44 protein-coding genes, 2 pseudogenes and 1 riboswitch (2 of these 47 running past the window's edge) are annotated in these 57,671 nt (G+C 69.5%); of the genes and pseudogenes, 24 read left to right on the top strand and 22 right to left on the bottom strand.

The window, feature by feature from the left end; genetic code table 11:
• A pseudogene (locus QFZ26_RS14565) lies at window positions 1-724 on the top strand (ABC transporter permease) (it extends 110 nt beyond the left edge of the window).
• A gap of 96 nt (window positions 725-820) precedes the next feature.
• The gene (locus tag QFZ26_RS14570) at window positions 821-1,174 is read left to right on the top strand and encodes a hypothetical protein (RefSeq protein WP_307043334.1); all 354 of its coding nucleotides are present in this window, start codon (window positions 821-823) and stop codon (window positions 1,172-1,174) included.
• A 45-nt stretch (window positions 1,175-1,219) separates the two neighbouring features.
• On the opposite strand, the gene QFZ26_RS14575 is transcribed toward QFZ26_RS14570, so the two are convergent.
• On the bottom strand, window positions 1,220-1,651 hold the full coding sequence (locus tag QFZ26_RS14575) for an aldehyde dehydrogenase (RefSeq protein WP_307043335.1): 432 nt from the start codon (window positions 1,649-1,651) through the stop codon (window positions 1,220-1,222).
• A gap of 176 nt (window positions 1,652-1,827) precedes the next feature.
• On the bottom strand, window positions 1,828-3,201 hold the full coding sequence (locus tag QFZ26_RS14580) for an MFS transporter (protein ID WP_307043337.1): 1,374 nt from the start codon (window positions 3,199-3,201) through the stop codon (window positions 1,828-1,830).
• Window positions 3,202-3,421: 220 nt separating this feature from the next.
• Between QFZ26_RS14580 and QFZ26_RS14585 the strand changes: the two genes are divergently transcribed.
• Window positions 3,422-6,022, top strand: a complete 2,601-nt coding sequence (locus tag QFZ26_RS14585; RefSeq protein WP_307043338.1) for an AMP-binding protein — start codon at window positions 3,422-3,424, stop codon at window positions 6,020-6,022.
• Here QFZ26_RS14585 and QFZ26_RS14590 read toward each other — a convergent pair.
• From QFZ26_RS14590 to QFZ26_RS14620, 7 genes and pseudogenes are all read right to left on the bottom strand, one after another.
• The gene (locus QFZ26_RS14590; protein WP_307043340.1) at window positions 6,000-6,356 is read right to left on the bottom strand and encodes a hypothetical protein; all 357 of its coding nucleotides are present in this window, start codon (window positions 6,354-6,356) and stop codon (window positions 6,000-6,002) included. The genes QFZ26_RS14585 and QFZ26_RS14590 overlap by 23 nt on opposite strands.
• Window positions 6,357-6,454: 98 nt before the next feature.
• Window positions 6,455-6,928, bottom strand: coding sequence for a 6,7-dimethyl-8-ribityllumazine synthase (gene ribH / locus QFZ26_RS14595; RefSeq protein WP_307043341.1), 474 nt, complete (start codon window positions 6,926-6,928; stop codon window positions 6,455-6,457).
• Window positions 6,925-8,226 (bottom strand): GTP cyclohydrolase II, encoded by a 1,302-nt coding sequence (gene ribA, locus QFZ26_RS14600; protein ID WP_307043343.1) that lies wholly within the window; start codon window positions 8,224-8,226, stop codon window positions 6,925-6,927. Before ribA ends, ribH begins: the two co-directional genes overlap by 4 nt.
• A complete protein-coding gene (locus QFZ26_RS14605) occupies window positions 8,223-8,918 on the bottom strand; it encodes a riboflavin synthase (protein ID WP_307043345.1) in 696 nt (231 codons plus the stop codon). The genes ribA and QFZ26_RS14605 overlap by 4 nt, the downstream gene beginning before the upstream one ends.
• A gap of 1 nt (window position 8,919) precedes the next feature.
• Window positions 8,920-9,979 (bottom strand): annotated as a pseudogene (gene ribD / locus QFZ26_RS14610) (bifunctional diaminohydroxyphosphoribosylaminopyrimidine deaminase/5-amino-6-(5-phosphoribosylamino)uracil reductase RibD).
• A gap of 85 nt (window positions 9,980-10,064) precedes the next feature.
• A riboswitch (FMN riboswitch) is annotated at window positions 10,065-10,210 on the bottom strand.
• Between the two features lie 60 nt (window positions 10,211-10,270).
• Complete coding sequence (locus tag QFZ26_RS14615) at window positions 10,271-11,401, bottom strand: hypothetical protein (protein ID WP_307043347.1); 1,131 nt, start codon at window positions 11,399-11,401, stop codon at window positions 10,271-10,273.
• Window positions 11,402-11,574: 173 nt separating this feature from the next.
• Window positions 11,575-12,567, bottom strand: a complete 993-nt coding sequence (locus QFZ26_RS14620; RefSeq protein WP_307043349.1) for a sugar-binding transcriptional regulator — start codon at window positions 12,565-12,567, stop codon at window positions 11,575-11,577.
• A gap of 118 nt (window positions 12,568-12,685) precedes the next feature.
• Between QFZ26_RS14620 and QFZ26_RS14625 the strand changes: the two genes are divergently transcribed.
• On the top strand, window positions 12,686-14,443 hold the full coding sequence (locus tag QFZ26_RS14625; RefSeq protein ID WP_307043351.1) for a glycerol-3-phosphate dehydrogenase/oxidase: 1,758 nt from the start codon (window positions 12,686-12,688) through the stop codon (window positions 14,441-14,443).
• 140 nt (window positions 14,444-14,583) lie between these two features.
• On the opposite strand, the gene QFZ26_RS14630 is transcribed toward QFZ26_RS14625, so the two are convergent.
• From QFZ26_RS14630 to QFZ26_RS14645, 4 genes are all read right to left on the bottom strand, one after another.
• Complete coding sequence (locus QFZ26_RS14630) at window positions 14,584-15,336, bottom strand: HAD family hydrolase (protein ID WP_307043353.1); 753 nt, start codon at window positions 15,334-15,336, stop codon at window positions 14,584-14,586.
• Between the two features lie 74 nt (window positions 15,337-15,410).
• Window positions 15,411-16,421: a tryptophan--tRNA ligase gene (trpS, locus tag QFZ26_RS14635; protein WP_307043355.1), complete on the bottom strand. Its 1,011-nt coding sequence runs from the start codon at window positions 16,419-16,421 to the stop codon at window positions 15,411-15,413.
• Window positions 16,422-16,470: 49 nt separating this feature from the next.
• Window positions 16,471-17,310 (bottom strand): exodeoxyribonuclease III, encoded by an 840-nt coding sequence (locus QFZ26_RS14640; RefSeq protein ID WP_307043357.1) that lies wholly within the window; start codon window positions 17,308-17,310, stop codon window positions 16,471-16,473.
• 10 nt (window positions 17,311-17,320) lie between these two features.
• Entirely contained in the window at window positions 17,321-17,500 is a 180-nt protein-coding gene (locus tag QFZ26_RS14645; RefSeq protein WP_307043359.1) for a hypothetical protein, read from the bottom strand.
• Window positions 17,501-17,824: 324 nt separating this feature from the next.
• Between QFZ26_RS14645 and QFZ26_RS14650 the strand changes: the two genes are divergently transcribed.
• The 3 genes from QFZ26_RS14650 (at window position 17,825) to QFZ26_RS14660 (ending at window position 29,107) form a co-directional block, all read left to right on the top strand.
• The gene (locus QFZ26_RS14650; protein WP_307043361.1) at window positions 17,825-19,405 is read left to right on the top strand and encodes a DUF7927 domain-containing protein; all 1,581 of its coding nucleotides are present in this window, start codon (window positions 17,825-17,827) and stop codon (window positions 19,403-19,405) included.
• Between the two features lie 234 nt (window positions 19,406-19,639).
• A complete protein-coding gene (locus QFZ26_RS14655) occupies window positions 19,640-21,661 on the top strand; it encodes a DUF7927 domain-containing protein (protein ID WP_307043363.1) in 2,022 nt (673 codons plus the stop codon).
• A gap of 276 nt (window positions 21,662-21,937) precedes the next feature.
• Window positions 21,938-29,107, top strand: a complete 7,170-nt coding sequence (locus QFZ26_RS14660) for a prealbumin-like fold domain-containing protein (RefSeq protein WP_307043365.1) — start codon at window positions 21,938-21,940, stop codon at window positions 29,105-29,107.
• Between the two features lie 173 nt (window positions 29,108-29,280).
• Here QFZ26_RS14660 and QFZ26_RS14665 read toward each other — a convergent pair whose 3' ends face one another.
• The 4 genes from QFZ26_RS14665 to sdhC are packed head-to-tail and all read right to left on the bottom strand — an operon-like array spanning window position 29,281 to window position 32,735.
• Window positions 29,281-30,039 carry a succinate dehydrogenase iron-sulfur subunit gene (locus QFZ26_RS14665; protein WP_307043367.1) on the bottom strand — a complete coding sequence of 253 codons (759 nt, stop codon included), beginning with the start codon at window positions 30,037-30,039 and terminating at the stop codon, window positions 29,281-29,283.
• A gap of 1 nt (window position 30,040) precedes the next feature.
• Window positions 30,041-31,849, bottom strand: coding sequence for a succinate dehydrogenase flavoprotein subunit (gene sdhA, locus QFZ26_RS14670; RefSeq protein ID WP_307043370.1), 1,809 nt, complete (start codon window positions 31,847-31,849; stop codon window positions 30,041-30,043).
• 7 nt (window positions 31,850-31,856) lie between these two features.
• Window positions 31,857-32,300, bottom strand: coding sequence for a succinate dehydrogenase hydrophobic membrane anchor subunit (locus QFZ26_RS14675; protein WP_307043372.1), 444 nt, complete (start codon window positions 32,298-32,300; stop codon window positions 31,857-31,859).
• A 12-nt stretch (window positions 32,301-32,312) separates the two neighbouring features.
• A complete protein-coding gene (sdhC, locus tag QFZ26_RS14680) occupies window positions 32,313-32,735 on the bottom strand; it encodes a succinate dehydrogenase, cytochrome b556 subunit (RefSeq protein WP_307043374.1) in 423 nt (140 codons plus the stop codon).
• 181 nt (window positions 32,736-32,916) lie between these two features.
• On the opposite strand from sdhC, the gene QFZ26_RS14685 reads away from it, so the two are divergent.
• The 11 genes from QFZ26_RS14685 to QFZ26_RS14735 all read left to right on the top strand — a co-directional run bounded on the left by QFZ26_RS14685 (window position 32,917) and on the right by QFZ26_RS14735 (window position 44,613).
• A complete protein-coding gene (locus tag QFZ26_RS14685; RefSeq protein WP_307043376.1) occupies window positions 32,917-34,041 on the top strand; it encodes a mannose-1-phosphate guanylyltransferase in 1,125 nt (374 codons plus the stop codon).
• Between the two features lie 23 nt (window positions 34,042-34,064).
• Complete coding sequence (locus tag QFZ26_RS14690) at window positions 34,065-35,126, top strand: BMP family lipoprotein (protein ID WP_307043377.1); 1,062 nt, start codon at window positions 34,065-34,067, stop codon at window positions 35,124-35,126.
• A 193-nt stretch (window positions 35,127-35,319) separates the two neighbouring features.
• Window positions 35,320-36,420: a BMP family lipoprotein gene (locus tag QFZ26_RS14695; protein WP_307043379.1), complete on the top strand. Its 1,101-nt coding sequence runs from the start codon at window positions 35,320-35,322 to the stop codon at window positions 36,418-36,420.
• A gap of 156 nt (window positions 36,421-36,576) precedes the next feature.
• Window positions 36,577-38,091, top strand: a complete 1,515-nt coding sequence (locus tag QFZ26_RS14700) for an ABC transporter ATP-binding protein (protein ID WP_307043381.1) — start codon at window positions 36,577-36,579, stop codon at window positions 38,089-38,091.
• Window positions 38,088-39,467 carry an ABC transporter permease gene (locus tag QFZ26_RS14705; RefSeq protein WP_307043383.1) on the top strand — a complete coding sequence of 460 codons (1,380 nt, stop codon included), beginning with the start codon at window positions 38,088-38,090 and terminating at the stop codon, window positions 39,465-39,467. The genes QFZ26_RS14700 and QFZ26_RS14705 overlap by 4 nt, the downstream gene beginning before the upstream one ends.
• The gene (locus tag QFZ26_RS14710) at window positions 39,464-40,774 is read left to right on the top strand and encodes an ABC transporter permease (protein ID WP_307043385.1); all 1,311 of its coding nucleotides are present in this window, start codon (window positions 39,464-39,466) and stop codon (window positions 40,772-40,774) included. The genes QFZ26_RS14705 and QFZ26_RS14710 overlap by 4 nt, the downstream gene beginning before the upstream one ends.
• Window positions 40,775-40,833: 59 nt before the next feature.
• Window positions 40,834-41,253 (top strand): cytidine deaminase, encoded by a 420-nt coding sequence (locus QFZ26_RS14715; protein WP_307043386.1) that lies wholly within the window; start codon window positions 40,834-40,836, stop codon window positions 41,251-41,253.
• Window positions 41,250-42,551, top strand: a complete 1,302-nt coding sequence (locus tag QFZ26_RS14720; RefSeq protein ID WP_307043388.1) for a thymidine phosphorylase — start codon at window positions 41,250-41,252, stop codon at window positions 42,549-42,551. The genes QFZ26_RS14715 and QFZ26_RS14720 overlap by 4 nt, the downstream gene beginning before the upstream one ends.
• A gap of 121 nt (window positions 42,552-42,672) precedes the next feature.
• Window positions 42,673-43,794 carry an adenosine deaminase gene (locus QFZ26_RS14725; RefSeq protein WP_373460725.1) on the top strand — a complete coding sequence of 374 codons (1,122 nt, stop codon included), beginning with the start codon at window positions 42,673-42,675 and terminating at the stop codon, window positions 43,792-43,794.
• A 61-nt stretch (window positions 43,795-43,855) separates the two neighbouring features.
• A complete protein-coding gene (locus tag QFZ26_RS14730) occupies window positions 43,856-44,332 on the top strand; it encodes a PTS sugar transporter subunit IIA (RefSeq protein WP_307043390.1) in 477 nt (158 codons plus the stop codon).
• On the top strand, window positions 44,329-44,613 hold the full coding sequence (locus QFZ26_RS14735) for a PTS sugar transporter subunit IIB (RefSeq protein ID WP_307043391.1): 285 nt from the start codon (window positions 44,329-44,331) through the stop codon (window positions 44,611-44,613). Before QFZ26_RS14730 ends, QFZ26_RS14735 begins: the two co-directional genes overlap by 4 nt.
• Window positions 44,614-44,618: 5 nt before the next feature.
• Here QFZ26_RS14735 and QFZ26_RS14740 read toward each other — a convergent pair whose 3' ends face one another.
• The gene (locus QFZ26_RS14740; RefSeq protein ID WP_307043393.1) at window positions 44,619-46,328 is read right to left on the bottom strand and encodes a phospho-sugar mutase; all 1,710 of its coding nucleotides are present in this window, start codon (window positions 46,326-46,328) and stop codon (window positions 44,619-44,621) included.
• A gap of 8 nt (window positions 46,329-46,336) precedes the next feature.
• Window positions 46,337-47,164: a purine-nucleoside phosphorylase gene (locus QFZ26_RS14745; protein WP_307043394.1), complete on the bottom strand. Its 828-nt coding sequence runs from the start codon at window positions 47,162-47,164 to the stop codon at window positions 46,337-46,339.
• Window positions 47,165-47,248: 84 nt separating this feature from the next.
• Here QFZ26_RS14745 and QFZ26_RS14750 point away from each other — a divergent pair, with 84 nt between their 5' ends.
• Window positions 47,249-48,679 (top strand): NAD(P)H-quinone dehydrogenase, encoded by a 1,431-nt coding sequence (locus QFZ26_RS14750; protein WP_307043396.1) that lies wholly within the window; start codon window positions 47,249-47,251, stop codon window positions 48,677-48,679.
• 44 nt (window positions 48,680-48,723) lie between these two features.
• Window positions 48,724-50,238 (top strand): APC family permease, encoded by a 1,515-nt coding sequence (locus QFZ26_RS14755; RefSeq protein WP_307043398.1) that lies wholly within the window; start codon window positions 48,724-48,726, stop codon window positions 50,236-50,238.
• A 1-nt stretch (window position 50,239) separates the two neighbouring features.
• Here QFZ26_RS14755 and QFZ26_RS14760 read toward each other — a convergent pair whose 3' ends face one another.
• Both QFZ26_RS14760 and QFZ26_RS14765 read right to left on the bottom strand, forming a co-directional pair.
• Complete coding sequence (locus QFZ26_RS14760) at window positions 50,240-52,009, bottom strand: acetyl/propionyl/methylcrotonyl-CoA carboxylase subunit alpha (RefSeq protein WP_307043400.1); 1,770 nt, start codon at window positions 52,007-52,009, stop codon at window positions 50,240-50,242.
• A gap of 127 nt (window positions 52,010-52,136) precedes the next feature.
• Window positions 52,137-52,778, bottom strand: coding sequence for a Maf family protein (locus tag QFZ26_RS14765; protein ID WP_307043402.1), 642 nt, complete (start codon window positions 52,776-52,778; stop codon window positions 52,137-52,139).
• Between the two features lie 139 nt (window positions 52,779-52,917).
• Between QFZ26_RS14765 and QFZ26_RS14770 the strand changes: the two genes are divergently transcribed.
• The 4 genes from QFZ26_RS14770 to QFZ26_RS14785 are packed head-to-tail and all read left to right on the top strand — an operon-like array spanning window position 52,918 to window position 57,110.
• Entirely contained in the window at window positions 52,918-54,174 is a 1,257-nt protein-coding gene (locus tag QFZ26_RS14770; RefSeq protein ID WP_307043405.1) for a class I SAM-dependent RNA methyltransferase, read from the top strand.
• Window positions 54,175-54,194: 20 nt separating this feature from the next.
• Window positions 54,195-54,887 carry a response regulator transcription factor gene (locus tag QFZ26_RS14775; RefSeq protein WP_307043407.1) on the top strand — a complete coding sequence of 231 codons (693 nt, stop codon included), beginning with the start codon at window positions 54,195-54,197 and terminating at the stop codon, window positions 54,885-54,887.
• Window positions 54,874-56,109, top strand: coding sequence for a sensor histidine kinase (locus QFZ26_RS14780; protein WP_307043409.1), 1,236 nt, complete (start codon window positions 54,874-54,876; stop codon window positions 56,107-56,109). The genes QFZ26_RS14775 and QFZ26_RS14780 overlap by 14 nt, the downstream gene beginning before the upstream one ends.
• A complete protein-coding gene (locus tag QFZ26_RS14785) occupies window positions 56,106-57,110 on the top strand; it encodes a hypothetical protein (RefSeq protein ID WP_307043411.1) in 1,005 nt (334 codons plus the stop codon). Before QFZ26_RS14780 ends, QFZ26_RS14785 begins: the two co-directional genes overlap by 4 nt.
• Window positions 57,111-57,429: 319 nt before the next feature.
• Here QFZ26_RS14785 and QFZ26_RS14790 read toward each other — a convergent pair whose 3' ends face one another.
• A protein-coding gene (locus QFZ26_RS14790) for a hypothetical protein (RefSeq protein ID WP_307043413.1) crosses the window boundary here: on the bottom strand, window positions 57,430-57,671 show its 3' portion. 4 nt of this gene lie beyond the right edge of the window; 242 of the gene's 246 nt are visible here — the last part of the coding sequence; the start codon falls outside the window, past its right edge — the gene reads right to left on this strand; its stop codon occupies window positions 57,430-57,432.

The following is a 57,671-nucleotide window of genomic DNA, read 5'->3' on the forward strand; positions in this document are numbered from 1 at the left end:
CACGCGCAGCACGAACTGGCTCGTGGTGGTGAGCGGCTTCTTCGAGCCGATCTTCTATTTGCTCGCCATGGGCATCGGGCTCGGCACGCTCGTGGGCACCATCACGACGGCGAGCGGCAAGGAGGTGCCATACGCCGCGTTCATCGCGCCGGCGCTGCTTGCCGTGGCGGCGATGAACGGCGCCATCTACGACTCGACGTAGAACGTCTTCTTCAAGATGCAGTTCGCGAAGCTCTACGAGGGCATGCTCGCCACCTCGCTCGGCCCGCTCGACGTGGCGCTCGGCGAGATCCTGCTCGCCCTGCTCCGCGGCGCGCTCTACGCCGTCGGGTTCCAGCTCGTGATGCAGGTGCTCGGGCTCAACCTGTCGTGGTGGGCCCTGCTCGCGCTGCCCGCCGTGCTGCTCATCGCCTTCGGATTCGCGAGCGTCGGCATGGCCATCACGAGCTACATGAAGACGTTCCAGCAGATGGACTGGATCAACTTCGTGATGCTGCCGATGTTCCTGTTCTCGGCCACGTTCTACCCCATCACGGTCTATCCCGAGTGGCTGCAGCAGGTGATCCAGGCGCTTCCGCTCTGGCACGGCGTCGAGCTCGTGCGTGGGCTCACGACCGGCGACGTCGGCTGGGGCCTGCTCTGGCACGTGCTCTACTACGCCGTGATGATCACGATCGGACTCGTCTTCACGACGAGGCGGCTCCGCACGCTCTTCCTCGACTGAACGGGCCCTCGGCGACTGTTTCCGCGTGTGACGCACGCCCGCGACATCGGGACGGCCCGCGCGTATCGTGGCCGCAACGAACCCCGAGGAGCCCTCATGTCGAACCGCGAGCCGCACGCCGCCACCGAGCCCCGCCAGGGCTGGGTCATGGGCATGCGCGGCTGCGAGACGGCCGCGGAGTGCCGGAGCGAGCGGCCCGGCCACGGCCTCCACGCCATGCAGGCGCGGCTCGCCACGGTGGCCGCGAGCAAGTGGGTCGACGCGATCGTGGTCTCGGTCGATGCCGACGGCTTCGCGACCGTCGCGGAGTTCGCCGGCACCGACTCGCACCGCGTGTGGCACCACGATGCGTTCGGCGGTGAGCTCGCGGCCGGCGACCCGGTCGCTTTGCACGCGCTCTACAGCGTGCTCGCCAGCGGCGAGCAGCGATTCAGCGTCGCCCAGGCCTGAGCTGCGGCATCCGGCCGCTGGGGCCCATGCCATGGGCATCGCGGCTCACGCCATGGGCATCGCCTCGCTCATCGAGCCCATCATCTTCTCCATCGCCATGACCGCCTGATCGCACGCCATCGCGCACATGCGGCAGTGCTCGCTCATCTCGGCGTGCATCGAGCACTCGGCCGAGCACGCGCGGGCCATCATGACCGTTGACTGCATCATCGACATCATCACCTGCATGTCCCAGCCGTTCATGCGGAGCATCATGCGCATCATCGTGTCGCACATGTCGGCGCAGTTCGCGCACAGTCCTGCGCACCTGGCCATTCCGGCGCCCTCGCCCGCGTCGGCATCGGCGCACATGATGCACGCCTGCATGCACGCGGAGAGCGCCTCCATACACTCCTGCATCATCGCCGGGTCCATGTCCTTCATCGGCATGTCCGACGACGACATGGCGCCCTTCATCATGTCCATCGTCATGTTCATCTGCGGCTCGCCATCCAGGGAGGCCGAGTGCCGACGGCGCCGGCGGATGACTCGGCAGCCCTTGCTCGGGTGCCATGCTACGCCGCGAGGGCGAGCGCCAGAAGGGGCCGGTGCATCGATCTCGGGAACGACGAAGGGGGCGGATGCCGCGACATCCGCCCCCTTCGCTCACGGCGTCAGGCGTCGAGGTCGACGTCCTTCGTCTCCTTCGAGAGGAGCAGCGCGATGAGGGTCAGCACCGCCATCGCCGAGAGGTAGACGCCGACCCAGAACGGACTGCCGCCTCCCGACTGCCAGAGGGCGACGGCGATGAACGGGGCCACCGCCGCGCCGAGGATCGATGACACGTTGTACGAGATGCCGGAGCCCGTGTAGCGGACGTTCGTCGGGAACAGTTCGGGCAGGAGCGCCCCCATGGGGCCGAAGGTCATGCCCATGAGCGAGAAGCCGACGACGAGCCACAGCATGACACCCCAGAAGCCGGCGCCGAGCAGCGGCACCCAGAGGAGGCCGAACACGATGATGCCGAGAGTCACCAGGATGAGCGTCTTGCGCCGGCCCCACCGGTCGGCCCAGGGGCCGGAGAGCAGCGTGAAGATGCCGAAGAACACGACACCGCCGATGAGCATGAGGACGAAGGTGTTGTACGAGTAGCCGAGGCCGGGCAGCGCGCCCTCGGTTGACTCGACCGGCGCGCGTCCGTAGCTCAGCGAGAACGTGGTCATCAGGTAGAAGAGCACGTAGGTCGCCAGCATGAAGAAGGTGCCGAGGATGAGCTGCTTCCAGTAGTTCTTGAAGACGCTCGCGAGCGGCAGCTTCGTGAGCCTGCCCTCCTTCGACGCCTTGGAGAACGTCGTCGACTCGACGAGCCGGAGGCGCACCCACAGGCCGACGATCACCATGACCGCCGAGAACAGGAACGGGATGCGCCAGCCCCAGTCGAGGAACGCCTGCGACGGCATGGTCGGGTCGTCCGACGGCAGCGCGGCGGCGATGACGAGGAACAGGCCGTTGGCGATGATGAAGCCGATCGGGGCGCCGAGTTGCGGGAACGTGCCGTACCAGGCGCGCTTGCCCTTCGGGGCGTTCTCGGTCGCGACGAGTGCCGCGCCCGACCACTCGCCGCCGAGCGCGAATCCCTGCGCGATGCGCAGGATGACGAGCAGCAGCGGTGCGAGCCAGCCGACGACGGCGTAGGTCGGCAGCAGGCCGATGAGGAAGGTCGCGATGCCCATGGTGAGGAGGGCGCCGACGAGGGTGGCCTTCCGGCCGTGCTTGTCGCCGAGGTGGCCGAAGATGACCGCGCCGAGCGGGCGGGCGACCATCGCGGCACCGAAGACGGCGAACGACGAGAGCAGTGCCGTGGTCGGGTCACCGGTCGGGAAGAACAGGTGCGGGAAGACGAGCACCGCGGCCGTCGCGTAGACGTAGAAGTCGTAGAACTCGATCGTCGTGCCGACGAGGCTCGCGAGCACGACGCGGCTGCGTGGATTCGCCGGGGCGGGGACAGGGGATGCGGCGGCCGTGGCCGCCGTGGTGGATGAGGACATCAGTGGCGAGGACTCCGTGAGGTGAAGGCAGGCCGCAGAGGGCGCGTCGATCTGACGGTTCATCGCGGGTGTGGGAATCGTCGCTTGTGGCAACTGGAATACCCTACGTCCGAGCGGATTTCGCGCCGAATCGGCGGCGACGAGCGGTGGCGATCGTGCGACGAACGGTATGAGGTTAGACTTACCTAACTTCCCACTCGTTCGACGATCGGCTTCACGCGTGCGCGAAACCGCGACCTTCCCCACGCCAGGCGGCACCCTCGACCTGCTCGGTGGCGACCCAGCCACGCCGGCGCTCGTCACCGCCGACGGCATCGTCGACTACGCGGAGCTCCGCGAGCGCGTCCGCTCGCGTGCGGCGCAGCTGGGCCCGGAACGCCGGCTCGTGATGATCCATGCCGCCAATGCGATCGAACCGCTCGTCACCTACCTCGCCGCACTCGAGGGCGGCCATGTCGTGCTCCTCGTCTCAGGCGATGACGACGCCGCCGCGACCCGGCACCGCGACCAGTTCCTCGAACGCCACGACCCCGACGTCGTGTTCAGGGCGGGCGATCACGGCTGGCTGCTCGATGAGCGGCGCGACGGGACTCGCCACGAGCTGCACCCCGACCTCGCGATGCTCGCCAGCACGTCCGGCTCCACCGGCTCACCGAAGCTCGTGCGACTCTCGCACGCGAACCTCCTGAGCAACGCGGCGAGCATCGCCGACTACCTCCGCATCGGGCCCGACGACCGCGCCGCGACGACGCTGCCGATGCACTACTGCTACGGGCTCTCCGTCGTGAACAGCCACCTGCTCTCCGGCGGGTCGCTGCTGCTCACCGAGCGATCGGTCATCGAGCCGGCGTTCTGGGCCGACTTCCGCGACGCCGGCGCCACGTCGTTCGCGGGCGTCCCGTACACGTTCGACCTCCTCGACGGCACGGACTTCGCCGCACGCACGCCGCCGACCCTGCGCTACGTCACCCAGGCCGGCGGCCGCCTCGGCGCCGATCGCGTCGAGCGCTACGCCCGGCTCGGCCGGGAGCGAGGGTTCGACGTCGTCGTCATGTACGGCCAGACCGAGGCCACGGCGCGCATGGCCTACCTGCCGCCGGACCTCGCCGAGACCCACCCCGGCTCGATCGGCATCCCGATTCCCGGCGGGGCGTTCCGGATCGACGGCGACCCCGTCGGCGAGCTCGTCTACGAGGGCCCGAACGTGATGTTGGGCTACGCAGAGGGCCCGGAGGACTTCGCCGACGGGGCCACGATCGACGAACTGCGCACCGGCGACCTGGCTCGCCTCACCGACTCAGGACTCTACGAGATCGTCGGCCGGGTGAGTCGCTTCGTGAAGGTGTTCGGCCTGCGCATCGACCTCGACCGAATCGAGGGCTTCCTCCTCGAGGGCGGCATCGAGGGGCGCGCGATCAGCCACGACGAGCGCCTGACGGTCTTCGTCCTGCACGATCGCGACGTGGCCGCGACCGCACAGCTCATCGCCGACCGCACCGGGCTTCCTGCCCACGTCGTCCGCGTGCACCCGATCGCCGAGTTCCCCCGCACCTCGAGCGGCAAGCCCGACCAGGCGGCGCTCGCCCGGCACGTCGAGCTCCTCGAGCGGCGCGAGGCGGAGCGACAGGCCGTGTCCGCCGCCACCGACGGCGCCACCGACGGGGCGGCGCCGATGCACGACCGTATTCGCGACCTCTACGCCGAGCTCCTGGGGCGGCCCGACACGACCCTCGACGACAGCTTCGTCGCCCTCGACGGCGACTCGCTCAGCTACGTCGAGGTGTCCCTGCAACTCGGTCGCCTGCTCGGCACGCTGCCGGCCGACTGGCCCGGCCGCAGCATCCGCGAGCTCGCCGGCGAACAGCAGAGCCGCCCGCCGGCCGCCGCGACGCTGCGTCGGCGCTGGGTTCCGCGAGTGCGCCAGGTCGAGACCTCCGTCGTGCTTCGCACCCTCGCGATCGTGCTCATCGTGGCGACGCACGCCGACCTCATCGCCCTGAAGGGCGGGGCGCACCTGCTGCTCGCCGTCGCGGGCTTCAATCTCGCGCGGTTCAGGCTCGCGGATGTCCCGCGCCGGGCCCGGCTCGGAGGCCTGCTGCGCAGCGTCACCCAGCTCCTCGTGCCCGCCGTGCTGTGGATCGGGGGCGTCGCCCTCATCGCCGGCACGTACGACCCGGCCACAGTGCTCCTCATGAACAACGTGGTCTCCGACGACACGGGCTGGACCGAGCAGTGGCACTTCTGGTTCCTCGAAGCGATCGTCTGGTCGATCGTGGGAGTCGCCGTGCTGCTCCTCGTGCCGGTGTTCGACCGGCTCGAGCGTCGTCGCGGGTTCGCGGTCGCCCTCGCGCTCGTCGCCGCGACGCTCACCCTGCGCTACGTCGTCGCTGGCGGGATCGTCGCGTCGTCGCCGACGCGGTACGCGATCCCCGGCGTGCTCTGGCTGATCGCGATCGGCTGGCTCATCGCACGTGCGACGACGACGACGCAGCGCCTCCTGGCCACGGCGATCGTGCTCGCGACGGTGCCCGGGTTCTTCGACGACCCTGCGCGCGAGGCGCTCATCGTGGTCGGCCTCGTGCTGCTGACCTGGGTCCGGTCGCTGCCGGTGCCGGCCGTGCTCGCCGGACTGGTCGGTGCGATCGCCTCGGCGTCGATGTTCGTGTACCTCACGCACTGGCAGGTGTACCCGCCCATCGAGGAGGTCTCGCCCGCCCTCGCGGTGGTGGCCTCGTTCGCGGTCGGCCTCCTCGTGTGGCGCGGCTACGGAACGCTCAGCCGCTCGCTCACCCGTTCGATCAGCGCCAGGCGACCGCGATGACGATGTTCGCGAACGTCAGCGCACCGACCGCCCACAGCGCCCAGCTGGGTGCAGGCGTCTTCTTGCGGTAGACGAACACGAGCACGGTGATCACGATCGCGATGACGAGCTTCACCGCGATCTTCACGTTGTTCACCTCGAAGAGGTCGCCCATCTGGATCGTCGCCACGAGCAGCACGCCGGTCACGATCTGCGCAAGCGCCCCGCGCCACATGATCGGAAGCACGCGGCCCTCGCCGGATGCGATCGCCTTCTGTTGGACCAGGAATCCGCCGAAGAGCATCGCCAGGCCGACGAAGTGGAGGATGAGCAGGATGATGCGCAGGATGTCCATGGCCCGAGCCTAGGAGGTCGGCCGAGCACGGCGCCAGCGGACGCGGCCGCCCGCCAGGAACTCCGCCAAGTCCGGATGCCGCGGCATCCGGCGCCCGTTCAGGCCGCGCCGAGCGACTGCAGTGCCCGCACCGTCGCGATCGCGGCCTCGGCCGCCTCGCGCCCCTTGTCCTCCTTCGACCCGGGGAGCCCGGCCCGATCGAGTCCCTGCTTCTCGTCGTCGAGCGTGAGCACGCCGAAGCCGACGGGTCGGCCGGTGTCGAGTGCGACGCGCGTGAGCCCGTCGGTGGCCGCCGCCGAGACGTACTCGAAGTGCGGCGTGCCGCCGCGGATGATCACGCCGAGCGCGACGACCGCGTCGGCACCCTCATCGAGAGCGGCCTTCGCGACGACCGGGAGCTCGAAGCTGCCGGGCACCCGCACGAGCGAGAAGTCGGCGCCGGATGCCTCGAGCGTGCGGGTCGCTCCGGCGATGAGCCCGTTCGTGATCTCATCGTGCCAGCTTCCGGCGACGATCACGATCGTGAGTCCCGTGCCGTCGACGTCGAGCTCGGGGGATCCTGCTCCGCTCATGATGCGTGTCCTTCCAGGAGGGTTTCGGCCGCAGCATCCGTCAGCTGCTGGTCGTCGATCGTGTGGCCCATGCGGCGCCGCTTGGTGTCGAGGTATCCGGAGTTGCCGAGGCCCACGCCGACGACGAGCGGAAGCCGCTCGGTGACGGTGATGCCGTGCGCCTCCAGCTGCCGGACCTTCTCGGGGTTGTTCGTGAGCAGCCGCACGCGCTCGATGCCGAGGTCGGTGAGGATCGCGGTGGCCGAGCTGTAGTCGCGGGCATCGATGGGGAGCCCGAGCGCGAGGTTCGCGTCGAGGGTGTCGAGCCCGTCCTCCTGCAGCCGGTAGGCGCGGAGCTTGTTGATGAGGCCGATGCCGCGGCCCTCGTGTCCGCGAAGGTAGACGACGACGCCCCCCGACTCCTGGATCGTCTCGAGGGCGGCATCGAGTTGAGGCCCGCACTCGCACTTCATCGACCCGAACGCCTCACCGGTCAGGCACTCGGAGTGCACCCGCACGATGGCGCCGGCGGGGTCGTCGGCCGGTTCACCGGCGATGATCGCGACGTGGTCGGCGCCGGTGCCGCGGTCGCGGTAGGCGCGCACGCGGAAGACACCGTGCTCGGTCGGCAGCGTCGTCTCGACCTCGAACGCCACGGCAGAGGTCTCGGGCACGGCATCGGGTGCCGAGCGGGCGAGGTCGTGGCCGGAATGCCACTCGCGGAGCCAGTCGATGAGGGCGGCGACCGTGGTCACGAGCAGGCCCTCGCGCTCGCCGAGCTCGATGAGCCCCGGCAGTCGCATCATCTCGCCGTCGTCGCCGACGATCTCGGCGATCACGCCGACGGGGGAGAGGCCCGCGAGGCGCAGCAGGTCGACCGCGGCCTCGGTGTGCCCGGCACGCTCGCGCACGCCGCCGTCGACGGCGCGCAGCGGGATCACGTGACCGGGCCGGATCAGGCGCTCGGGCGTCGCATCCGGATCGGCGAGCACGCGCAGCGTGTGCGCACGCTCGGTGGCCGAGATGCCCGTGGAGTTGCGGTCGGCGGCGTCGACCGAGATCGTGTACGCCGTGCTGCGGGCGTCTTCGTTGCGATCGGTCATGAGCGGCAGCTCGAGGCGATCGGCCACCACGTTCGGCATCGGTGCGCAGAGGAACCCGCTGGTGTTGCGCACCATCCAGGCGATCCATTCCTGCGTGGCGAACTCGGCCGCCATGATCGCGTCGCCCTCGTTCTCGCGTGCCTCGTCGTCGGCAACGATGACGGGCTTGCCCGCGCGCAGCGCATCGAGCACCTCGGGGATCGTGGCGAGGCTCATGCGGCACCCCCGCTCGTGGACTCGGCGCGTTCGGCTGCCCACAGCGCGGGCGTCGCGACCCCGGCGACGGATGACGGGAGCGTACGGTGCGCGTCGAAGCGGAGCATCCGCTCGACCTGCCTCGCAAGGATGTCGGTCTCGATGTTCACGACGTCGCCGACCGCGCGCGCGCCGAGGGTGGTCGCCGTGAGCGTCTCGGGGATCAGCGAGACCTCGAACCAGGAGCCGTCGGGCTCGTCGCCCACGGCACTCACGGTGAGCGAGACGCCGTCGACCGCGATCGAGCCCTTGTCGACCACGAGCGGTGCGTGGGCGGTGTCGAGCGAGAAGCGGATGACCCGCCACGCCTCGCCCGGGCGGATCTCGAGCACTCGGGCCGTGCCGTCGATGTGGCCCTGCACGATGTGCCCGCCGATGCGGTCGCCGACCCGTGCGGCGCGCTCGAGGTTCACGGCGAGGCCGTCGCGCGCCGCCGCGAGCGTCGACATCGCGAGCGTCTGCGCCATGACGTCGGCGGTGAACGACGCGCCGTCGAAGTCGACGATCGTGAGGCAGACGCCGGAGACGGCGATCGAGTCGCCGTGCTTCGCCCCCTCGACCGCGAGCGGTCCTCGTACGGTGAGCCGGGCGGCGTCGCCGGTGCGCTCGATGCGCGTGACGGTGCCGAGCTCCTCGATGATTCCGGTGAACATGTCAGTTCCCTTCCGTGGGCTTGGGGTGGGCGACGAGCAGGAGGTCGTCGCCGAGCCGTTCGATGACGGCGAAGTCGTAGCGGAGTGCCGCGTCGATCGACTCGATGCCGAGGTCGCCGAGTGCGAGCCGCGGGCCGCCGAGCAGCACGGGCGCGACGTAGACGAGGAGTTCGTCGGCGAGCCCGGCGGCGATGAACGCGCTCGCGAGCGTGGGGCCGCCTTCGACGAAGAGCGAGCGGATGCCGCGGTGCGCCAGCTCTGCGAGGTCGGCGGCGAGATCGACGCCCTCGAAGAACATCGGGGCGTGCGGATGCCGCGTGACGGCCGCATCGGACGGCACGGGGCGGCGACCGAAGACCACGGGCACCGGTTGCGCGTCGAAGAACTGTCCGCCGGGTGCCCGGGCGGTGAGGGCGGGATCGTCGGCGAGCACGGTGCCCGTGCCCACGGCGATCGCCTCGGCGGCCGAGCGCCTGCGGTGCACGTCGGCGCGAGCTTCGGGACCGGTGATCCACTGGCTCGTGCCGTCGGCCGCCGCCGCGCGACCGTCGAGGCTCGACGCCCATTTCACGATGATGCGCGGTCGGCGGTGCCCGGCCGCGAACAGCCAATCGTCGAGGAAGACGCTCACCTCGTCGGCGAGTACCCCACCGGTCACCTCGACGCCCGCGGCCCGCAAGCGATCGCCCCCGCCGGCGGAATGGTCGCCGGGGTCGGCGACGGCGTAGACGACGCGGCCGATGCCGGCGTCGATGAGGGCCACGGCGCACGGACCGGTTCGCCCGACGTGGTTGCACGGCTCGAGGGTGACCACCGCGGTGGCGCCCTCGGCTGCGCCGGGTGCGAGCTTCGAGAGCGCGTCGACCTCGGCGTGGGCGGTGCCGGCGCCGCGGTGCCAGCCTTCGGCGAGCAGCTCACCATGGGGTGAGAGGATGACGCAGCCGACGCGCGGGGTTCACGCCGCGAGCGGGGCCGCGTTCGGCGAGCTCGAGCGCGCGGCGCATCGCCGTGGCATCCGCCATCGTGTGCTCACCGCGCTCAGTGTGCCCCGCCGTGCTCATCCCGTGTCCCGTCTCAAGGCTCCGGGGGATGCTCGGCGTGCCACGGTGCGATCACCGCGGCAGTCGGCTGCGCACAGCGCTGCCGACACGTGCCGCCTCCCATCCGGACTTTCACCGTCGGTACCGGAGTTTCACCGGTTCAACCGCTCGCACGCGACCTCTCGGCCTCACGCTCGCAGTTCGCGGACTGTCACCGCCGGTTCGGACTTACACCGACCCCGGAGCACGTTTGTCATGTCGATTGTAGGTCAACGCCCTGACGCGCGGGCTATTCCCGACTTCGGTCACTGCTCAGCGGCACGCGGCGGCGGCGGCGATCTGCGCGTCCGATGGGCGTCCGTACGCCTCGATGCCGGCTCCGGGGAGGTCGTAGCCCATGCCGATCGCCCAGGCCGTCGCCCACATCTCGTGGTCGCTGCTGAAGGGCGCCGCTTCGAAGATGGGGTAGCAGTCGTCGCCGAGCACCTGCGCATGGCCGACTTCGTGCACCACGAGCGCCTTCGCGTTCTCGTCGGTCGCCCACTCGCGTTCGACGCTCTCCGTCAAGGAGATGAGGCCCCACCCGACGCCCTCCGGCTTGAACTCGGTCGTTCCGGAGTACCACTGGTCACTGGCGCGCCCGGCGACCTCGTACGCCCAGGCGAACTCCAGCTCGAGGCCCGACGCGATCGATCGCGCGAAGGCCTCGATCTCGGCGCGCACCGGGTAGGCGTTGCGATGCTCCTGCTCGGCCGCGTGCGAGGTGCGGACCTCGGACACGGCTGTTGCCAGCGCGGTGAAGCGATTGGCATCACCCGACGACATGCTCGGTGAGTGACGGATGCCGTCGATCGCCTGCTCCACCGCCAGCCGAGCTCGGTACGTCGCGAGGGTGCTCTCGGCCAGCGCGGCCTCGGCGCGCTCCTCGGTACCCGACACGAGTGCCTCCGAGGCGTCGGCGATCGCCTTCGTACCGCCGGCGACCTGCTCGGCGGCGGCGTCGAACCGAACGGCGGCCGAGTGGTGGGACGGGACGAGCTCGACGAGGCGCCAGAGGTCTGCATACCGTTCCCAGGCCGGGGCCGGGGCGTCAGGTGCGCCCAGCTCGACGATTCCGGCTGGAGGCGCGGGCGCGTCGGCGAGGAGCTCGCGTGCCCGCTCGACGTGTTCGGCGAGCGCTGCGTGGTCGTCGGCAGCGACCAGGTCGCCGGTGGCCATCTCGAGAAGGTACTCGGCACGCGCGACGGCGGAACCGCTGCGCTCGGCGGTGGCCGCGTAGTCGGTGCTCGCGTCGTCGTACCGCGCATCGGCGGCCGCCCAGGTCGGCCACGCATGGGCATGGATCGTCGTGGCGACGAGGTGATCGCCGAGGAGTGCGAGCGCGACCGCCGCGACGGCGCCGGCGACGATGATCGGCGCCCGGAGGCGCTGTCGGGGCGTCACGCGGCTCGTGGCGGGCGGCGCGGATTGCGCGGGCTCCGAACTCGTTGGCGTTGCAGGCTCGACGGGCTCTGGGTGCGGGTGCTCCACCGGCGTCCTCTCTCGTTGATCGACCGACGGCGACCGCGGCCTCAATACGCTATCCCGCAGCGGTGGCCGACGGGGTCACGATCCGGTCACGCGTCGACGAGCGCGCGGGCCGTCGACTCGTCGACAATGAGGTCGGTGATCAGGCCGGCCGCCAGTGCGCCGCGGAGACTCGCGAGCTTCGCCCGCCCCGAGACGACGCAGATGCGGCGCGGCGCCCGACGCAGCACGGCGAAGTCGGGGCCGGTCGCCCGTTCGTTCACCGCGATGCCGTCGGTGGAGCCGTCGGCACGGTAGAACACGGTCGCCACGTCGCCGACGGCACCGTCGCGGCTGAGCGACTCGTAGTCGGCACGTTCGAGGTAGCCGCCCTGGTAGACGTGGCTCGGCACCTCGGCGAAGGGGGAGCCGACACCGAAGATCGCGACATCCATGCCGCCCTGCAGGTCGAGCAGACGCCGGGTGCCGCGCTCCCGCCAGAAGGCGCGCTTGGTGGCCGGGTCGTCGAAGAAGGCGGGCACGGGGAACTGCTGCACGCGCGCGCCGAACGCGTCGCCGAATCGACGCAGCAGCTCGCTCGCGTAGAGGATGCCGGTGGTGCGAACGTTGCCGGCTCCGTTCAGCTGCACGATCTCGGTGTTGTGGGTGGCCTTCGGCACGAGGTGGCGGCTCATCGCGCTCATGGTGGATCCCCAAGCGACGCCGACCGTCTGGTTGGAGTCGATGAACCGGCCGAGAATTCGTGCAGCCGAGAGCGCGACGCGCTCGAGCCGGTCGATGTCGCTGGCGTGGTCGGGCACCGGGATGACGTGTGCGCCGACCTCGAACCGTTCGAGGATCTCCTGTTCGATGCGGCTCGGGAGGTCGAGCGGGGAGTGGATCGAGATCTCGACGAGCCCGCTGGCCCTGGCGTGGCTCAGCAGGCGGGAGACCGACGAACGCGAGGTGTGCAGCTCGTGTGCGATGGCCTCCATCGTGAGGTCCTGCAGGTAGTACAGGTGTGCCGCGCGGAGCGCGTCTCGCGTCTTTCCGCGCACCGTTCCGGGTATCTCGGGGTCGATCTCTCGTTCGGCGTCGATCATCGGAGCTCCTTGCACATATGTGCACGCCACTTGCAAGTTCGTTCGGGCGCGTTCACCATGTATTCATCCACACCGTGCAGGCTTGCCGCAAGCCGCCGTTCCGCACCGAGAGGACGCGATGTCTCCGCAGCAGACCACCCCCAAGCGACGTCGGGAGCACGAGCCCGGCCGGAGCACCCGAGCGGATGTCGCGGCGCTCCGCGACCGGCCGAGTGCCGAGGTGCTCGTGATCGGCGGCGGCATCAACGGCATCGCCACCTTCCGCGACCTCGCGCTGCAGGGTGTCGACGTCGTGCTCGTCGAGCGCGACGACTTCGTGTCGGGCGCCTCGTCGGCCTCGTCGCACATGATCCACGGCGGCATCCGCTATCTCGAGAACGGCGAGTTCAGGCTCGTGAAGGAGTCGGTCGAAGAGCGCAACGGCCTGCTTCGCATCGCACCGCACTACGTGAAGCCCCTCGAGACCACGGTGCCGATCTTCTCCACGTTCTCGGGCATCCTCTCCGCACCGCTGCGGTTCCTCACCCACCAGCCGGGCAAGCCGACCGAGCGTGGCGCCGCGCTCATCAAGACCGGGCTCACGATCTACGACGCGTTCTCACGCGACGGTGGCCAGGTGCCGCGCCACCGCTTCCACGGGGCGAAGCGTTCGCTGGCCGAGCTGCCCGCACTGAACCCCGACGTGAAGTACACGGCGACGTACTTCGACGCGAGCATGCACGATCCCGAGCGGCTCGCCCTCGACGTGCTCTTCGACGGCCTCGCCGCTGGTCCGCGCGCGCGGGCCGCCAACCACCTCGAAGCGGTGGGCCTGGATGCCGCGGGCGTGCGTCTGCGCGACGCGGTCACCGGTGACGAGTTCGCCATCGCCGCCGACGTGATCGTCAACACGTCAGGGCCATGGGCCGATGTCACGAACGAGAGCCTCGGCCGGCCGACGAGCTACATGGGAGGAACGAAGGGCTCGCACATCGTGCTCGACCACCCCGAGCTGCTCGCCGCGACCGGCGGCCGGGAGATCTTCTTCGAGCACGACGACGGCCGCATCGTCCTGATCTACCCGCTCCAGGGCCGCGTGATGGTGGGCACGACGGACCTCGAGCACGATATGCGCGAGCCCGCGATCTGCACCGAGGCCGAGGTCGACTACTTCTTCGAGCTCATCGCGCACGTCTTCCCGGCCATCGGCGTCGACCGGTCGCAGATCGTGTACCGCTTCGCCGGAGTGCGGCCGCTCCCTCGCCACGACGACACGCAACCCGGGTTCGTCTCCCGCGACTATCGCATCGAGCGGAGCGAGATCGGGGCCCGCCCGGGCACGACCCTGCTCAGCCTCGTCGGCGGCAAGTGGACGACCTTCCGCGCACTCGCCGAACACCTCGCCGACGAGGTGCTCGAGCTGCTCGGCCGTGCTCGCACGGTCTCGACGAGGGGACTCGCCATCGGTGGCGGCGCGCGGTACCCCGCGACCGACGACGCCCGCCGCGTCTGGCTCGCCTCGCACGGTGACGAGGTCGGCCGCGATCGCGCGGCGCAACTGCTCGAGCGGTACGGCACGCGGGCGGAGGTCTTCCTCTCCCAGATCGAGGGCGAGACGGATGCCCCGCTCGTGAACCACCACGGCTACAGCGTGCTCGAGGTGCGATGGCTCGCCCGCACCGAGCGTGTCGTGCACCTCGCCGACCTCGTGCTGCGACGCACGAGCATGGCGTTCACGGGCAGCATCACGACGCCCCTCCTCGACGAGCTGGCGACGCTCGTGGGCGATGAGCTCGGCTGGGATGCCGAGCGGCGCCGCGCCGAGGTCGCGGCCACGCGGACCCTCCTTCTCGAGCGTCACGGCGTGGTGCTCGAGGCATCCGCCGCGCTCGTCTGACCGCATTCGCGCTGTGGAGGAGCACGGTCTCGACGACGCTCGACCGGTCGACGGCTTGTCGACGTCGAACGGGGCTCACCGCAGGTACGGTGGGGATCGCGAGCCGGGTGCATGGGGGTGCGCCCGGCTCGTTCGGTCGGTCAGCGGTCGAGTTGCTCGGCGAGAAGCGGTGCGAGTTCGGCGAGGCCCGCGATCTCGTGCACTCCGGATGCCTCGGCCTCGCCCGATTCGCCGGCACCGCTCGGCGCACCCGGGCGGTGCAGCCACACGCCGATGAGCCCGGCCGCCGCCGCGCCGACGGCGTCGGTGACGAGCCGGTCGCCGACGTACGCGGCGGGCGTCGCGTGGGCATCGCCTCCGAAGCGCTCGAGCGCGACCCGGAAGATGCGCTCGTCGGGTTTCGTCACGCCGACCTCACCGGAGGCGATGACGTGCTCGAACCGGTCGAGGATGCCGAGTCGTTGGAGCTTCGCCGTCTGGTAGTCGAGCTCGCCGTTCGTGATGACGCCGAGCCGGACGCGGGGGAGCGCGTCGGCGAGTGCGTCGAGCGCCGGGATGGCGTCGTCGTGCAGTGCCCATGACTCGCGGTAGTGCTCGAAGTAGCGGGCGAACCAGGCGCCCGCCGCCGCCTCGTCGAGCTCGTCGCCGTGTGCGATCGCGAACGCCCGCGCCCGGGCGCGCCGCTGCTGTTCGAACGTCAGGTGACCGGCGAGATAGGCGTGGTAGTGCTCCTCTTCGAGGTCATACCAGAAGCGCTGCGATGCGAGCGCCTCGCCGCTGTATGCACGTTCACGCATGTGCAGCAGAATACCGCGTTCGACCGCCTCGCGATGCGCCAAGAGGGTGTCGTCGAGGTCGAAGAGCACGATCGGTGCCGACTCTCGCATGGTCATGATGGGCGGCTCACAGGAACATGCGACTTCTGGAATGTGAACGGGCGGGGCCGCTGCGCCGGGGGGTGGGCATGTCAGCCCCGTCGCACGAACCCGACGCGATCGTAGACCTCGCGAAGCACTCGTTCGGCCCGGTCGGCGGCCTTGTCGGCACCGATCGTCAGGAGTCGGTCGAGCTCGGCCGGGTCTTCCATGAGTTCGAGCGTGCGGGCACGGATCGGGGCGAGCGCGTCGACGACCACCTCGGCGAGCTCCTTCTTCAGGTCGCCGTAGCCGCGCCCCGCGTATTCGGCCTCGAGCGCCGTGATGCTCGTGCCGGTGATGGCGGCGTAGATGTCGAGCAGGTTGGAGATGCCGGGCTTCGCGCTCGGGTCGTAGCGGATCTCACGCTCGGTGTCGGTGACCGCGCTCTTGATCTTCTTCGCTGTGATCGCCGGGTCGTCGAGCAGCTTCACGAGCCCCGCCTCGGACGCCGAGGACTTCGACATCTTGGCGGTCGGCTCCTGCAGGTCGTAGATGCGCGCCGACTCCTTCGGGATGAGCGCCTCGGGCACCGCGAAGGTGTCGCCGTAGCGGGAGTTGAAGCGCGCCGCGAGGTCGCGGGTGAGCTCGAGGTGCTGGCGCTGGTCATCGCCCACCGGCACGAGGTGCGTGCCGTAGAGGAGGATGTCGGCGGCCATCAGCACGGGATACGTGAACAGCCCGACCGTGGTGGCGTCGGCGCCCTGCTTGGCCGACTTGTCCTTGAACTGGGTCATGCGGTTCGCCTCGCCGAACCCCGTCATGGTGCCGAGCACCCAGGCCAGCTCGGTGTGCGCGGGCACGTGCGACTGCACGAACAGCGTGGAGCGTTCGAGGTCGACCCCGGCCGCGAGGTACTGCGCGGCGGTGCGCCGGACGTTGTCGTGCAATGCCACCGGATCTTGCTGCACCGTGATGGCGTGCAGGTCGACGACGCAGTAGATGGGGTCGTAGTCGTCTTGCAGCGCGACCCAGTTGACGAGGGCGCCGAGGTAGTTGCCGAGGTGCAGCGAGTCGCTCGAGGGCTGCATGCCCGAGAAGACGACGGGGCGGGAAGCGTTCATGTCTGGTGGATCCTCGCGTTCATGGATGCCGGCGGTGGCGGGCGACCGGTCAGATGGCGTAGTCGACGACGACGGGCGCGTGGTCGGACCATCGCGCGTCCCACGCGTCGGCACGGTCGATGGAGTACGAGACCACCGTGGCCGCCAGTGCCGGAGTGGCGAGCTGATAGTCGATGCGCCAGCCGGTGTCGGTGTCGAACGCCTTGCCGCGCTGCGACCACCACGTGTACGGGCCGGGCACCTCGCCCGCGAAGCGCCGGCCGATGTCGACCCACCCGAGGCCGGCGCCGGCGTTGTACGCCTCGTCGTCTTCGGCGCCGACGAACCGATCGAAGTACGCGCGTTCTTCGGGGAGGAACCCTGCGCGCTTCACGTTGCCCTTCCAGTTCTTGATGTCGAGCGTGCGATGGCCCACGTTGAGGTCGCCCACGATGACCGCGAACTCGCTGTGCTCGGCGAGCCGGGGCATCCGCTCTTGCATCGCATCGAGGAATTTGTACTTCTCGACCTGCTTGGGGGTGTCGGCGACACCGGAGTGCACGTATGCGGAGACGACCGTGATGACGCGGTCGCCGACCTCGTAGTCGGCCTCGAGCCAGCGCCCCGCGCTGTCGAAGTCGGCGGCGCCGAGCTCGACCCGGTGGATGCTCGCACGGTTGCGGCTCGCGATGGCGACACCGGCGCGACCCTTCGCCGTAGCCGGGTCGTGCAGGATGTCCCACTCGTCGCCGAGCAGCGATTGGAGATCTTCGGCCGAGGCCCGCACCTCTTGGAGGGCGAGGATGTCGACGTTGCGCCCGGCCAGCCAGTCGCCCATGCCCTTGCGGAACGCGGCGCGCACTCCGTTGACGTTGACGCTGGCGAGACGGAGGGGTTTCGCTGGGGGCATGCATCCGATCCTACGGGAGCCCTCCGACGTCGGTTCGCGCGGTCGCAGCGGCGACGGAGGCCTCGAGGAACGCGAGCTCCTGCTCGGCGAGCGCGAGGCGTCGACGGGCCGGAAGCCGCATCATCCAGTTCGAAGCGCCGAGGTCGTCTTGCGCCTCTCGCACGCGCACCTGCGCAGCCGACACCCGCACGGGAAGAGCGTCATGCTCTTGTGCGTGAGGTCGCTCGCCCGCGCGATGGGCGAACGGACCGCGCCATCGAGGTCGAGCGGGTCTTCAGGCGGTGGCGGGTGGCGGTCGGGAGCGGCGTCGTTGCGCCTGCTTCCCCGATGCCCAGCGGAGGTGCGCGCGCTCACGATTCCACCCTGGTGATCGAAGCGAGCGAACGATGGCACGCCGGGCATCGACTTGTCAAGCCGTGGTGCCTGCATTGAGAAGGCTCTTCGTGCGCGAGCACACTGAAAGTGCTGACCCGGCATACCCGAGCCGGCTCCCAACCCGAAATTTGGAGCTGTCATGCATACCCACAACCCTGCCCACCGCGCCGACCCACCAGACCGGGTTCGCCCACGCGCGGGCGTCATCGCAATGCTCGCCGGCATCGTCGCCGGCGCGCTCGTGCTCTTCGGAGCACCGGCGGTCGTCGCTGCCGACGATCTCGCCGCCGTCCCGACCGCCGAGGTCACTGCCGTCGCGCCCGCGGAGGGCGAGGCGACGGAACCCGAGGCGCCGCCGCCGCCCGAGACGGCTCCTGAGCCGCCTGCCGAGCCGGTAGCCGAACCACCTGCCGAGCCGGTGGCCGAACCACCTGCCGAGCCGGTGGCCGAGCCGCCTGTCGAGCCCGTGCCCGAGCCGCCTGCCGAGCCGGTCGCCGAATCGGCCGAGCCGATCGAGGCAGTAGCGCCCGAGCCCGAGCCCGCCCTCGCGGCCCAAACGGTTGCCGTCGCGGAGGACCCGGGCGGACCGCCGATCCAAACCGGGTTGAACGACCATGTCGCGATCTGTCACGCCACCTCGAGTGAATCGAACCCGTACGTGTTCATCAACCCGAGTGTGCGTTCGATCATCTCCCCGGTCGGCGACCCGGGTGACCCGTTCCACGGTGGCCAGGCGCACGCCGTGCACCAGGACGCCGGCGACATCATCCCGGCGTTCGACTACCTCGACTCGGAAGGCAATCCGCAGCACTTCCCGGGGCTGAACCTCGATCTCATCGACATCCTCGAGAACGAGTGCGGGGCTCCTGTGCCGACGGTGCAGCTCTCGGTCGTGTGCCCGCCTGGGGGCGATCCCACGCCCGCGCTGAACGTCTCGCTCTCGGGTCTGCTCGTCACCTTCGACTATGAGTTGAGGGTGTTCCGGGTCGGGGACGACGAGGAGGTGGCATCGCTGTCGATCACGCCGACCGGCGCGGTCTTCAACGGTGAGCTCGCAGCACTGCCACCGGGTGAGTATCTCGTGCGCCTGGAACGCGAAGGGGTGACCGTTCGCACGGCCGTCGTCACGATCGCGGAGTGCCCGCCGCCGCCGCCTCCAGTCCCCGGGTGGGAGCTCATGAAGAGCTCCGTCCCCGCTGACGGGGCGACGGTGATGCCGGGCGACATCGTGAGCTACACCCTCACGGCAGAGAACACGTCGCAGGCGGTCGTCATTGGCGCGCAGGCGTTCGACGATATCTCCGACGTGCTCGATGACGCCACGTTGCTGCTGCCACTGCCCGCTGGTCTCACCGGCCCGGTCGGCGGCGTGCTCACGTGGAGCATCCCCGACCTCGACCCGGGAGAGACCGCCTCGGTCACCTACCAGGTCAGGGTCGACGCGAACTCGGGCGGGCAGCTGCTCCACAACGTGGTCGTGCCGTCGCAAGGCGGCGAGTGCCCCGTGGGTGGCGCGGATGCGAACGGTCCGTGCGTCGTCGATCACCCGGTGAAGCCGACGCCACCGCCGCCGGCCCCCGCGAAGGCCGCCCCGGTGACCCCGGTCCGGCTCGCCGAGTCGGGTGTCGAGACCGGTGGGCTGATGCCACTCGGCGCCGCGCTGGTCCTGCTCGGCGCAGCCGGATCGGCGTTCGCAGCCCGTCGTCGATCGATGGGATGAACCGCCTGAGAGTGCGATGAGGATCGCATGACGGATGCCGCAGCCGAACGTTCGGCTGCGGCATCCGTGTGTCGTCTCCCAGCGCTGACGAGCAGTGGTGGCCCGTCAGAGTGGTGGCCCGTCTTCGGGGGGAAAAACCCGGGGAATTCTTGCCGATCGCAGATTCCCCAGCGCACACTGGCACCGCTGACCCGGTTTACCCGAGCCGGCTCCCAACCCGAATTTGGAGCTGTCATGCATCGATACAGTCCTGCCCACCACGCCATCCGATCCGAACGGCTTCGTCCGCGAGCGGGCGTCACCGCCACCGTCGCCGGCTTCGTCGTCGGCGCCCTCGTGCTCTTCGGAGCGCCGACGGTCGCCGCAGCCGACGAGCTCGCCGCTGCCCCCGCCGACACCACCGTCGTCGCACCCGCCGAGGTCGCGACGACGGATCCCGAGGCGCCACCGCCCGCCGAGCCGGTCGCCGAACCGGTCGTCGAACCGGTCGTCGAGCCGGTCGCGGAACCCGCCGTGGCCGAACCATCGGGCGATCCGCCCGCAGGTCCGCCGGTCGATCCGGTCGTGTCCGAGGCTTCCTCGCCGGAGCCCGCACCCGAGCCGGTCACGGCGGCCGCCAGGTTGGCACTCGACACGGCCGACGGGAACGGCGGACCGCCGGTGACCACGATCCCCGCGTGGAAGGACAAGGTCGCCATCTGCCACGCCACCTCGAGCGAATCGAACCCGTACGTGTCGATCAGTCCGAGCGTGCGCTCGATCATCGACCCGAACGGTGACCCCGAGGACCCGACCGACCCGTCGCACGCGCACTCGGAGCACCAGGACTTCGGCGACATCATCCCCGCGTTCGACTACTTCGACAAAGAGGGTGTCGAGCACCACTTCCCGGGCTTGAACCTCCACCTGCTGCCGATCTTCGAGAACGACTGCGACCTGCCCGAACCGGCGCTGCAGCTCTCGGTGGTGCCGTGCCCGCCCGCCGGAGCGGTGACGCGCCTGCTGCACGTCACGGTGTCCGGCGTCGTGATCAGCTTCGATTACGAGTTGACGGTCTACGTGTCCGGCACGGACGACGTCGTCGCTGAGCTCACATTCGAGGCCGCGACCGGCACGTTCGACGGTGACTTCGAGCCGTTGCCGCCGGGAGCGTACGACGTCACACTCCACCGTGTCGGGGCCGATCCCGATGAGGATCGCACCGTCACGATCGTGCTCGAAGCATGCCCCCCGCCCCTTGTGCCGGGATGGGAGCTCATCAAGAGCTCCGACCCGACCGACGGCGAGACGGTCGAGGCCGGTGACGTGATCACGTACTACCTCGACGCCGAGAACACCTCGGAGGCGACGGTCACGGGAGCGCAAGCCTTCGACAACGTCGCCGACGTGCTCGACAACGCAACGCTCCTCGAGCTCGGTCCCGGTCTCACCGGCCCGGTCGGCAACGTGCTGACGTGGACGCTGCCGACCCTCGAACCGGGTGAGGCGGTGCAGACCTGGTACACCGTCGAGGTCGGCGAGGACGTCGTGGGCGAGCTGCTCCACAACGTGGTCGAGCCGTCCGAGGGCGGCGAGTGCCCGCCCGGCGGCGAGGATGCGAACGGACCGTGCGTCGTCGACCATCCGGTGAAGTCGATCGCCCTCGACGGCCAGGCGATCTGCAAGAACGACACCCCGTTGTTCAGCTACGCCATCACGCCGTTCAACATCGACGACCCCGCCGCCAACCCGATCGTGCTGATCTGGTGGACGCCCGAGGCCTTCGCCGCTCGTGACCCGTCGCTCCCGGCCGGTGACATCGCGGCGATCCTCGCCGATGGTGCCTCGCAGGTCGATCCGATCGCCTACCCGGCCGGTTGGTCGAGCGGCGTGACGATCTCCGACGAGCAGCTCTGGCCGGGAGCGGCGGTCGACGCCCAGGGCAACCCGACGGACTGGCCCGGCTGGACGCTGCTGCCCGACGGCACGTGGATCCTCGACCCCAGTGCGCCGTTCTACGACCTGCGCGCCGAGGCGGTCGTCGAGATCCGCATCAACCCGTCGACCGACGCCATCGCGGTGTACCCGCCGCCGACGCCCAACTGCAACGCGGCGCCGCCGCCCAACCAGGCGAAGCCCGCCTCGACGCCGACGACGCCGACCGGGCTCGCATCCACGGGCGTCGAGACCAGTGGGCTGCTGCCGTTCGCCGCGGCGCTGCTGCTGCTGGGAGCTGCCGGGCTGGGCGTCGCAGCCCGTCGTCGATCGATGGGATGAACCGCCTGAGCGTGCGATGAGGATCGCACGACGGATGCCGCGGCCGCGTGTCGGCCGCGGCATTCGTGTACCCCATCTGCGGGTCGGCAGGGCTTGAGCGTGTCGCTTTCGTAACCAAACGACCCCCGTTTTGGGTCCAACGCGAGGGTTCCTCGCATTGGGGTGCCGGTGCAAGTATTCGCTTGAGTCCGTTTACCCGCGGATTCGAGCCCGCACTACCCGGCGGGCTGAGTACAGCCAGGGCGTTGTTCACGCCCCGTAACCCGAAGGCTGATAATGACTGTTTCGCGACGCCATGCCCGCACCCTCGACGCACTGACCGGTACCCGGTCGTGGCGGCTGGAGGCCAGACGCGCCAGGCGCAAGCTGCTCAGCTCGGTCGCCATCACGGCGTTGCTCGCGTCAGGCGGCATCGTCGTCGCGACGCTCGCGCCGGCGCAGTCGGCCTCTGCCGCCACGCTCGGACCGATTCAGACGTCGTTCGAGATCGACGGGAACACCGCCGGCGCGAACGACTGGCAGGGTGTGATCGGGTCGACCCCGAAGCCGCCCTACGTCACCGCGTCGGGCGACCAGTCGACCGGCATCATCACGGCGCAGCGCACGTGGGACGACGGCACGACGCAGGGATCACCGGGAGTCTGCGGCGTGAACCTCGGCACCGACGACATCTTCGTCAGCAGCACGAAGCTCGACGATCCGAGCTGGCCGCAGACGGTCGGGACGGCGAACGACAAGGGCGATGCCTGTACCGGCGGCTCGGCCTACGAAGTCGTCACCGACGACGGCGTGCAGCACACGATCTTCTACGCCTACTGGACGCGGTACTCCGGCAGTGGCGACATGACCTCGTACGAGGTATTCGAGGGGCCGGCCGCCGGTCGCGCCGACGACTACCTCATCGAGTTCAACTACAACTCCGGCGGCGGCGGGTCGACATCGGTCAGGGTCCTGGGCTGGGACGGCAACTCGTGGGAGCCCACAGGCGCGACGGTGGTCTACCAGGCGGCAGTGGGCAAGAACACCGACACGAACACGACCGGCAATGCCGCGACGTTCGGTGAGCTCGCGATCGACCTCACGGCGTCGGGGCTGCTCCCGAGCGGCGGCGCGTGTCGAACCTTCCTCGACTCGGGGTTCATCACCAAGACCGGTGAGGGCGGACCGGCGACGCTCAAGGACATCCTCGTCGCCGACGCCCCGATCACCCTCAGCAACTGCGGCGGCCTCGTCGTCAAGAAGGTCGCCAACCCGGCCGACGCCACCTCGGGCGACGTCTTCGACTACACGGTCAACCGCACCGGCGGCGGCCTCGTGCACGACGGCACCCTCACCGGCCCCGTGCTCCCGCAGGGGAACAACAACGCGATCGTCGCGCCCATCGGCGTCGGCGACACCCACAATTGGGGCAACGTCTTCGCCGGCAATGACTACCAGCTGGCGGAGACCGTCGACGCCGGGCAGCCTTGGGCGCACCAGTCGACCGTGTGCACCGTGACGAACCCCTCGACCAACCAGCTCGAGACGTACACGAACCAGCCGTTCAAGCTCTACATCGGCGCGAACACCACGTGTGTGATCACCAACGCCACCTCCGGCGTCAAGATCACGAAGGTCGCCCAGGGCGACGCGACCGCGTTCGACTTCACCGTGAACGGCACGCCCGTCCAGGTCGCCGGCGGCCAGAGCTCTGCCGTCACGTACTTCGTGCCCGGATCCAGCGTCACGATCAACGAGATCGCCGAGGCCGGCACGCCGGCCTGGCACCTGACCGGGCTCGTGTGCGACCAGCCTGCGACCACCAACCTCGCGACCGGCACCGCCGTCGTGACGACCGTGGCCGGGCAGATCACGAACTGCACGTTCACGAACCAGCAGGACGGCGCGATCAAGATCATCAAGAATGTCGCGGGTGCGAACGGCACCTTCGACTTCACCACCACCGTCCCCGGCGGCCCGTTCTCGATCACCACGACCGGCGACGGCAAGACCGGCTCGAAGGATTACACGAGCGTTCCGGCCGGCATCTACACCGTGACCGAGACCACGCCGGCACCGGCATACGACCTCACTGGGCTCAGCTGCACCGACGATGCGACCGGCGTCGCGTCGACCGGTGACATGGCCACGGGTGTCGCAACGATCAACCTCGAACCGGGCGAGCTCGTCACCTGCACCTACACGAACACGCAACGCGGCAACATCATCGTCACGAAGCAGACGAACCCCGACGGGTCGTCGACCGAGTTCGACTTCACGCTGACCGGCCAGCCCGACTTCAACCTCGCCGACGGCGAGTCCGCTGAGTTCAACCAGGTCAAGCCCGGTGCGTACACCCTGACCGAGGCGGCGCTCGACGGCTGGGATGTCACGAGCATGACCTGCACGGGTGAGACCCCGACCACGGATTCGCCGATCAACCTCACCCTCGACCCCGGGGAGACGGTCACCTGCACCGTGCTCAACGCGGCGACCAAGGGACGCGTGACCGTCGAGAAGAAGGTCACCGGGGTTCCCGCCGGATACGACTGGTCGTTCCCGATCTCGATCACTCCCGTTCCCGGTGGCCAGCAGGGCACCATCGACGCCACGGATGAGCAGCCGATCGTCGAGTGGAAGGACCTGAACGTCGGCACGCAGTACACCCTCACCGAGGGTGACCTCCACGGCTGGGACGAAGGCACGATCACGTGCACGGGCATCCAGGATGAGTCGGATGCCGCGGGCTTCCAGTTCACCGTCACCCCGGGCCTCTCGCTCACATGCGCGGTGACCAACGACGCCGAACCCGGCGAGGTCAGCGTCACGAAGACCGTCGCGGGCGTCGCCGCCGGCACGGCCTGGGAGTTCGACCTCACGATTGACCCGGCCGACGAAGTCGACCCGAGCGCAACTCAGACGGTTTCGGGCATCGGTAACGCTAGCGACACCGTGACCTGGTCGAACCTCGTCGTCGGTGAGGAGTACACGATCACCGAAGCCCTCCCGGCCGGCTGGACCGGCGGAGTCGTCGAGTGCGGACCCGACTCGAATGCGCAGCTGCCCGGCGATCAATTCGTCGTCACGCCCGGTTTCACGCTGAGCTGCACGGTGCTGAACACCGCGATCGCCGCATCGGCGAAGATCACGAAGACCTCGGTCGGCGCGAGCGGCTCGTTCACCTTCGTGCTGACGCCGCTCGCACCCGCAGGTCCCGCGGTCGAGCAGATCATCCAGACGCCAGTCGGCGGAGGCACGGGTGAGACGACGTTCGCCAACCTCGTGCCCGGCGCGACGTACTCGCTCGCCGAGAAGAACCCTGGAGACGGATGGATCGCGGGCGACCTCGTCTGCACCGTGAAGCACGCCGGGAGCGATATCGCGCAGGCGGTCACCGAGAGCGGGTTCACCGTGCAGGCCGGCGACGTGTTCACGTGCGACATCACGAACACCGCCAAGGGCAAGATCGTCATCGTCAAGAACATCGACGGCGCCGACGGCGCCTTCCAGTTCACCGGCACTTGGCCGTGGGATGGCGATCCGTCGATCGGCAGCTTCGCCGTCTCGACGAGCGGCGGCACTGGAGCCAACACCTACGACAACGTCGTGGCTGGCAGCTACAGCGTCACCGAGATGCTGACGAACTCCCACATCGGCGAGCTGGTCTCGTGCACCGAGACCCGTCAGGGGGGTGCCGACCACGGCTCCTCGATTGACGCGAACACTCCGCTCAAGGGGCTCATCGACCTCGACCCGGGTGAGACCGTCACGTGCGTGTACTCCAACACCGAGCTGTCGTCGATCATCATCGACAAGGTGGTTCCGGGGGTCGGTTCGATCCCCGGAGGTGCTGGCGTGGCCTTCCCCTTCACCTTCGACAACGGTGACGTGGTGACGCCGTTCACGCTGACCGACGCTGACCCGTCGAAGGTCTTCGGGCAGCTCGTGCCCGGCACATACACGGTCAACGAGGGGGCGACGGCGAACTGGGAGCTTCAGGGCCTCGTCTGCTCGCCGACCGGCGGAGTGGAGATCACGGCCGCAACGGCCAAGATCACGCTTGCTGCAGGCCAGACCGTGACCTGCACGTACAGCAACGTGCCAGACGCGGGCGACGTCACCGTGCGCAAGATCGTCGCGGGGGTGCCGCAGGGCTACCCCTTCGACTTCGCGATCACCATCTCTCCGGCAGTGACCGGACAGGACGCGACCCAGCACGTCACGCAGGGTGACGCCAGCGTCAGCTGGACCAACCTCGTCGTCGGCCAGACCTACACGCTCACCGAGGGCGACGTCGGCGGCTGGAACGAGGGTGCGATCATCTGCGAGGGCCTCACCGACGCGGGCGCGGCTGCTGGCTTCCAGTTCCTCGTGACGCCGGGCCTCTCGCTGAGCTGCACGGTCACCAACACCGCCGTGCCCGGCCAGGCCACCGTCACCAAGCACGTGACGGGCGTCCCCGAGGGCTTCGAATGGGACTTCGACCTGACGATCTCGCCGTCGACCGGCGTGCTGCCGTCTGCTGTGCAGACAGTGAGCGGCATCGGTGACGTCGACGGCAGTGTCACGTGGACGAATCTCCAGATCGACACGGTCTACACCGTGACCGAGGGCGAGCTCCCCGAGGGCTGGACGGGTGGCCAGGTCGTCTGCACCGACGCCGACCCCGCAACGACGGGCAACCAGTTCGTCGCGACCCCGGGTGCCACCCTCACGTGTGACGTGACGAACGACGTGGTGGCGCCCACGGGCCAGATCTCGAAGGACCTCACTTCGATCGAGCAGAACGCCGACGGCACCTGGGACCTCGTCTACGAGGTGACGGTCGCCAACCAGAGCCCGGTCGCTCCGCTCGTCTACGACCTCGACGACGAGCCGTTCTTCGGCGTCGGCGTCGTGATCAACGAGTCGTCGGCGACCGGACCCTCCGACGAGGCGGCGGACTGGGATGCCGAGGCGGGGAACTTCATCCTGGCGCGCGATGCGTCGGTCCCGGCATCCGAGGCCGACACCTACATCATCACCATCAACGCGACGGCTGGTGAAGAGGTCTTCGAGACGAGCCAGCAGCTGTGCCAGGAGGGTGATACTGAGCCGGGCGGATTCCGCAACACCGCGTTCCTGACGGTCGGAGACGGTGACCCGCAGCCGGCCACCGACTGCGCCGAGCCCGGACGAGCCGTGATCGAGAAGAAGACGATCGGCTCACCCGAGAACCTCGGTCTCGGCACTTGGGAGGTTGACTACGAAGTCGTGGTGACGAGCGAGAGCGATCTCCCCTTGTTCTACGATCTCGAAGACGAACTCGGGTTCCCGGTCGGAGTGACGATCGTGAGCGCGGTGGCGACCAACGACGCCGGCGTCGACACGAGCGATTGGGACGGCGATGCCGTCACGGTGCTCGCAGAGGACGAGGTGATCGCCCCGCTCGACGTGCATACCTACACCATCACGGTGGTCGCGAACGTGGTGAACATCACCACGCTCAACGACGTGACCTGCGTCGCCACGACGAGCGGTAAGGGCTTCTTCAACGGGGCGACCCTCGAGAACGGCACGATCGTGACCGAGGTGAGCGATTGCGCCACGATCCCGGTCGGGCGCATCCAGCTCCTGAAGACAGTCGACAACGCGGCACTCGCCGCGATCGCCAGCCAGATCGACCTCGGCAATGTGCCGCCGGGCTCGCTCGCCCTGCTGACGGCAGGCGATTGGAACCTCACTGGGAACATCACACAGGTGATGGTCAAGGGTGATGCGGGCCTCGTGTTCACCGTGCCGACGGGCGACTACTCGCTCGCTGAGGCGATCAGCGAGGCGAAGCAGAACTACCCGCTGCTGGCCTACTACTTCGCCGGCGACTGGATGTGCGGTCTCGACGGCGGACCGAGGTCGATCGCGGTGGGTGACATCGGCACCGTCGAGCTCGGCCACCTGACGTCGTGCACCATCGAGAACACGGCCGAGTCGGTCGACGTCAGCCTCGAGAAGGAGTACGAGCTCGCCGAGGGTGAGACCTCGGTCGAGGCCGGCGACGAGTTCGACTACCGGCTCACGGTGCGGAACAACGGTACCCTCGCGGTTCCCGACCTCGACGTGTCCGACGCCATCGACCCGCAGCTCGAGGTCACCGGTCCGGCGACGTTCGACGGTGATGGCACGTGGACCGAGCAGCCGACGGTCGGCGACAACGCGTTCGCCGCACACGGGGTCGGACCGTTCGCCCCCGGGGACGTCACGACGATCACCATCCCGGTCAGGATGCTCCAGCCCGCACCGGTGGAGGCGCCCGATGTGGTCGGTCCGAACGACCCGCCGCCGGTCATTCCGCCGGTCAACCTCGACGACATCCCGAACGAGGCCTGCGTTGCGATCACTCCGGTGGAGGGGGGCTTGCAGGATCTCATCTCGACCAACAACTGCGACGAGGTGGAGCTGCCACAGCGGGCCATCGACGCGGGCGCCTACCCGCGTTGCGTGAACGACGTGCCGTGGCTGTACTTCAACGTGCAGGTATCCGACAGCGTCGAGCCCGGCCCGATCACGGTCACGTGGACCTCAGCTGATCCCGATGGCGACGGCCCCGCCGTCCCGCTCGTCGAGGTCTACGAGATCCCGTGGGATGAGCGGAGCGGGCGGCTGTTGTGGCCAGGTGCCGCAGTCGACGAGAACGGCATCCCGTACCAGTTCCCGGGATGGCGGCCGATCACCGAGCAGGACCTGATCACGCCCCCGACCCCGGGCACCCGGTACCTCGACCTGATCCTCGACGAGACGGTGCCGACCTACCCGTGGCGCGACATGGTCAACCCGGCGACGGTGACATTCTCGGTGAACCCGAGCCAGGAAGTGCTCGTCACGTACCCGCAGGCGCTGCCCACCTGTGCGATCGTCCGTCCGCCGGAGCTCGAGATCGAGAAGACCGCGAGCGTGGCGTCCACGGTTCCCGGCGGCGACTACGAGTACACGCTCAGCGTCACCTCGGTCGGTACCGGCGCGGCTGAGCCCGTGGAGGTCTTCGACACGATCCCGGCCAACCTCCGGGTCGACTCGATCACCACCGACCCGGCTCCCGCGTTCCCGCGCTGGGAGAACTGCGAGGTCACCGGTGAGAACTCCAGCGGCTACGGTGGCGTGCTGCACTGCGACCTGCTGGGCGTGCTCGGGCCCAACCTCACGACGGCGCCGGACATCGTGCTCGGCGTGCACGTCAACCCATCGAGCACCTCGACGCTGATCACGAATGTCGGCGAGGTCTGCTGGTCCGACGCCGATGTCGTCGATGACACGGTCATCGAGTGCGCCGAGGACAAGGTCGACGTGAAGGTGATCGTGGCAGCTGTCGCGAGGACCGGTGTCGACACGGTTCCGCTGCTCTGGGGCGGCGCAGGCCTCTTGGTGATCGGCGCGATGCTGATCGCCGGGATGATGATCCGGCGCCGTCGAGCGGGGGACACCGCACAGTAGGAATCGAGTGCCGTGGGGGCCCGGGTCGGTCGACCCGGGCCTTCACCACGCGCTCGCGATGACGAGCCGAGGCGCCCCTGAACAATGCAGCCCCTTAACAATAAGGAAGGGGCCCGTAACAATAAGGAAGGGGCCGATGCATCCGCACCGGCCCTCCTCATGTCAGCTTCGCGTCACGGCTTGCCGCGCATGATCGCCTGCTTCACCTCGGCGATCGCCTTGGTGACCTCGATGCCACGGGGGCACGCGTCGGTGCAGTTGAAGGTCGTGCGGCAGCGCCAGACGCCCTCCTTGTCGTTCAGGATGTCGAGGCGAACGGATGCCGCATCGTCGCGCGAGTCGAAGATGAACCGGTGCGCGTTGACGATGGCCGCGGGGCCGAAGTACTGCCCGTCGGTCCAGAACACGGGGCAGCTCGACGTGCACGCGGCGCAGAGGATGCACTTGGTCGTGTCGTCGAAGCGCGCGCGCTCCGCGACCGACTGCACGCGCTCCTTGCCGGGCTCCGGCTTCGAACCGGGAATGAGGAACGGCTGCACCTCGCGGAAGCTCGCGAAGAACGGCTCCATGTCGACGATGAGGTCCTTCTCGAGCGGCAGCCCCTTGATGGCCTCCACGTAGATGGGCTTCGAGATGTCGAGGTCCTTGATGAGCGTCTTGCAGGCCAGGCGGTTGCGGCCGTTGATGCGCATCGCGTCGGACCCGCAGATGCCGTGTGCGCAGGAGCGACGGAACGTGAGCGAGCCGTCCTGCTCCCACTTGATCTTGTGCAGCGCGTCGAGCACCCGGTCGGTCGGGTACATCTGGACGTCGAAGTCCTGCCAGCGCGGCTCGGTGTCGATGTCGGGATCGAAGCGGCGGATCAGGAACGTAACGGTGAACGACTGGATGGCGGCATCCGTCGACTGGGCCTCGAGCATGGCGGTGCTCACGTCAGTACTTCCTCTCCATCGGCTGGTAGCGCGTGATCGTGACCGGTTTCCAGTCGAGCCGGATGTGGTCGTCGGCGAGCGAGGAGTGCGGGTCGCCCGACAGGTAGGCCATCGTGTGCTGCATGTAGTTCGCGTCGTCGCGGTTGGGGAAGTCGTCGCGCATGTGCCCGCCGCGGCTCTCCTTGCGATTACGCGCGGAGAAGACGACGACCTCGGCGAGGTCGAGCAGGAAGCCGAGTTCGACCGCCTCGAGCAGGTCGGTGTTGAACCGCTTGCCCTTGTCTTGGACGGCCACGTTGCGGTAGCGCGCGCGCAGCCCGGCGATGACGTTCGTGACGTGCTCGAGCGACTCGTCGGTGCGGAACACCTGCGCGTTCTTGTCCATCTCGTCTTGCAGCTCTTTGCGAATGGCGGCGATGCGCTCGGTGCCGTTCGAGTCGCGCAGCTGCTCGAGCATGCCGCGAACGGCCGCGGCGGGATCGTCGGGCAGGGGCGTGAAGTCGACCGTCTTCACGTATTCGACCGCGTTGCGGCCGGCGCGCTTGCCGAAGACGTTGATGTCGAGGAGCGAGTTCGTGCCGAGGCGGTTGGAGCCGTGCACCGAGACGCACGCGCACTCGCCGGCCGCGTAGAGACCGGGCACGACGGTCGCGTTGTCGCTGAGCACCTCGGCGGCGACGTTGGTGGGGATGCCGCCCATCGCGTAGTGCGCGGTCGGCATCACCGGAACGGGCTCGAAGACGGGGTCGACCCCGAGGTAGGTGCGCGCGAACTCGGTGATGTCGGGCAGCTTCGTCTCGAGCACCTCGGCGCCCAAGTGCGTGCAGTCGAGGAGCACGTAGTCCTTGTGTGGGCCGGCGCCGCGGCCCTCGGCGACCTCCTGCACCATGCATCGGGCGACGATGTCGCGAGGCGCCAGGTCCTTGATGGTGGGGGCGTAGCGCTCCATGAAGCGCTCTCCGCTCGCGTTTCGGAGAATCGCGCCCTCGCCGCGGGCGCCTTCGGTGAGGAGGATGCCGAGGCCGGCGAGGCCGGTCGGGTGGAACTGGAAGAACTCCATGTCCTCGAGCGGAAGGCCCTTGCGCCAGATGATGCCGACGCCGTCGCCCGTGAGGGTGTGCGCATTCGAGGTGGTCTTGTAGATCTTGCCGAAGCCGCCGGTGGCGAAGATCACGGCCTTCGACTGGAAGACGTGCAGCTCGCCCGAGGCGAGATCGTAGGCGACCACACCCGAAGGCTGGTTCACGCCGTCGACCTCGGTCATCACGAGGTCGAGCACGTAGTACTCGTTGAAGAAGTTGATGCCGAGTCGCACGCAGTTCTGGAACAGTGTCTGCAGGATCATGTGACCCGTGCGGTCGGCCGCGTAGCAGGCCCGGCGAACGGGCGCCTTGCCGTGGTCGCGGGTGTGGCCGCCGAAGCGGCGCTGGTCGATCTTGCCCTCGGGCGTGCGGTTGAACGGCAGGCCCATGTTCTCGAGGTCGATGACCGCGTCGATGGCCTCCTTCGCGAGGATCTCGGCCGCGTCCTGGTCGACGAGGTAGTCGCCGCCCTTGACGGTGTCGAAGGTGTGCCACTCCCAGCTGTCTTCCTCGACGTTCGCGAGCGCCGCGGCCATGCCGCCCTGCGCCGCGCCCGTGTGCGAACGGGTCGGGTAGAGCTTGGAGATGACCGCGGTCTTCGCGCCGGGGCCGGCTTCGATGGCCGCGCGCATGCCGGCGCCGCCGGCGCCCACGATGACGATGTCGAACTGGTGGTAGTGGACGCCGTCGATGACCGTGGTCTCGGCGTCGGCGTTCTGGGGGTTCACGTATCTCCTATGCGGCGCAGAACGAGGGGAGCAGGTCGGCCGGGGCCCCCGCGGGGCACGGCTCGAAGGTGAAGACGACGAGCGTGCCGAGGATGATGAGCACCGCTGCCGAGGCGAACAGGGCCCCCTTGAGGATGCGCTGCACGGTGCCGGGGTTCGTGTAGTCGTTGACGATCGTGCGCATGCCGTTGGCGCCGTGGATGAGCGCGAGCCAGAGCATCAGCACGTCCCACCACTGCCAGAACGGGTCGGCCCACTTACCGCCGACGAAGCCGAAGTCGATGGCCTTCACGCCATCGCCGACCATCAGGTTCATGAACAGGTGGCCGAAGATGAGCACGATGAGCACGACGCCCGACGCGCGCATGTAGATCCAGCCCCACTTCTCCCAGTTCACACCGCGCTTGCGCGCGGGGCGGGCCGGGCTGCGAGGCGCCTCGATGACAGTCATGTCCGCGACTCCTTAGTGACTGAAGACGTTGATGAGGTGCCGCGGCACGAAGGCGAGCATCGTGACGATCCAGAGAGCCACGACGATGTAGAACAGCAGCTGCTGGTGGCGCGTGGCCCAGGACCAGAAGTCGACGAGGATGATGCGCAGTCCGTTATATGCGTGGAACACGATCGCGCCGACGAGGGCGACCTCGCCGAGGCCCATGATCGGGGTCTGGTAGGTGCTGATGACGGCGTTGTAGGCCTCGGGGCTGACCCGCACGAGGGCGGTGTCGAGGATGTGCACGAGGAGGAAGAAGAAGATCGCGACACCGGTGATGCGGTGCAGCACCCATGACCACATTCCCTCGCGACCGCGATACAGCGTGCCGCCCGGCCTCTGTCTCGCCGGCTTCTCGGGTGCGGTCAGGGTTCCTGCCGAAGTCTCTGGCATGAACAACCCTCCCTGGCTGTGTGTATCGCCCCTGATGACGAGGGCATGACGGGCACACGGCCCGCTGAGAGTCTAGTCCGGCTGCATCGAGGCCGCCGCTCAGGCCTGCCTGAGTCTCTCGATGTCGAGATACCGGATGCCGCCCGCCTCCGTCGCGGGACGGCCGAGTATCCTCGAACCCATGTCAGTCGCCCAGTTCCCGCTCGAGCGCTTCTACAGCGTGATCCCCGCCGGTGGCGTGGGATCGCGCCTGTGGCCGCTCTCCCGGGCGGACGCCCCCAAGTTCCTGCACGACCTCACCGGCTCGGGGCAGACGCTCTTGAAGGACACCTGGGATCGACTCGCCCCGTTGTCGGGCGACCAGCGCATCATGGTCGTCACCGGTCGGGCGCATCGCGCCGCGGTCGAGGCCCAGCTGCCCGGTCTCGCCGACGTCAACGTCGTGCTCGAGAGCGAGCCGCGCGACTCGACCGCCGCGATCGGCCTCGCCGCCGCCATCCTCGAGCGGCGCGAGCCGGGCGTCATCATCGGCTCCTTCGCGGCCGACCACGTGATCTCGGGCGAGGCGCTTTTCCGACAGGCCGTCGCCCAGGCATTCGCGGCAGCCGAGGCCGGATACATCGCGACCATCGGCATCACGCCCACGGAGCCCGCGGTCGGCTTCGGATACATCGAGTGCGGAGCGCCGCTCGAGATCGAGGGGGCCGAGCACGCCGAGGCGGTCTCGAGCTTCGTCGAGAAGCCCGACCTCGAGACCGCGAAGGCCTACCTCGCGGGCGGCAAGCACCTCTGGAACGCGGGCATGTTCATCGCCCGCGCCGACGAGCTGCTCGCCGAGATCGCACGCAACAAGCCCGAACTCCACGCGGGCCTCGTCGAGCTGGCCGAGGCATGGGACGACCCGGCGACCCGAGGGCCGGCGGTCGACCGCATCTGGCCGAAGCTCGAGAAGATCGCGATCGACTACTCGGTCGCCGAGCCGGCAGCGGCTGCCGGGAGGCTCGCGGTCATCCGCGGCCATTTCGCGTGGGACGACGTCGGCGACTTCGCGTCCCTGGCCAAGCTCAACACCGCCGGCCGCAGCGGCGAGCTCGCGATCCTCGGCGAGAACGCGCGCGTGCTCGCCGACGCCTCGAGCGGCATCGTCGTGAGCCGTTCGAACCGGGTCATCAGTCTCATCGGCGTGCACGATATCGTCGTGGTGGACACTCCCGATGCGCTCCTCGTGACCACGAGCGAACACGCGCAACGGGTGAAGGCGGTCGTCGACGCCCTCCGGCTCGGCGGCTCGAACGACGTGCTCTGAGCGCACGGGGAAGCAGGGTTCGGATGTCGGTTCGTCGAAGCATCGCGTTCGGAGTCGCGCTCGTCGCGGCATCCGTCGCACTCGCCGCCTGTGCCCCTGCCCCCGACGCCGGCGACGGCGGCGAGGCGGGCGAGGCCTGCGTGCGTATGGTGACGAACTCGGGCGGGCTCGAAGACCGCTCGTTCAACCAGTCGACCTGGGAGGGCCTGCAGCAGGCCGAGGAGGAGTACGGGGTCGAGGCCGAGGCGCTCGTTTCGACGGGTGAGACCGACCTCGCGCCGAACGTGCAGCAGGCGGTCGACTCGGGCTGCGAACTCATCGTCACCGTGGGCTGGGAGCTCGCCGAGGCGACGCTCGATCAGGCCGGCTCGAATCCCGACCTCTCCTTCGCGATCGTCGACGAGACGGTCGACGCCCCGAACGTGAAGTCCGTGGTGTTCGACACGGCACAGGCCGCCTACCTCGCCGGCTACCTCGCCGCAGGCGTCTCGAAGACCGGCGTCGTCGCCACCTTCGGCGGCGGCAACCAGCCGCCGGTGACCCTCTTCATGGACGGCTTCGTCGACGGCGTCGCGAAGTACAACGAGGTGCACGCGGCGCAGGTGCGCGTGCTCGGCTGGGACAAGGCGAAGCAAGACGGAGCCTTCACCGGCGACTTCGAGGACATCAACAAGGGCAAGGTCCTCACCGAGGGATTCATCGACCAGGGTGCGGATGTCATCCTCCCCGTCGCGGGCCAGGTCGGCGAGGGTGCGGCCTCGGCCGCGCTCGAGCGCGGGGGAGTCTCGGTGATCTGGGTAGACAGCGACGGCTACGACTCGCTGCCCGCCGAGTTCCGGCCGGTGCTGCTCACGAGCGTGCTGAAGAACACGCAGGACGCCATGATCGGCATCGTCGGCGAGGTGCAGGAGGGCGCGTTCACGAACGAGCCCTTCATTGGCACCCTCGAGAACGGCGGGGTCGAGATCGCGCCCTACCACGACCTCGCCGCGCTCGTCACGCCGAGTCTCGACGGTGAGATCGAGGGGCTGCGCCAGGCGATCATCGCGAGCGAGATCGTCGTGGAGTCGCCGAGCCGCCCCTGACAGCTGCATCCGCCCACCACGGCTGCATCCGCCCCCGTTCGAGGGGCGTCGGGGCTGCTCATATGAGCAGAACATCGCGTCTTGATAACCATTGCCTATCACGGCGCCCTCAGGCGATAGCGCCACTCGCAACATTGGGTAACGTGACTGAACGGGCCTCGAGACAGTCGGGGCGCAGACTTTGGAGGACACTGTGAAGGTCACGACCAGGAAGGCCGCACTCGGCGGTCTCGCGATGTTCGGTGCAGCTGCACTGCTCGCCGGATGCGCACAAGCTCCCGAAGACAACGGCGGCGACGGCGGCGGCGAAGCGCTCGACTACCTGCCCTGCATGGTGTCCGACGCCGGCGGCTTCGACGACAAGTCCTTCAACCAGCTCGGCTTCGAGGGCCTCGTGAAGGCTGCCGACGAGCTCGGCGTCGAGTACAACGAGGTCGAGTCGGCCGCTGAGACCGACTACGCCTCGAACCTCACGAACCTCGTCGACCAGGGCTGCAACACGATCGTGACGGTCGGCTTCCTGCTCGCTCCCGCCGCCCTCGAGTCGGCTGAGGCGAACCCCGACCTCGAGTACATCTCGATCGACGACACCGTCGACACCGACTTCGACGGCACCACCGACGCGCCGAACATCAAGCCGATCATCTTCGACACCGCCCAGGCCGCGTTCCTCGCGGGCTACCTGTCGGCCGGCACCTCGCAGACCGGCGTCGTCGGCACCTTCGGCGGCATCAACATCCCCACCGTCGCCATCTTCATGGACGGCTTCGCCCAGGGCGTCGAGTACTACAACGAGGAGAACGGCACGGCCGTCAAGGTCCTCGGCTGGGACCGCGCCAACCAAGACGGCTCCTTCACCGGTGGCTTCGAGGCGAACGACACCGCGCGCCAGATCGCCCAGGGCCTCATCGACCAGAACGTCGACGTGCTCCTGCCTGTCGGCGGCCCGATCTACCAGAGCGCCGCGGCAGCCATCCGCGACTCCGGTCGTGAGATCGCCCTCCTCGGCGTCGACGCCGACGTGTACGAGACCGACCCGTCGGTCGGCGACCTGCTCCTCACCTCGATCCGCAAGGGCATCGACGTCGGTACCTACAACGCGATCATCGAGGCCGGCAACGGCGAGTTCGACCCGACGCCGTTCGTGGGCACCCTCGAGAACGAGGGCGTGAGCCTGGCTCCGTTCCACGACTGGGAGGACCGCGTCCCGGCTGAGCTCGCTGACAAGCTCACCGAGCTGCAGGATGCGATCGTCGCCGGCGACATCGTGGTCGAGTCCTACCTCGCCGAATAGTCGTTCAGCATGAAACGGGGAGGTCGGCGCAAGCCGGCCTCCCCGCTTCGTTCACGGAACGGCATGCCTCGCCGCAGTTGAGCGCGGCGGTCGGCGGACCTCCAACATTCGCGCAGCATCTCCAGCAGATGCAGCCTTCTCAGTAGGATCGGGAGCATGAAGCTCGAACTTCGCGGCATCACGAAGCGATTCGGCAGCCTCGTCGCCAATGACCACATCGATCTCACCGTCGAGTCCGGTGAGATCCATTGCCTGCTCGGCGAGAACGGCGCAGGCAAGTCGACGCTGATGAACGTGCTCTACGGCCTGTACCAGGCCGACGAGGGCGAGATCCTGCTCGACGACGAGGTGCAGCGCTTCGCCGGCCCGGGCGACGCGATGAACGCGGGCATCGGCATGGTGCACCAGCACTTCATGCTCATCCCCGTCTTCACGGTCGCCGAGAACGTCATGCTCGGCCACGAGCAGACGACCTTCGGGGGGCGGCTCGACCTCGCGGCCGCGCGCGAGAAGGTGCGCGAGATCTCCGATCGCTTCGGCTTCCACGTCGACCCCGACGCGCTCGTCGACGACCTGCCGGTCGGCGTGCAGCAGCGGGTCGAGATCATCAAGGCGCTCTCCCGAGATGCGAGGGTGCTCGTCTTCGACGAGCCGACCGCGGTGCTCACGCCGCAGGAGACCGACGAGCTCATGGCGATCATGCGCCAGTTGAAGCAGTCGGGCACCGCCATCGTCTTCATCACGCACAAGCTCCGCGAGGTGCGTGAGGTCGCCGACCGCATCACGGTCGTGCGGCTCGGCAAGGTCGTCGGCGAGGCGGCGCCGACGGCCTCGAACGCGGAGCTGGCCTCGCTCATGGTCGGGCGCGCCGTCGAGCTCACGGTCCACAAAGACGAGCCGAAGCTCGGCGATCCCGCCCTCGTGGTCGAGCACCTCACGGTCATCGACCACACCGGCCACCTCGTCGTCAACGACGTCAGCTTCGAGGTCCGTCGAGGTGAGATCCTCGCGGTGGCGGGGGTGCAGGGCAACGGGCAGACGGAGCTCACCGAGGCGCTCCTCGGACTCCAGCCCCGCGTCGAGGGCTCGGTCGTCCTCGACGGCGAGCAGCTCACCGGTGCCAGCGTGCGCAAGATCCTGAACGCCGGCGTCGGGTTCGTGCCCGAAGACCGCAAGGAAGACGGCCTCGTCGGCGAGTTCTCGGTCGCCGAGAACCTCATGCTCGACCGCGCCGACGGTCCGCCGTTCGTCAAGGGCGGCAACCTGCAGCGCGGCTTCCTCGAGCAGTTCGCCGAGGAGAAGGTCGCCGAATTCGACGTGCGCACCCCCGGCATCGACACGAAGGTCGGCCGGCTCTCCGGTGGCAATCAGCAGAAGGTCGTGCTCGCGCGCGAGCTGAGCCGCGATCTTCGCCTGCTCGTCGCCGCCCAGCCCACGCGCGGCGTCGACGTGGGCTCGATCGAGTTCATCCACAAGCGCATCGTCGAGACTCGCGACTCTGGCGTGCCGGTCGTGGTCGTGTCCACCGAGCTCGACGAGGTCACTGCGCTCGCCGACCGAATCATGGTGATGTACCGGGGCCGCATCGTCGGCATCGTGCCCGGCAACACCTCCCGCGACGTGCTCGGCCTCATGATGGCCGGCGAGACTGCCGAAGGAGCCGCCGCATGAGCGACCCGAACGATCCCGACGTGAGCCTCGAGCAGCCGGGCGCCATCGACGACGCTTCCGGCACCTCGGCCGACCGGGCGTCGACCTCGACGGCGACCTCGGTCGAGTCGGAACCCCCGGTCACGACCGCTCCGGGCACGACCGCTCCCGGCGCGACACCCGAAGAGCCGTCGCGCTGGACCATCGCGTTGCGCGAGATCACCACGGGCAACGCCATCATCTCGGTGCTCGCCGTGGTGCTCGCACTCATCGTGGGTGCGATCATGATCGCCTTCACCGATGAGCGGGTGCAAGAAGCCGCAGGCTATTTCTTCGCGCGGCCGGGCGACACCTTCATCGCCATCTGGGAGTCGGTCTCCGGCGCGTACGTCGCCTTCTTCCAGGGCTCGATCTACAATTTCCGCCGCCCCGACTTCGTCGCCGGCATCCGCCCGCTCACCGAGACGCTGACCTTCGCAACACCGCTGATCGCCGCCGGCCTCGGCGTCGGGCTCGCGTTCCGCGTGGGCATGTTCAACATCGGTGGCCGTGGCCAGATGCTCATCGCGGCATCCGCTGCCGGCTGGGTCGGCTTCGCCGTCGACCTGCCGATGTACCTGCACATGATCGTCGCGCTCATCGCCGGAATGATCGGCGCGGCGCTCTGGGCGGGCATCGCCGGCCTCCTGAAGGCGCGCACCGGCGCACACGAGGTGATCGTCACGATCATGCTCAACTACGTGGCCCTCTACCTCGTGTCGTGGATGCTCCGCACGCCGGGCCTGCTCCAGGCGCCCGGATCGAACAACCCCAAGACCCCGGCCATGAAGGACACGGCGATCTTTCCCGAGCTCCTCGGCCCGCAGTTCAACCTCCACTTCGGCTTCATCCTCGCGGTCGCCGCGACCGTGCTCGTGTGGTGGATCCTCAATCGCTCGAGCCTCGGCTTCCAGTTCCGCGCCGTGGGCGAGAACCCCAACGCCGCCCGCGTCTCGGGCATCAACGTCAAGTCGATGTACGTCTACGCGATGCTCATCTCCGGGGCGCTCATCGGTCTCGCCGGCGTGAGCCAGGTGCTCGGCACCGTGACCACGGGCTTCTCGAGCGGCATCGATGCCGGCATCGGGTTCGATGCCATCACCGTGGCCCTGCTCGGGCGCTCGACACCGTGGGGCATCTTCGCCGCGGGCATCCTGTTCGGCGCGTTCAAGGCCGGCGGTTTCTCGATGCAGGCCGCCGAGGGCGTGCCGATCGACATCGTGCTCGTCGTGCAGTCGCTCATCGTGCTGTTCATCGCCGCGCCGCCGCTCGTGCGCGCGATCTTCCGCCTGCCGGCCCCAGGCTCAGCGCCCAAGCGGCAGAGACCGATCGTCACGAAAGAGGTGAAGGCGAAATGACCACCGTGACCGGCACCGCACCCGATGCGCCCGTCTCCCAGTCCCTCGACACGACCGTCGTCGTCAGCTGGAAGGCGCCGATCGCGTTCGCGATCTTCACGCTCCTCACGATCATCCTGTTCGTCTTCGCCGGACCCGACGCCTCGGCGACGTTCCGCCTGTCCCCGGCGGGCGACGCGTTCCAGCTGCCCGAGGTCGTGCTGTCGTCGCAGGTGACCGGGTGGGTCGTCATGGCGCTCCTCGCCGCCATCACCGTCGCGAGCGCCCTGCTCATCCGGGCGCGGCGCACGGTGCCGCTCTGGCTCACGATCGTGTTCGCGGCGGTGTTCCTCGTCGGATTCCTCACGTGGGCGGCCGCCGGCGCGAGCACCCCCGTCATCCCGGTGCCCGGACTCCTCGCCGGCGCGCTCAGCCTGTCGGTGCCCCTCATCTTCGGCGCGCTCTGCGGCGTCATCTCCGAGCGCGTCGGCGTCGTCAACATCGCGATCGAGGGCCAGCTCCTCGCCGGGGCGTTCACGTCGGCCGTCGTGGCATCCGCCATCGGGCAGGCGGTCCTCGGCCAGATCGTCGGCATCATCGCTGCCGCCGTCGCCGGCGTGCTCGTCTCCTTCGTGCTCGCCGCGTTCTCGATCAAGTACTTTGTCGACCAGGTCATCGTCGGTGTCGTACTGAACGTGCTCGTCATCGGCCTCACGAGCTTCCTGTTCTCGCAGGTGCTCGCGCCGAATGCCTCGACGCTGAACTCGCCGCCTCGCCTCGAGCGGCTGCCGATCCCGCTGCTCGCCGACATCCCGCTCATCGGCCCGATGTTCTTCCGGCAGACGATCATCGTCTACCTCATGTACATCGCGGTCGCCGCCGTCTACATCGGGCTCTTCCACACGCGCTGGGGCCTTCGGCTCCGCTCCGTGGGCGAGCACCCGCAGGCCGCAGACACCGTCGGCATCAACGTGAACAGCACCCGATTCTGGAATGTCTCGCTCGCGGGCGCGATCGCCGGCGTCGGTGGTGCCTTCTTCACGCTCGGCTCGGTCGGTGCCTTCAACAAAGAGATGACGGCAGGCGCCGGCTTCATCGCCCTCGCCGCAGTCATCTTCGGGCAATGGGACCCGATCAAGGCGACGTTCGCGGCGCTCCTCTTCGGGTTCGCCTCGAACCTGCAGAACACGCTCTCCGTCATCGGCTCACCGGTGCCGAGCGAGTTCATGCTGATGCTGCCGTACCTCATCACGATCTTCGCCGTGGCCGGATTCGTCGGCAAGGTGCGCGGCCCCGCCGCCGCCGGCAAGCCGTACATCAAGTCCTGACCAACGCGCGGCGCGACATCCGACCACCTGAACCGCCACGTCCCGAACGGGGGAGCACCATGACCGCAACGGATGCGATCGACTGGAACGAGCTTCGGGGCCGCGCCCGCGAAGCCATGGCGAAGGCCTATGCGCCGTACTCCGGGTTCCCAGTGGGCGCCGCGGCGATCGTCGACGACGGTCGCATCGTGAGCGGATGCAACGTCGAGAACGCGTCGTACGGCGTGACCCTCTGCGCCGAGTGCTCGCTCGTCTCGGCGCTCACGATGTCGGGCGGGGGCAAGCTCGTCGCGTTCACGTGCGTCGACGGCCACGGCGCCGTGCTCATGCCGTGCGGCCGCTGCCGCCAGCTGCTCTTCGAGCACTCTGCAGAGGGGATGCTCCTCGAGACGGTCTCCGGCATCAAGACCATCGACGAGGTGCTGCCCGACGCCTTCGGCCCGCGCCAGCTCACCGCGTTCAGCGGAGCCGGCTCATGAGCGCGGTCGAGGCGTTCGACGCCGTCGACCTGATCCGGGCCAAGCGCGACGGCCACGAGCTCGACACCGCCGAGATCCGCTGGCTCATCGACGCGTACACGCGCGGCTACGTCGCCGACGAGCAGATGTCGGCCATGACCATGGCGATCTTCCTGAACGGCATGTCGCGTCGCGAGATCCGCGACCTGACGATGGCGATGATCGCGTCGGGCGAGCGCATGGACTTCTCCGGCCTCGGCAAGCCCACGAGCGACAAGCACTCCACGGGCGGCGTCGGCGACAAGATCACCCTGCCGCTCATGCCGCTCGTCGCGACCTTCGGGGTCGCCGTGCCGCAGCTGTCGGGTCGTGGTCTGGGCCACACGGGTGGCACGCTCGACAAGCTCGAGTCGATCCCCGGGTGGCGCGCCGACCTCACGAACGACGAGATGTTCGCGCAGCTGCGCGACGTCGGCGGCGTCATCTGCGCGGCGGGCTCCGGCCTCGCCCCGGCCGACAAGAAGCTCTACGCGCTGCGTGACATCACCGGCACCGTCGAGGCGATCCCGCTCATCGCCTCGTCGATCATGTCGAAGAAGATCGCCGAGGGCACGGGCGCTCTCGTGCTCGACGTCAAGTTCGGCTCCGGCGCCTTCCTCACCGACATCGACCGCTCGCGAGAGCTGGCGCGCACGATGGTCGAGCTCGGCGAAGACGCCGGCGTCGCGACCTCCGCCCTCATCACGAACATGAACGTGCCGCTCGGGCTCACCATCGGCAACGCCAACGAGGTGCGCGAATCGGTCGAGGTGCTCGCCGGCGGCGGGCCGTCGGATGTCCGTGCGCTCACGGTGGCACTCGCCCGCGAGATGCTCGCACTCGCCGGGCGCAGCGACGTCGACGTCGAGGCCGCGCTCGACGATGGTCGCGCCATGGACACGTGGCGTCGCTTTGTGGTCGCCCAGGGCGGCGATCCCGATGCCGCGCTCCCCGTTGCGAAGGAGCAGCACGTGGTCACCGCCGATCGCGACGGCGTGCTCGTCGACCAGCAGGCGCTGCCCTTCGGCATCGCGGCGTGGCGCCTCGGCGCAGGTCGTGCTCGCAAGGAGGACCCGGTGCACCATGCCGCGGGCATCGAGCTGCACGCGAAGCCCGGCGATGCCGTGCGTGCCGGTGAGCCGCTGTTCACGTTGCACGCCGACGAGCCGGCTCGTTTCGCGCGGGCGCTCGACGCGGTCGACGGTGCCTGGCGCATCGGCGACCCCGGCGACGCCATCGAAGACGGCGGACCACTCATCGCCGATCGCATCGGTCGCTAGCCCGCTCGGCCGGCAACAGTCCCCGAAGCGTGGAACTCACGGCGCGGTGCGCATCGAACGGGGGTGCCCCAGCTTCGAGAATGCCGAGACTTCGCGGGTGGCGCGCCGCTATCGTTGACTCGTGAACACGATTCCGACGGAGTACCGCCTTGAGGGCGATGGCACGAGCATCCTCGCCCTGCCGAAGATCTCGCTGCACGACCACCTCGACGGCGGGCTTCGCCCGCAGACCCTCGTCGAGCTGGCCGACGAGCTCGGCCTCGAGGTGCCGGCATCCGACGCCGAAGCGCTCGGCGCGTGGTTCACCGCTCAGTCCAACTCGGGCTCACTCGTCGAGTACCTGAAGACCTTCGACCTCACGACGGCGGTCATGCAGACCAGCGCTGGGCTGATCCGCATCGCTCGAGAGTTCGTGCAGGACCTCGCCGCCGACGGGGTCATCTACGGTGAGATCCGGTGGGCGCCCGAACAGCACCTCACCCGGGGCCTGAGCCTCGACGAGGCCGTCGAGGCCGTGCAGGCGGGCATCGAGCAGGGCGTCGACGACGCTCGGCACCAGGGCCGCTTCATCCGCGCCGGTCAGCTCGTCACCGCCATGCGCCACGCCGATCGCGCGCTCGAGATCGCCGAGCTCGCCGTGCGCCACCGCGAGCGCGGTGTGGTGGGCTTCGACATCGCAGGCGCCGAAGCGGGCTTCCTGCCAAGTCGTCATCGCACGGCGTTCGACTTCCTTGCGGGCCAGTTCCTTCCCGTCACGATCCACGCGGGCGAGGCCGACGGCCTCGACTCCATCCGCAGCGCCCTGCTCGACGGGCGGGCCCTCCGCCTCGGCCACGGGGTGCGCATCGCCGAAGACCTGCTGATCGAGCGCCAAGACGACGAGAACACCTACGTCTCGCTCGGTCCGGTCGCGCAGTGGGTTCGCGACCGGGAGATCGCCCTCGAGACGAGTCCGTCGTCGAACCTGCAGACCGGCGCGATCGCGGCGTGGGGCGACGAGCTCGTCGACCACCCGTTCGACCTGCTCTACCAGCTCGGGTTCCGTGTCACGGTGAACACCGACAACCGCCTGCAGAGCGGCACGTCGCTCAGTCGCGAGCTCGCGCTCCTCAGCGACGCGTTCGGGTACGACCTCGACGACATCGAGACGTTCCAGCTCAACGCCGCCGCATCGGCCTTCCTGCCGCTCGACGATCGCGAAGAGCTCGCCGAGCGCATCCAAGACGGCTTCGACGACGCCTGACGCCCGAACGACGACACGCTCGCCGTGCGCCCGACCGCCGCCCCCTGAACGGAACCCGACCATGACCACCATCCCGCCGCTGCCGGACACCGCGGTCGTCCTCGGTGCACGAGCCGACGACTGGCGCGGCGCTGTGCGCGAAGCCGGGCGCGCCCTCACACGATCGGGGGCGACGAGGTCGGAGTACGCCGACCGCATGATCGCCGTCATCGAGGAATTCGGGGCCTACATCGTCATCGCGCCAGGGCTCGCGCTCGCACACGCCCGTCCGGGTTCCGATGTGCGTCACGAGGGGCTCGCGGTCGTGACCCTCGCCGTCCCGGTGCCGTTCGGGCATCCGCACAACGACCCGGTTCGCGTCGTGGTCGGACTCGCGGTCGCGAACGCCGAAGAGCACGTGGCATCCGTTGCGAAGCTCGCGAACGCGTTCAACGACGCCGGCATCGTCGGCCGCATCGCCCGGGCGACGACGCCCGCCGAGGTTCGCGCACTGCTCGGCATGGAAGCCGCCGCCGCTCCCTCCGAGGTCGAGGCATGAGAATCGTCGCCGTCTGCGGGGTGGGCATCGGCACGTCGGCGATCCTCAAGGTCAACGCCGAGCGGGCGCTCGATCGGCTCGGGCTCATCGCCGACGTCGATGCGAGCGACCTCGCCGGAGTGGCGATCGCGGCTGCCGATGCGCAGGTGATCCTCACGTCGACCGAGCTGTCGGCGGCCGTGCGCCAGGCCATCGGTCGCAGCTTCGCCGAGATCGTCGAGGTCGAGAACTTCTTCGACGTCGACGAGATCGGCGCGAAGCTCGAAGCGTCGCTCGGCTGAGTCGCCTAGGCGACCAGTTCGCGCATGCCCGCCTCGAGGGCCGAGACGGCGGCGGATGCCGCTGCGCGACGTTCCTCGACCGTGCCGTCGGCCGACATCGCGTCGATGTAGACCTTGAGCTTGGGCTCGGTTCCGCTCGGCCGCACCATCACGCGCGCACCGCCCTCGAGCACGATGCGCAGCACGTCGGAGGGCGGAAGCCCGCCGAAGCCGTCGCTGAGATCCTCGATGCGCTCGACCCTGATGCCGCCCACCGATGCGGGCGGCGCCGCCCGGAGGCGCGCCATGATCTCGCCGATGCGTTCGAGCTCCGTCACGCGGATCGAGACCTGCGCCGAGTCGTGACATCCGAACCGCTCGACGAACTCGTCGAGGTGGTCGGCGACCGTGCGGCCGGCGGCCTGCAGCTCGGCGACGAGCGAGAGGAACGCGAGCGCCGCAGAGATGCCGTCTTTGTCGCGCACGGTGCCGGGGTTCACGAGGTAGCCGAGCGCCTCCTCGAAGCCGAACACGAGGCCGGGTGCGCGGGAGATCCACTTGAAGCCGGTGAGGGTGGCCTCGAAGTCGAGGTCGTAGGCGTCGGCGATCGCCTCGAGCCCGGGCGACGAGACGATGGAGCACGCGAGCGCGCCGTTCGGCCCGGAGTCGCCCGTGACGGCCGCAGCACGGCGGGCGGCCTGCCAGCCGAGGAGCAGCCCGACCTCGTTGCCGGTGAGCCGCCGGTAGCCGTCGTCCGATGCGGCATCTGGGATCGCGACCGCGAGCCGGTCGGCGTCGGGGTCATTCGCGACGACGAGCTCGGCGTCGACCTCGCGGGCACGGGCGAAGCTGAGGTCCATCGCGCCGGGCTCCTCGGGGTTCGGGAAGGCGACGGTCGGGAAGGCCGGATCGGGCGCGATCTGCTCCTCGACGAGGCTCGGCGTCGCGAACCCCGCGGCTTCGAGCACCCGTGCCATCGTCTCCCAGCCCACGCCGTGCATCGCGGTGTAGACGACCCGGGGCTGCGTAGTGTGCGCGTCGGCCGCGAGCGCGGTCTGCCGGACGTACTCGTCGACGACCGACTCGGGCGCCGTCTCGTACGAGCCGCGTGGCAGCTCGGGCACGGTGCTCGATTCGGCCACTTGCAGGATGCGTGCTGCGATCTCGGCGTCGGCGGGCGCCACGATCTGCGAGCCGTGGTCGTCGCCGCCGAGGTAGACCTTGTAGCCGTTGTCGTTGGGCGGGTTGTGCGATGCCGTGACCATCACCCCGGCCGACACGTCGAGGTGCCGGACCGCGAACGCCAGCACCGGCGTCGGCAGGAGCCGGGGGAGCAGGATCGCCCGCACTCCGGCGCCCGCCATGACCTCGGCGGAATCGCGAGCGAACACGTCGGAGTTCTTGCGGCCGTCGTAGCCGATCACGACCGAGGGCGTGGTGCCCGGCGCTGCGCGCTCGACGAGGTAGGCGGCGAGGCCGGCCGCGGCCTGCGCGACGAGCACTCGGTTCATGCGGTTCGGGCCGGCCGCGATCGCCCCGCGCAGGCCCGCGGTGCCGAAGGCGAGCCGTTCGTCGAAGCGATCGGCGAGCTCAGCGGATGCCGCGGTGTCGCCGGCTCGCACACCCTCGATGAGCGAGGCGAGCTCAGCCCGGGTCTCGGCGTCGGGGTCTTGGGCGATCCACGCCTCGGCGAGGGCGAGGCGTGCGGCGTCGCTGGGATCGGTGGGCTGCGACATGCGTGCTCCTAGAGTGCCGCGACGATCTTGGCGAGCAGGCCGCTGATGACGGGTTCCGCCTCGCGGCCGGCCTCGATGACCTCTGCGTGGCTGAGCGGCGATTCCTGGATGCCGGCGGCGAGGTTCGTGATCAGCGACATGCCGAGCACCTCCATGCCGGACTGCCGGGCGGCGATCGCCTCGAGCGCCGTCGACATGCCGACGATGTGGCCGCCGATCGTCTTGGCCATCTGCACCTCGGCCGGGGTCTCGTAGTGCGGACCACGGAACTGGCAGTAGACGCCTTCGTCGAGGCCGGGCGCGATCGAGTGCGCGAGGTCGCGGAGCCGACGCGAGTAGAGGTCGGTGAGGTCGATGAACGTGGCGCCCTCGAGCGGCGAGTCGGCGGTGAGGTTGATGTGGTCGCTGATGAGCACGGGAGTACCGGGCGCCCAGTGCTCCTTGATGCCGCCCGCGCCGTTGGTGAGGACCATCGTCGTGGCGCCGGCCGCCGCCGCCGTGCGCACGGAGTGCACGACCCGCCGAACGCCGTGGCCCTCGTAGTAGTGCGTGCGGGCGCCGATGACGAGTGCGCGCTTGCCGCTCGGCAGGAGCACCGAGCGGAGGGTGCCGACATGACCTTCGAGCGCGGGCTTGGAGAAGCCGGGCACGTCGGTCGCCGCGATCGTGTGGGTCGTCTCGCCGATGAGCTCGGCCGCTCGACCCCAGCCGCTGCCGAGCGTGAGGGCGATGTCGTGGCGTTCGACGCCGGTGAGGTCTGCGATACGCGCGGCCGCTTTGGCAGCGATGGCGAACGGGTCTGCGGTCGGGTCGTCGAGCGGGTTGGCATCGTGCATCCCACCACTCTAATGATGCGTCCGGATGCCTCGGGCGGTCGTGCTCGTTTGCTGGCCTTTCCCGCCCTAGGCCAGAATGTGAGCATGGCCTACGAGTTCGAACGCACGCAACGCATTGCAATCCTCGGAGGCGGGCCAGGCGGATATGAGGCGGCGCTTGCCGGCGCGCAACTCGGAGCGGAGGTGACGCTCATCGAACGGGCCGGCGTCGGCGGCTCCGCGGTGCTCACCGACGTCGTGCCGTCGAAGTCGCTCATCGCGACCGCCGAGGCGTCGAACGCCGTGAAGGAGGCCGCCGACCTCGGCGTGCAGTTCTACGCGAAGGGCCAGGCCGACAAGGCCGTCAAGCCCGAGGTCGCGATCAACCTCGCCGCCGTCAACAAGCGGCTCCTCGGCCTCGCCGCCCAGCAGTCCGAAGACATGCGCACGAACCTCATCGACGCCGGCGTGCACCTCGTGCAGGGCGAGGGCCGGCTCGACGGGGCGAACGCGATCATCGTCGCGACCGCGAAGGGCGGCACCGACTTCGACCGCATCGAGGCCGACACCCTCGTGCTCTCGGTGGGCGCGTCGCCGCGGGTGCTGCCGACCGCCGTGCCCGACGGCGAGCGCATCCTCACGTGGACCCAGCTCTACCACCTCCAGCAGATCCCCGAGCACCTCATCGTCGTCGGATCCGGCGTCACCGGCGCCGAGTTCGCCTCCGCCTATCGCGCACTCGGTGCGAAGGTCACCCTCATCTCGAGCCGCGACCAGGTGCTTCCGGGTGAAGACGCCGACGCGGCATCCGTCATCGAGAAGGTCTTCAAGCGCAACGGCATGAAGGTCATGAACAAGTCGCGGGCCGAGTCGGTCGTGCGCGACGGCGACAGTGTCGTCGCGACGCTCACCGACGGCCGTGAGGTGCGCGGCAGCCACTGCCTCATGGCGGTCGGCTCCGTGCCGAACACGACCGACCTCGGCCTCGAGGAGGCGGGGGTGCAGCTCTCCGACGACGGCCACATCCGGGTCAACCGCGTCGCGCGCACCTCGATGCCCAACATCTACGCGGCGGGCGATTGCACGACGTTCCTGCCGCTGGCCTCCGTGGCCTCGATGCAGGGCCGCACCGCCGTCTTCCACGCGATGGGCGACATCGTGAACCCGCCCGAGCTGCGCAACATCACCTCGAACATCTTCACGCAGCCCGAGATCGCCACGGTCGGCTGGACCGAGAACGAGATCGAGGACGGCGTCGTGCCCGGCGTGGTCTACAAGCTGCCGCTCTCATCGAACCCGCGCGCGAAGATGATGGGCATCCGCGACGGCTTCGTGAAGCTCTTCGCCTCGAGTGGCTCGGGTGCGATCATCGGCGGCGTCATCGTGGCGCCCAAGGCCTCCGAGCTCATCTTCCCGCTCGCGCTCGCCGTCGAGCACCGCCTCACGGTCGACCAGTTCGCCGAGGCGTTCCCGGTCTACCCGTCGCTCAGCGGTTCATTGACGGATGCCGCGAGGGCGATGCACATCGTACGCTGAGGGGACGCAGCGCTGCGTGTCAGCGCCGACATCCTGGGGGACAGATGAATCTGCGCGTGAAATCAGTCGAGGCGTCGATCGCCGACTCCCACGACGTGGAGCGGAGCCTCAAGCGCTCACTCGGCACCTGGGACCTCGCGCTCATGGGCATCGCCGTCGCGGTCGGTGCCGGCATCTTCTCGGTCGGCGCCCAGGCGGCGGCGAACTTCGCCGGTCCGAGCGTGACGGTCTCGTTCATCCTCGCCGCGGTCACGTGCGGGCTCGCGATCATGTGCTACGCCGAGTTCGCGTCGACCGTGCCCGTTGCGGGCAGCGCCTACACCTTCACCTACGCGACCATGGGCGAACTGCTCGCCTGGATCATCGGCTGGGACCTCATCCTCGAGATGTTCACCGGCGCCGCCGTCATCGCCAAGTACTGGGGCGTCTACCTCGGTGAGGCCCTGCTGGCCTTCGGCCTTCCGTTCCCGGCGGTGCTCGAGATCGGTGGCATCGAGGTGAGCTGGCCCGCCTTCCTCATCGTCGCGGTCTTCACTGCGCTGCTCGTCGCCGGCACGAAGCTCACCGCACGCGTCGGCTCGGTGTTCACGCTCATCAAGGTCGCGATCGTGCTGTTCGTGATCGTCGTGGGCTTCTTCTTCATCAACGCCGCGAACTACGTGCCGTTCATCCCCGAGTCGGTGCCCACCGAGGGCGGCTCCGGCGACGCATGGGCGCAGTCGCTCTTCTCGTGGGCGACCGGCGCGGCACCGGCGCAATACGGCATCTTCGGCATGCTCGCTGCGGCGTCGCTCGTGTTCTTCGCGTTCATCGGCTTCGACGTCGTCGCGACCAGTGCCGAAGAGGTGCACGAGCCTCAGAAGCGCCTCCCGCGCGGCATATTCCTCGGTCTCGGCATCGTCACGGCACTCTACGTGCTCGTCTCGATCGTCATGACCGGCATGGTGTCATACAAGGAGCTCGCGGCTGAAGAGACGCCGTCGCTCGCGACCGCCTTCCGCCTCATCGGGCAGGACTGGGCGTCGGCGGTGATCTCGGTCGGCGCGTTGGCCGGCCTCACCACCGTCATCATGGTGCTGCTCCTCGGCCTCTCGCGCATCGTCTTCGCGCTGAGCCGCGACGGCCTCCTGCCGCGGTGGCTGTCGAAGACGACCGAGCACACCAAGACGCCGGCCCGCATCCAGATCATCGGCGGCACCGTCGTCGCGCTGACTGCCGCGTTCACCGACGTGGGGCTCCTCGAGGAGATGATCAACATCGGCACGCTCTCGGCGTTCGTGCTGGTGAGCCTCGGCATCGTGGTGCTGCGCCGCACGCGGCCCGATCTGCCGCGCGGGTTCCGCGTTCCGTGGTCGCCCGTGCTGCCGATCCTCTCGGCGGTGCTGTGCCTGTGGCTGATGCTCAACCTCACGACGCTCACGTGGGTGCGCTTCCTCGTGTGGCTCGCGATCGGCATCGTGATCTACCTCATCTACGGCCGGCGTCGCTCGCGACTCGGGCTCGAGGGGGTCAGCGAGGTCGAGGTGCCGACGCCGCAGGGTGCGCCGCCGCCGGTCTGAGCTACGCGTCGTTGATCGCGAGGAGCAGGTGCCCGCTCGAGACGGTGACGCCGGCCTCGGCGTTGATGATGCCGATGACGCCGTCTTTGTGGGCGAGGATCGGCTGCTCCATCTTCATGGCCTCGAGCACGAGCACCAGGTCGCCCTTGACGACCTTGTCGCCCTCGGCGACGGCCACCTTCACGACGGTCGCCTGCATCGGCGCCTTCACGGCATCGCCGGTGGCGGTGTCGACCGAGTGCGAGGCCGTGCGCCGGCGGGGCGCGGGACCGGCGGTGTGTGCAGCGGATGCCCCGCCGGCGAGCCGCTTCGGCATCGTCACCTCCACGCGTCGGCCGGCGACCTCCACGACGACGCTCGTGCGCGCGTCGGGTCCGTTCATCTCGGCGATCTCGCCGGACCACGGCTCGAGCTGGTTGTCGTATTCGGTCTCGATCCACCGGGTGTAGATGGAGAACGGCTCGTCGCCGTCGGGCGCGAACGCGGGGTTGTTCACGATGTCGCGATGGAAGGGCAGCACCGTGGGGAGCCCGGCGACCTCGAACTCGTCGAGGGCGCGGCGGGCACGCTCGAGCGCGTCCTTGCGGCTCGAGCCCGTGACGATGAGCTTCGCGAGGAGCGAGTCGAACGCGCCCGAGATCTCGTCGCCGGTCGTCACGCCGGAGTCGACGCGCACGCCGGGTCCGCCGGGGAAGCGCAGCACGTGCACCGGTCCGGGCGAGGGCAGGAAGCCGCGGCCCGGGTCTTCGCCGTTGATGCGGAACTCGATCGAATGGCCGGTCGCGACGGGGTCGGCGTAGTCGAGCGCACCGCCCTCGGCGAGGCGGAACTGCTCGCGCACGAGGTCGATGCCGGTGACCTCTTCGGAGACGGGATGCTCGACCTGGAGGCGCGTGTTCACCTCGAGGAACGACACGGTGCCGTCTTGGCCGATGAGGAACTCGCACGTGCCGGCGCCGACGTAGCCCACCTCGCGGAGGATGGCCTTCGACGACTCGTAGAGCGCAGTGTTCTGCTCTTCGGTGAGGAAGGGCGCGGGCGCCTCCTCGACGAGCTTCTGGTGGCGACGCTGCAGCGAGCAGTCACGCGTCGAAACGACGACGACGTTGCCGTGCTGGTCGGCGAGGCACTGGGTCTCGACGTGTCGCGGCTTGTCGAGGTACTTCTCGACGAAGCACTCGCCGCGTCCGAAGGCGGTGACCGCCTCACGGGTGGCCGAGTCGAAGAGCTCGGGCACCTCGTCGCGGGTGCGGGCGACCTTGAGGCCGCGGCCGCCGCCGCCGAACGCCGCCTTGATCGCCACAGGCAGGCCGTGCACGTCGACGAATTCGAGCACCTCCGAGGCATCCGCCACCGGGTTCAGGGTGCCGGGGGCGAGCGGCGCGCCGACCTTCTCGGCCACGTGCCGGGCGGAGACCTTGTCGCCGAGGCGTTCGATGGCCTCGGGCGAGGGGCCGATCCAGATGAGGCCGGCGTCGATCACCGCACGGGCGAAGTCGGAGTTCTCGGCGAGGAAGCCGTAGCCCGGGTGCACGGCGTCGGCGCCCGAGCGGCGAGCGACCGAGAGGAGCTTGTCGATGACGAGGTAGGTCTCGGCGCTCGTGGTGCCGTCGAGGGCGTACGCCTCGTCGGCGAGCTTCACGTGGCGCGCGTCGCGGTCTTGATCGGCGTAGACGGCGACGGAGCCGAGGCCGGCGTCACGGGCGGCGCGGATGACGCGAACGGCGATCTCTCCACGGTTGGCGATGAGGACCTTGGTGATGCGCGGCATAATCCTTAAGCCTATTGGTCGGGCGGGGTCGCCATTTGGGTGCCTTCCACAAAAAAGCCGCACGACCCTTGCGGGCGTCGACAACAGACCGGACGACGCCGGACCGAGCACTGCCGAGCGGGCGGGTTCACCGCCCGCGATTCCAGAGCGACGGCCAGCCCACGCCGAGCTCGCGCACGAGCTCGCGGAGCGTCGACAGCGAGAGCCCCACGACCGTCGACGGGTCACCCTCGACCGAGCGGATGAACGGGCCGCCGAGGCTGTCGATCGTGAAGGCGCCGGCGACGAGAAGCGGCTCGCCCGTGGCGATGTAGGCGTCGATCTCCGTGTCGTCGAGGCGCGCGAACCGCACGGTCGCGACATCCGGGCGTCCGACGGCCGCGCGCACGCGCCCGCCCCGGTGGTCGATCAGCCAGTGACCTGACCACAACTCGCCGGCGCCGCCGTTCTGCGCGAGCCAGCGCTCCTTCGCGATCTCGGGCCGGTGCGGCTTACCGTGGATCCGGCCGCCGACGAGGAACGCCGAGTCACCGCCGAGGATGAGCCCGTCGATGGCTTCGCCGTCGGGAGCGGTGCCCACGATCGACTCGGCCTTCGCCTGCGCGAGGAGCTGCACCAGCTCGCGGGCCTCGAGCGGGCCGGATGCCGCCTCGTGCGCTGCGACCATCGCGTCCTCGTCGACGCCCGGCGCGACCGCGATGGGCTCGATGCCCGCCGCGCGAAGCGTCTGGAGCCGGGCGGGCGAGGTCGAGGCGAGATAGAGGCGCATCCACCCATCCTGCCCCGCCTGGCCGGCGCTGTGGAATGCTCGAACCATGGCTGAATCCCGACGTCCGCGACGTCCCGGTGCGCGCAGGCCCGCAGGGGCCCGCCGCCCCGCCCCGAAACCGCCCGCCACCGATGGTCCTGTGCTCGAGCTCGAGATCGAGCGCGTGGCGCACGGGGGCGTCTTCGTCGCCCACCACGAGGGCCGGGTGGTGTTCGTCGCCGATGCGGTTCCCGGCGAGCGGGTCGCGGCACGTGTGGTCGACCAGGGACACGACCGGTTCTGGCGCGCCGACACGGTCGAGGTGCTGCAGGCGTCGCCCGATCGGCGCGAGCACGTGTGGGCCGAGGCATCCGTCGACCGGGCGCCCGAGCACCGGGCCGGCGGCGCGGAGTTCGGGCACATCCGCCTCGACCGGCAGCGCGAGCTCAAGGCCGACGTGCTCCGCGATGCGCTCGCACGCATGGGCGGCGTCGAACGCGAGGTGGAGGTGCATGCCGTCGACTCCGAGCTCGCACCGGGCGCATCCGACACCGACGGCACCGGCTGGCGCACCCGTGTGCGGCTCCACGTGGCCGCTGACGGCACGATCGGCCCCTATGCGACCCGCAGCCACACCGTGGTGCCCGTGGCGTCCCTGCCGCTCGCCGTCCCCGAGCTCGGCGCCATCGCGCCGCTCGGCGACCGGTTCCCCGGAGCGCACGCCGTCGACCTCATCGCCCCGAGCGTCGGCGACGTCGCCGTCGTGGTCGTCGAAGGCGAGCGGATGCCGCAGGCCCCGCGCCCCACCATCGAAGAGCGCGTCGGCGACCGACGGTTCCGGCTCGACCGAGACGGGTTCTGGCAGGTGCACCGCGGCGCCGCCGCCACCCTCAGCCGCGCGGTGCAGGAGCTCATCGACGGCGAGCTGTTCGACCCGCGCGCGGCGAACCACGACCTCTACGGCGGCGTCGGCCTGCTCGCCGCCGCGGTCGGCGACCGCTTCGGCGATGCCGTGCGCATCACGACCGTGGAATCCGACCCGCGCGCAACCGAGCACGCGGGCGCGAACCTCGCCGAGTGGGTCGGCGCGCGAGCCGTGACGGCCAGGGTCGACCGCTACCTCGACGAGCTCGCCGCATCCGCCGCATCCGCCGGTGCCGCCGAGCAGGAGCGGATCCGCAGCGCGACGATCGTGCTCGATCCGCCCCGTTCCGGAGCCGGCCGGGCGGTCGTCGAGCGCCTCGCCGAGCTCCGCCCCCGACAGCTCGTCTACGTGGCGTGCGACCCAATCGCGCTGGCACGTGACGTGGGGCTGTTCCGGGAACGCGGCTACGAACTCGATGAGCTGCGCGCGTTCGACCTGTTCCCGAACACGCACCATATCGAGGCGGTCGCGCGTCTGCGCGCTATCGTGTGACTGACGAAGAAGGGGGCCATGTGACCGGCGCAACGGCTCGAACCGCGGATGCCCCCGCCACAGTCGCGATCGTCGACGATCACGAGGCGGTGCGGCTCGGGCTTCGCGCGGCCTGCAGAGACGCGGGGTACGACGTGGTCGCCGAGACCGCGAACGTCCCCGAACTGCTCGACGCGCTCGGCGGGCGGGCCTGCGACGTCGTCGTGCTCGACCTCTCGCTCGGCGACGGCTCATCGGTGACCGAGAACGTGCGTGCGGTGCTCCGCACCGGCAGCGCGGTACTCGTGCACTCGATCGCCGACCGCGTCGCCGCCGTTCGCGAGTCGCTCGCCGCCGGCGCCGCCGGGGTCATCCCGAAGGCGTCGCCGATGGCGGCGGTCATCGGTGCGATCGCGACGGTCGCGCGGGGCGACGTGCTGAACAACGTCGAATGGGCGAGCGCGATCGAAGCCGACCGGGACTTCGCGAAGGCGCAGCTCGGCCGCCGCGAACGCGACGTGCTGCACCTGTATGCCTCCGGACTCCCGCTGAAGCTCGTGGCGATGCAGCTCGGCATCGCGCACTCCACCGCCCGTGAGTACCTCGATCGCATCCGCGCGAAGTACGTCGAGGTGGGCAGGCCCGCGCCGACGAAGGTCGACCTGCTCCGCCGCGCGGTCGAAGACGGGATCCTGCCGGGGCTCGATGCCGAGGGCGGGGATGCCCGCCGCTGACTGGCGGGTGGCGCGCGTTGCGCCGCAGCGCCGCGCCACGGTGACGCGAGCGCAGGTCGAGACGATCACCGCGCGGGCACTCGGCCTCTTCGGCCTCGTGTTCGGAGCCCAGACCGTCCCGCTCGCGCTCGAGCAGTCCGCGGCCCTCGTCGACGGCACTGGTGCAGCGCTCATGGCGGTGCTGTACGGCTCGATCGTGGCGCTCGCCGTGGCGACCATCACGAAGGTCGCGGTGCGGGTCGCCTGCCTCGCGTTCGCCGGGCTGTTCGTTGCCGCGCTGCTCGCGTGGCCGTTCCTCGTCGACGACGCGGCGGCGCTCGCCGACAGCACCCCGTGGCTCTACTACCTCCTCACCGTCGCGACGACCGCAGCGGTCGTCGCGCTGCGGCCGCTGTGGGCGGCCGCGTACACCTTCGTCGTTCCGGCCGTCTACGGGGTCATCCGCCTGAGCCCCGCGGGCGGCGCCGTCGAGCCGCTCCTCGCCGTGCTCGATGCGATGTACGCGGTCGTCCTCGGCGTCGTCGTCCTCGCGATCGTCACGATGCTCCGGCAGGCGGCCGAAGCGGTCGACTCCGCGCAGGAGGCGGCGCTCCAGCGCTACGACGTCGCGGCGCGCCAGCACGCCAACGAGATCGAACGGGTCAAGATCGACGCGCTCGTGCACGACAGCGTGCTCACGACGCTGTTGTCGGCTGCGGCGGCGGTCACGCCCGAGCAGCAGGCGCTCGCCGCCCGCATGGCGCGCGACGCGGTCAAGCGCCTCGACGAGGCGAGCGCGAACGGACCGCGAGCATTCGACCGCGTCGGCCTGCCGGTGCTCGTGCGCCGGTTGCGGGCGGCCCTGACGACGTTCAGCACTCCGTTCACCGTGCGCGTGGTCAATGCCGGTGGTGTCGAGCTGCCCGTCGAGGCCGTCGAGGCGCTGTACACCGCCTCGGTGCAGGCGATGGTCAACAGCCTCCAGCATGCCGATGAGCCCGGCCGGCAGGCACGGCGCGAACTCCGCATCCGTGGTGTGCGCGCCGGCGGCTGCGTCATCGAGATCGCCGACAACGGCGCCGGTTTCGATCCGGCCCGGGTCCCCGCCGAGCGGCTCGGGCTCCGCGTCTCGATCGAGGAGCGGATGGCGAATGCCGGCGGCACCGCCGAGGTGACGTCGCGCCCCGGCCACGGCACCACCATCACCGTGGCGTGGCCCGCCGGTGCAGGAGGCAGCGCATGATCGCCGTCCCGAGGTGGCTCCTGCTCGTGCTCGGGGCCTTGTTCTCGGCGTACCACGTCGTGCTCGGCATCTACTCGCTCGACGTACCGCGGTCGCCGTGGCCGGCCATCGCGGCGCTCGTGCTGTACTCGGCCGCGACGGTGATGAGCCTCTGGCCGGCCAAGCGCGTGCGCATGCCCGACTGGCTCGTCGCATTCGACCTCGCCGTGTGCATCGTGCTGCCGCTGCTCGTCACGAGCCAGCTCGACCCGGGCGACGACCTGGGCTACGCCACTTGGTACGTCGCCGCAGTGGGAACGCTGATGACGATCGCCGCGGCCAGGAGACAGCTCGTGGCGGCGTGGCTCGGGGTCATCGCGCTCGCGGTGCAGACCGTCATCTGGGCCAGCGTGTTCGCGCTGGGCACGCTCGGCGTGATCGGCAGCATCGTCTGGGTCGGCATCGCGCACATGCTCACGAGCGCGCTCGCGAGCGCCGCCCGTGAGACTCGCCGCTACGCGCAGGCCGAGCGGGAGGCGGCGGCATGGCAGGCCGCGCAGGACGCGCATCTCTTCGAGGGCCGCATGCGCCTCGCACAGACGAACCGCATGGCCGCCCCGATGCTCCGCCGCATCTCCGACCGCAACGGTGCCCTCAGTGACACCCAGCGCGGCGAGTGCCGCATGCTCGAGGCCGCGATCCGCGATGAGATCAGGGGCCGGATGCTCCTCACCGACGCTGTGCGCGCCGAGGTGCAGCGCGCACGCGAGCGCGGGACCACCGTCACCCTCCTCGACGAGGGAGGCATCGACGACCTCGACGAGGCCACGAGGGACCGCGTGCTCTCCAAGCTCGCCGACGTCGTCGCCGACTCCCACGCCGACCGCATCATCGCGCGCACCGCGGCGGAGGGCTCTCCGGTCGCGGTCACGGTCGTCGGGCTGATCGACTCCGAGGACGAGGCCGCCGACACCGACGACGTCGAGGTCGAGCTGTGGCTGGAGATCCCTCGCAGCCTGTGAGTCCCCGACAACGCGCCGCGCGTACCTGCACCGGACATGAAAGTGGGGGGCCGATCTGAGATCGGCCCCCCATCAAGCCCGAGTCACGGCGACAACCCGAATATCGCCCTGACTCGCCCCCATCTGTCATCGGTTACCCGACCGATGACGGTGGCGACTCCAGAGGAGCCTGCATAAGCAATGTTGTCCTACGTCGCGCGATTCGCAAAGTCAGCATTTCGGGGGACAGCGTTGTCCCCCTCGGTGGACGCGAAGCCGCGCTCTCGCCCGATGCGCTCACACCGCAGGGGTGCGTCCGCATCGAATCGGGGGACAGTCGTCAGCGTGCCGCGCGCTGCCAGCGGCCGTGGCCGACGTCGATCGGGGTGCGAAGCGCGCCGGCGCTGCGCACCCACTGGTCGCGGCCGGGTTCGGCGGCCGATGCCGCCGCCGACAGCTCGTCGTCGACCGCGCCGAGCAGCACCGCCGTGACGGCCGCCGCATCCTCGGGATCGACGCGTGAGACGAAGCGGAACTGCGATGCGCGTGTCGCCACGGGGTCGGGTGTCGCGGTGGTGTCGG

The organism is Agromyces ramosus, assembly GCF_030817175.1.
Classification (GTDB): Bacteria; Actinomycetota; Actinomycetes; order Actinomycetales; family Microbacteriaceae; genus Agromyces; species Agromyces ramosus_A.

What these genes read in the sequence shown, in the direction of transcription:
- QFZ26_RS14570 (WP_307043334.1), top strand. Translation starts at nt 821, where the DNA reads ATGTCGAACCGCGAGCCGCACGCCGCCACCGAGCCCCGCCAGGGCTGG.
- QFZ26_RS14575 (WP_307043335.1), bottom strand. Translation starts at nt 1,651, where the DNA reads ATGAACATGACGATGGACATGATGAAGGGCGCCATGTCGTCGTCGGAC.
- QFZ26_RS14580 (WP_307043337.1), bottom strand. Translation starts at nt 3,201, where the DNA reads ATGTCCTCATCCACCACGGCGGCCACGGCCGCCGCATCCCCTGTCCCC.
- QFZ26_RS14590 (WP_307043340.1), bottom strand. Translation starts at nt 6,356, where the DNA reads ATGGACATCCTGCGCATCATCCTGCTCATCCTCCACTTCGTCGGCCTG.
- ribH (WP_307043341.1), bottom strand. Translation starts at nt 6,928, where the DNA reads ATGAGCGGAGCAGGATCCCCCGAGCTCGACGTCGACGGCACGGGACTC.
- ribA (WP_307043343.1), bottom strand. Translation starts at nt 8,226, where the DNA reads ATGAGCCTCGCCACGATCCCCGAGGTGCTCGATGCGCTGCGCGCGGGC.
- QFZ26_RS14605 (WP_307043345.1), bottom strand. Translation starts at nt 8,918, where the DNA reads ATGTTCACCGGAATCATCGAGGAGCTCGGCACCGTCACGCGCATCGAG.
- QFZ26_RS14620 (WP_307043349.1), bottom strand. Translation starts at nt 12,567, where the DNA reads ATGATCGACGCCGAACGAGAGATCGACCCCGAGATACCCGGAACGGTG.
- QFZ26_RS14625 (WP_307043351.1), top strand. Translation starts at nt 12,686, where the DNA reads ATGTCTCCGCAGCAGACCACCCCCAAGCGACGTCGGGAGCACGAGCCC.
- QFZ26_RS14630 (WP_307043353.1), bottom strand. Translation starts at nt 15,336, where the DNA reads ATGACCATGCGAGAGTCGGCACCGATCGTGCTCTTCGACCTCGACGAC.
- trpS (WP_307043355.1), bottom strand. Translation starts at nt 16,421, where the DNA reads ATGAACGCTTCCCGCCCCGTCGTCTTCTCGGGCATGCAGCCCTCGAGC.
- QFZ26_RS14640 (WP_307043357.1), bottom strand. Translation starts at nt 17,310, where the DNA reads ATGCCCCCAGCGAAACCCCTCCGTCTCGCCAGCGTCAACGTCAACGGA.
- QFZ26_RS14650 (WP_307043361.1), top strand. Translation starts at nt 17,825, where the DNA reads ATGCATACCCACAACCCTGCCCACCGCGCCGACCCACCAGACCGGGTT.
- QFZ26_RS14655 (WP_307043363.1), top strand. Translation starts at nt 19,640, where the DNA reads ATGCATCGATACAGTCCTGCCCACCACGCCATCCGATCCGAACGGCTT.
- QFZ26_RS14660 (WP_307043365.1), top strand. Translation starts at nt 21,938, where the DNA reads ATGACTGTTTCGCGACGCCATGCCCGCACCCTCGACGCACTGACCGGT.
- QFZ26_RS14675 (WP_307043372.1), bottom strand. Translation starts at nt 32,300, where the DNA reads ATGACTGTCATCGAGGCGCCTCGCAGCCCGGCCCGCCCCGCGCGCAAG.
- sdhC (WP_307043374.1), bottom strand. Translation starts at nt 32,735, where the DNA reads ATGCCAGAGACTTCGGCAGGAACCCTGACCGCACCCGAGAAGCCGGCG.
- QFZ26_RS14685 (WP_307043376.1), top strand. Translation starts at nt 32,917, where the DNA reads ATGTCAGTCGCCCAGTTCCCGCTCGAGCGCTTCTACAGCGTGATCCCC.
- QFZ26_RS14690 (WP_307043377.1), top strand. Translation starts at nt 34,065, where the DNA reads ATGTCGGTTCGTCGAAGCATCGCGTTCGGAGTCGCGCTCGTCGCGGCA.
- QFZ26_RS14700 (WP_307043381.1), top strand. Translation starts at nt 36,577, where the DNA reads ATGAAGCTCGAACTTCGCGGCATCACGAAGCGATTCGGCAGCCTCGTC.
- QFZ26_RS14705 (WP_307043383.1), top strand. Translation starts at nt 38,088, where the DNA reads ATGAGCGACCCGAACGATCCCGACGTGAGCCTCGAGCAGCCGGGCGCC.
- QFZ26_RS14710 (WP_307043385.1), top strand. Translation starts at nt 39,464, where the DNA reads ATGACCACCGTGACCGGCACCGCACCCGATGCGCCCGTCTCCCAGTCC.
- QFZ26_RS14715 (WP_307043386.1), top strand. Translation starts at nt 40,834, where the DNA reads ATGACCGCAACGGATGCGATCGACTGGAACGAGCTTCGGGGCCGCGCC.
- QFZ26_RS14720 (WP_307043388.1), top strand. Translation starts at nt 41,250, where the DNA reads ATGAGCGCGGTCGAGGCGTTCGACGCCGTCGACCTGATCCGGGCCAAG.
- QFZ26_RS14730 (WP_307043390.1), top strand. Translation starts at nt 43,856, where the DNA reads ATGACCACCATCCCGCCGCTGCCGGACACCGCGGTCGTCCTCGGTGCA.
- QFZ26_RS14735 (WP_307043391.1), top strand. Translation starts at nt 44,329, where the DNA reads ATGAGAATCGTCGCCGTCTGCGGGGTGGGCATCGGCACGTCGGCGATC.
- QFZ26_RS14740 (WP_307043393.1), bottom strand. Translation starts at nt 46,328, where the DNA reads ATGTCGCAGCCCACCGATCCCAGCGACGCCGCACGCCTCGCCCTCGCC.
- QFZ26_RS14745 (WP_307043394.1), bottom strand. Translation starts at nt 47,164, where the DNA reads ATGCACGATGCCAACCCGCTCGACGACCCGACCGCAGACCCGTTCGCC.
- QFZ26_RS14750 (WP_307043396.1), top strand. Translation starts at nt 47,249, where the DNA reads ATGGCCTACGAGTTCGAACGCACGCAACGCATTGCAATCCTCGGAGGC.
- QFZ26_RS14755 (WP_307043398.1), top strand. Translation starts at nt 48,724, where the DNA reads ATGAATCTGCGCGTGAAATCAGTCGAGGCGTCGATCGCCGACTCCCAC.
- QFZ26_RS14760 (WP_307043400.1), bottom strand. Translation starts at nt 52,009, where the DNA reads ATGCCGCGCATCACCAAGGTCCTCATCGCCAACCGTGGAGAGATCGCC.
- QFZ26_RS14765 (WP_307043402.1), bottom strand. Translation starts at nt 52,778, where the DNA reads ATGCGCCTCTATCTCGCCTCGACCTCGCCCGCCCGGCTCCAGACGCTT.
- QFZ26_RS14780 (WP_307043409.1), top strand. Translation starts at nt 54,874, where the DNA reads ATGCCCGCCGCTGACTGGCGGGTGGCGCGCGTTGCGCCGCAGCGCCGC.
- QFZ26_RS14785 (WP_307043411.1), top strand. Translation starts at nt 56,106, where the DNA reads ATGATCGCCGTCCCGAGGTGGCTCCTGCTCGTGCTCGGGGCCTTGTTC.